41 protein-coding genes (1 of these 41 running past the window's edge) are annotated in these 42,647 nt (G+C 67.2%); 20 read left to right on the forward strand and 21 right to left on the reverse strand.

Annotated features, from left to right (window positions below):
* On the forward strand, positions 1–460 hold the 3' portion of the coding sequence (gene dapB, locus P8X75_01480; protein ID MEJ1993869.1) for a 4-hydroxy-tetrahydrodipicolinate reductase. The gene continues 356 nt to the left of window position 1, outside the view; 460 of the gene's 816 nt are visible here — the last part of the coding sequence; its start codon lies off the left edge, out of view; it ends in the stop codon at positions 458–460.
* An 8-nt stretch (positions 461–468) separates the two neighbouring features.
* Here the strand turns inward: dapB and pdxY are convergent, their stop codons facing one another.
* On the reverse strand, positions 469–1,323 hold the full coding sequence (pdxY, locus tag P8X75_01485) for a pyridoxal kinase PdxY (protein MEJ1993870.1): 855 nt from the start codon (positions 1,321–1,323) through the stop codon (positions 469–471).
* A 141-nt stretch (positions 1,324–1,464) separates the two neighbouring features.
* Here pdxY and P8X75_01490 point away from each other — a divergent pair, with 141 nt between their 5' ends.
* From P8X75_01490 to P8X75_01500, 3 genes are all read left to right on the forward strand, one after another.
* On the forward strand, positions 1,465–2,358 hold the full coding sequence (locus P8X75_01490) for a CoA ester lyase (GenBank protein ID MEJ1993871.1): 894 nt from the start codon (positions 1,465–1,467) through the stop codon (positions 2,356–2,358).
* A 12-nt stretch (positions 2,359–2,370) separates the two neighbouring features.
* On the forward strand, positions 2,371–3,423 hold the full coding sequence (locus tag P8X75_01495) for a MaoC family dehydratase (protein MEJ1993872.1): 1,053 nt from the start codon (positions 2,371–2,373) through the stop codon (positions 3,421–3,423).
* Between the two features lie 943 nt (positions 3,424–4,366).
* Positions 4,367–5,659: an MFS transporter gene (locus P8X75_01500; GenBank protein MEJ1993873.1), complete on the forward strand. Its 1,293-nt coding sequence runs from the start codon at positions 4,367–4,369 to the stop codon at positions 5,657–5,659.
* On the opposite strand, the gene P8X75_01505 is transcribed toward P8X75_01500, so the two are convergent.
* Entirely contained in the window at positions 5,635–5,802 is a 168-nt protein-coding gene (locus P8X75_01505; GenBank protein ID MEJ1993874.1) for a hypothetical protein, read from the reverse strand. The genes P8X75_01500 and P8X75_01505 overlap by 25 nt on opposite strands.
* A gap of 148 nt (positions 5,803–5,950) precedes the next feature.
* Between P8X75_01505 and P8X75_01510 the strand changes: the two genes are divergently transcribed.
* Positions 5,951–6,865 (forward strand): LysR substrate-binding domain-containing protein, encoded by a 915-nt coding sequence (locus P8X75_01510; GenBank protein ID MEJ1993875.1) that lies wholly within the window; start codon positions 5,951–5,953, stop codon positions 6,863–6,865.
* Between the two features lie 12 nt (positions 6,866–6,877).
* On the opposite strand, the gene purH is transcribed toward P8X75_01510, so the two are convergent.
* From purH to P8X75_01540, 6 genes are all read right to left on the reverse strand, one after another.
* Positions 6,878–8,470, reverse strand: a complete 1,593-nt coding sequence (purH, locus tag P8X75_01515) for a bifunctional phosphoribosylaminoimidazolecarboxamide formyltransferase/IMP cyclohydrolase (GenBank protein ID MEJ1993876.1) — start codon at positions 8,468–8,470, stop codon at positions 6,878–6,880.
* An 87-nt stretch (positions 8,471–8,557) separates the two neighbouring features.
* Positions 8,558–9,550, reverse strand: a complete 993-nt coding sequence (locus P8X75_01520; GenBank protein ID MEJ1993877.1) for a glycosyltransferase family 4 protein — start codon at positions 9,548–9,550, stop codon at positions 8,558–8,560.
* Between the two features lie 34 nt (positions 9,551–9,584).
* Positions 9,585–10,553 (reverse strand): glutathione synthase, encoded by a 969-nt coding sequence (gene gshB, locus P8X75_01525; protein ID MEJ1993878.1) that lies wholly within the window; start codon positions 10,551–10,553, stop codon positions 9,585–9,587.
* Positions 10,554–10,640: 87 nt separating this feature from the next.
* Entirely contained in the window at positions 10,641–11,546 is a 906-nt protein-coding gene (locus P8X75_01530) for a transglutaminase-like domain-containing protein (GenBank protein ID MEJ1993879.1), read from the reverse strand.
* 22 nt (positions 11,547–11,568) lie between these two features.
* On the reverse strand, positions 11,569–12,135 hold the full coding sequence (locus tag P8X75_01535; GenBank protein ID MEJ1993880.1) for a BON domain-containing protein: 567 nt from the start codon (positions 12,133–12,135) through the stop codon (positions 11,569–11,571).
* An 87-nt stretch (positions 12,136–12,222) separates the two neighbouring features.
* Complete coding sequence (locus tag P8X75_01540) at positions 12,223–12,645, reverse strand: YraN family protein (protein MEJ1993881.1); 423 nt, start codon at positions 12,643–12,645, stop codon at positions 12,223–12,225.
* Between the two features lie 113 nt (positions 12,646–12,758).
* Here P8X75_01540 and P8X75_01545 point away from each other — a divergent pair, with 113 nt between their 5' ends.
* Positions 12,759–13,997, forward strand: a complete 1,239-nt coding sequence (locus P8X75_01545) for a penicillin-binding protein activator (protein MEJ1993882.1) — start codon at positions 12,759–12,761, stop codon at positions 13,995–13,997.
* On the opposite strand, the gene hemW is transcribed toward P8X75_01545, so the two are convergent.
* From hemW to rph, 3 genes are read right to left on the reverse strand one after another with little or no spacing between them, the layout of a single operon-like run.
* Positions 13,994–15,184 (reverse strand): radical SAM family heme chaperone HemW, encoded by a 1,191-nt coding sequence (hemW, locus tag P8X75_01550; GenBank protein ID MEJ1993883.1) that lies wholly within the window; start codon positions 15,182–15,184, stop codon positions 13,994–13,996. The genes P8X75_01545 and hemW overlap by 4 nt on opposite strands.
* On the reverse strand, positions 15,177–15,779 hold the full coding sequence (gene rdgB, locus P8X75_01555) for an RdgB/HAM1 family non-canonical purine NTP pyrophosphatase (GenBank protein MEJ1993884.1): 603 nt from the start codon (positions 15,777–15,779) through the stop codon (positions 15,177–15,179). The genes hemW and rdgB overlap by 8 nt, the downstream gene beginning before the upstream one ends.
* Positions 15,780–15,798: 19 nt before the next feature.
* Positions 15,799–16,518: a ribonuclease PH gene (gene rph, locus P8X75_01560; protein MEJ1993885.1), complete on the reverse strand. Its 720-nt coding sequence runs from the start codon at positions 16,516–16,518 to the stop codon at positions 15,799–15,801.
* Positions 16,519–16,697: 179 nt separating this feature from the next.
* Between rph and hrcA the strand changes: the two genes are divergently transcribed.
* Positions 16,698–17,774, forward strand: a complete 1,077-nt coding sequence (gene hrcA, locus P8X75_01565; protein MEJ1993886.1) for a heat-inducible transcriptional repressor HrcA — start codon at positions 16,698–16,700, stop codon at positions 17,772–17,774.
* 90 nt (positions 17,775–17,864) lie between these two features.
* Positions 17,865–18,491: a nucleotide exchange factor GrpE gene (gene grpE / locus P8X75_01570; GenBank protein MEJ1993887.1), complete on the forward strand. Its 627-nt coding sequence runs from the start codon at positions 17,865–17,867 to the stop codon at positions 18,489–18,491.
* Positions 18,492–18,500: 9 nt separating this feature from the next.
* On the opposite strand, the gene P8X75_01575 is transcribed toward grpE, so the two are convergent.
* Genes P8X75_01575 through P8X75_01585 form a run of 3 tightly spaced genes read right to left on the reverse strand, consistent with a single transcriptional unit; the run spans position 18,501 to position 22,248 of the window.
* On the reverse strand, positions 18,501–18,998 hold the full coding sequence (locus P8X75_01575; protein ID MEJ1993888.1) for a class I SAM-dependent methyltransferase: 498 nt from the start codon (positions 18,996–18,998) through the stop codon (positions 18,501–18,503).
* Positions 18,999–19,001: 3 nt separating this feature from the next.
* A complete protein-coding gene (locus tag P8X75_01580) occupies positions 19,002–19,472 on the reverse strand; it encodes a cyclic nucleotide-binding domain-containing protein (GenBank protein MEJ1993889.1) in 471 nt (156 codons plus the stop codon).
* 52 nt (positions 19,473–19,524) lie between these two features.
* Entirely contained in the window at positions 19,525–22,248 is a 2,724-nt protein-coding gene (locus P8X75_01585) for an ABC transporter transmembrane domain-containing protein (protein ID MEJ1993890.1), read from the reverse strand.
* 193 nt (positions 22,249–22,441) lie between these two features.
* Here P8X75_01585 and P8X75_01590 point away from each other — a divergent pair, with 193 nt between their 5' ends.
* From P8X75_01590 to P8X75_01640, 11 genes are all read left to right on the forward strand, one after another.
* On the forward strand, positions 22,442–23,665 hold the full coding sequence (locus P8X75_01590; protein ID MEJ1993891.1) for a glycosyltransferase: 1,224 nt from the start codon (positions 22,442–22,444) through the stop codon (positions 23,663–23,665).
* A gap of 76 nt (positions 23,666–23,741) precedes the next feature.
* Positions 23,742–25,007, forward strand: a complete 1,266-nt coding sequence (locus P8X75_01595; GenBank protein MEJ1993892.1) for a glycosyltransferase family 4 protein — start codon at positions 23,742–23,744, stop codon at positions 25,005–25,007.
* Positions 25,007–26,128, forward strand: coding sequence for a glycosyltransferase family 4 protein (locus tag P8X75_01600; GenBank protein MEJ1993893.1), 1,122 nt, complete (start codon positions 25,007–25,009; stop codon positions 26,126–26,128). Before P8X75_01595 ends, P8X75_01600 begins: the two co-directional genes overlap by 1 nt.
* Positions 26,125–26,736 (forward strand): histidine phosphatase family protein, encoded by a 612-nt coding sequence (locus tag P8X75_01605; GenBank protein MEJ1993894.1) that lies wholly within the window; start codon positions 26,125–26,127, stop codon positions 26,734–26,736. The genes P8X75_01600 and P8X75_01605 overlap by 4 nt, the downstream gene beginning before the upstream one ends.
* Positions 26,733–27,899, forward strand: a complete 1,167-nt coding sequence (locus P8X75_01610; GenBank protein MEJ1993895.1) for a glycosyltransferase — start codon at positions 26,733–26,735, stop codon at positions 27,897–27,899. The genes P8X75_01605 and P8X75_01610 overlap by 4 nt, the downstream gene beginning before the upstream one ends.
* Positions 27,896–28,651, forward strand: coding sequence for a polysaccharide deacetylase family protein (locus tag P8X75_01615; GenBank protein MEJ1993896.1), 756 nt, complete (start codon positions 27,896–27,898; stop codon positions 28,649–28,651). Before P8X75_01610 ends, P8X75_01615 begins: the two co-directional genes overlap by 4 nt.
* Before the next feature lie 99 nt (positions 28,652–28,750).
* Positions 28,751–29,200 carry a hypothetical protein gene (locus P8X75_01620; protein ID MEJ1993897.1) on the forward strand — a complete coding sequence of 150 codons (450 nt, stop codon included), beginning with the start codon at positions 28,751–28,753 and terminating at the stop codon, positions 29,198–29,200.
* A 4-nt stretch (positions 29,201–29,204) separates the two neighbouring features.
* Positions 29,205–31,142 (forward strand): ABC transporter ATP-binding protein, encoded by a 1,938-nt coding sequence (locus P8X75_01625; protein ID MEJ1993898.1) that lies wholly within the window; start codon positions 29,205–29,207, stop codon positions 31,140–31,142.
* 3 nt (positions 31,143–31,145) lie between these two features.
* The gene (locus P8X75_01630) at positions 31,146–32,144 is read left to right on the forward strand and encodes an ABC transporter permease (protein MEJ1993899.1); all 999 of its coding nucleotides are present in this window, start codon (positions 31,146–31,148) and stop codon (positions 32,142–32,144) included.
* Entirely contained in the window at positions 32,141–33,286 is a 1,146-nt protein-coding gene (locus tag P8X75_01635; protein MEJ1993900.1) for an ABC transporter permease, read from the forward strand. Before P8X75_01630 ends, P8X75_01635 begins: the two co-directional genes overlap by 4 nt.
* 40 nt (positions 33,287–33,326) lie before the next feature.
* On the forward strand, positions 33,327–35,306 hold the full coding sequence (locus P8X75_01640) for a sulfotransferase (GenBank protein ID MEJ1993901.1): 1,980 nt from the start codon (positions 33,327–33,329) through the stop codon (positions 35,304–35,306).
* Here the strand turns inward: P8X75_01640 and P8X75_01645 are convergent.
* From P8X75_01645 to P8X75_01670, 6 genes are all read right to left on the reverse strand, one after another.
* Positions 35,303–36,676 carry an adenylate/guanylate cyclase domain-containing protein gene (locus tag P8X75_01645; protein ID MEJ1993902.1) on the reverse strand — a complete coding sequence of 458 codons (1,374 nt, stop codon included), beginning with the start codon at positions 36,674–36,676 and terminating at the stop codon, positions 35,303–35,305. The two genes, P8X75_01640 and P8X75_01645, sit on opposite strands and share 4 nt — an antisense overlap.
* A gap of 121 nt (positions 36,677–36,797) precedes the next feature.
* A complete protein-coding gene (locus tag P8X75_01650) occupies positions 36,798–37,658 on the reverse strand; it encodes a class I SAM-dependent methyltransferase (GenBank protein MEJ1993903.1) in 861 nt (286 codons plus the stop codon).
* A complete protein-coding gene (locus P8X75_01655; GenBank protein MEJ1993904.1) occupies positions 37,655–38,485 on the reverse strand; it encodes an MBL fold metallo-hydrolase in 831 nt (276 codons plus the stop codon). Before P8X75_01655 ends, P8X75_01650 begins: the two co-directional genes overlap by 4 nt.
* Positions 38,486–38,531: 46 nt before the next feature.
* Positions 38,532–39,233 (reverse strand): response regulator transcription factor, encoded by a 702-nt coding sequence (locus tag P8X75_01660; GenBank protein ID MEJ1993905.1) that lies wholly within the window; start codon positions 39,231–39,233, stop codon positions 38,532–38,534.
* An 84-nt stretch (positions 39,234–39,317) separates the two neighbouring features.
* Positions 39,318–40,142 (reverse strand): sulfotransferase domain-containing protein, encoded by an 825-nt coding sequence (locus P8X75_01665; GenBank protein ID MEJ1993906.1) that lies wholly within the window; start codon positions 40,140–40,142, stop codon positions 39,318–39,320.
* A gap of 18 nt (positions 40,143–40,160) precedes the next feature.
* On the reverse strand, positions 40,161–41,024 hold the full coding sequence (locus P8X75_01670; protein ID MEJ1993907.1) for an alpha/beta hydrolase: 864 nt from the start codon (positions 41,022–41,024) through the stop codon (positions 40,161–40,163).
* 160 nt (positions 41,025–41,184) lie between these two features.
* On the opposite strand from P8X75_01670, the gene ribA reads away from it, so the two are divergent.
* Entirely contained in the window at positions 41,185–42,300 is a 1,116-nt protein-coding gene (ribA, locus tag P8X75_01675) for a GTP cyclohydrolase II (GenBank protein ID MEJ1993908.1), read from the forward strand.
* Between the two features lie 17 nt (positions 42,301–42,317).
* Here ribA and arsC read toward each other — a convergent pair.
* A partial coding sequence (gene arsC / locus P8X75_01680; protein ID MEJ1993909.1) for an arsenate reductase (glutaredoxin) occupies positions 42,318–42,647 on the reverse strand: 330 nt, incomplete at its 5' end.

Raw genomic sequence — 42,647 nt, forward strand, 5'->3', positions numbered from 1 at the left:
CACCGTGGTGAAGGCCGGCAACATGAGCCTGGGGGTCAATCTGCTGGTGACGCTGGTCGAACAGGTGGCCCGCGCCCTGGACCCGGCCTATGACATCGAAGTCGTGGAGATGCACCACCGCCACAAGGTGGATGCCCCATCCGGCACGGCGCTGATGCTGGGCGAGGCTGCGGCCAAGGGCCGGGGCATTGATCTGGCCGAGAACAGCGAGCGGGGCCGCGACGGCATCACCGGCGCCAGGGAGCCCGGCGCGATCGGCTTCGCTTCGCTGCGCGGCGGCGATGTGATCGGCGAGCACTCGGTGATCTTCGCCGGGCCCGGCGAACGGGTGGAGATCACCCACAAGGCCAGCGACCGCATGCTCTTCGCCAACGGCGCGGTCAAGGCCGCCCTTTGGACCAAGGGCAAGGACCCCGGCCTCTACTCCATGCTGGATGTTCTGGGGCTCGCCCCGCGCTAACCCAGGCGCTAACCCAGGCGTTCAGCCTCGAAGATCTGCGGCGGGTCGACGATGGCGTCCTGACGGGCGACCAGCGGGATCTCCCGGCTGCCCGGCGCGACAGCCGCCAGCAAGGCATGGATCGAAGAGGCGGCGCGCGAGAGCGCCTGTCCCATGTCGTTGCCCTTCAGCAGATGCGCGAGGAAGAGCGCCGCCGTCATGTCGCCGGCGCCGCCAACGGGTGGGTCCAGGGTCAAAAGCGGGGTCCGTACGCGCCAGAAACTGCGCTCGTCCGCGCCCAACATTTCCATTTCGCCCTCCGGCGTGTCCGGCAGGATAACCGAGGTGACCAGCAGCCGCTTGGCTCCGCGCAGCAGAAGACGGTCGGCGGCCTGGAACAGGTCGAGGCGGCGCGCGACCTCCCGCCCGGTCAGGACGCCCAGCTCGAAAAGGTTCGGCGTCACGATATCGGCCAGACCCAGAAGCCGCGCGCGAAAGAAGGCCGGTATCTCCTCGCTGACGTAGAATCCCCTGCCCACATCGCCCATGACCGGATCGCAGAGATAGAGCGCTTCCGGGTTCGCGGCCTTCACCGCGGCAACGGCCTCGGCCACGACCTCGCCCAGGGCGGCCGATCCCAGATAGCCCGAAAGGACGGCGCGGCAGGTCTTGAGCTCGCCCAACTCCTTCAAGCCCGCCAGCACCGCCGTCAGGTTTTCCAGGGGCAGGGGGCCGCCGTGCAAGGCGCCGTGTCCGGTGTGATGCGCCAACTGCACGGTGTTCACCGGCCAGACCTCCAGCCCCAGGCGCTGCAAGGGGAAGACGGCGGCGGCGTTGCCGGCATGGCCATAGGCCACATGGGACTGGATCGAAAGCACGGACATGGGCTTTGCCGGTGGTCTTTCCTGTGAGAAATCGGCGGGCGGCGGGCGCGTGCCAGAGCTTGCCACAGACGCCCGCATCTATATAGTCCGCCGCATATATGCTGCGCCGCAATAAGAAATATCAGGGGAGGCTTAAATAAAGTGAGCTCCTTAGCCGACCACACCGCCCGCCCGCGCCGGAGCGTGCTCTACATGCCCGGCTCCAATCCCCGTGCGCTGGAGAAGGGCCGCACGCTGCCCGCCGACGCCCTGATCCTCGATCTGGAGGACGCGGTCGCCCCGGACGCCAAGGAGGCGGCGCGCGAGAACATCCTCTCCGCCCTGGCCCAAGGCGGCTACGGCAAGCGGGAGATCGTGGTGCGCGTGAACGGGCTGGAGACGCCCTGGGGCGCTGGCGACATCTCGGCCATGGCCAAAAGCGGCGCCGACGCCATCCTGCTGCCGAAGGTCGACGGACCCGGCCAGGTGAAAGATCTGGCGCAGCGCATGGCGGACGCCGGCGCGCCGGACGGCATGACCATCCAGGTCATGGTGGAAACCCCGCTCGGCGTGCTGAACGCAGGCGCGATCGCCGCCGCCTCGCCGCGCCTTTCCTGTCTGGTGCTGGGCACCTCCGACCTGGTCAAGGACCTGCGGGCCGCGCACACGCCCGAGCGTCTACCGGTCCTGACCGCGCTCTCGCTCTCCGTTCTCGCCGCGCGCGCCCATGGCAAGGCCGTGGTCGACGGCGTGCACCTGGACCTTTCGGACGAAGAGGGTTTCGAGGCTGCCTGCCGCCAGGGCCGCGAGCTCGGTTTCGACGGCAAGACCCTGATCCACCCCAAGACCATCGAAGCCGCCAACCGCCTGTTCGCGCCGGACGAGGAAGAGATCGCCTGGTCGCAGAAGATCATCGCCGCCCATGCCGAAGCCTCGGACGCGGGACAGGGCGTCGTCGTGGTGGAGGGCAAGCTGATCGAGAACCTGCATGTCGAGAACGCCCAGAGGCTGATCGCGCTGAAGGCCGCGATCGACGCCCTGGCCGAAGACAACTAAGGGGCCGCCGTCATGAGCAAGAGCAGCCGCGGGCGCTACTTCGAGGACTTCACCATCGGCGAGACCCTGGTGCACGCCACCCCCCGCACGGTGAGCGAGGGCGATCAGGCGCTCTACACCGCCCTCTACGGCGCGCGCTTCGCACCGCAGGCCGCCGACAGCCTGGCCCAGGACATCGGCCTGCCCGCCGCCCCGCTGGACGATCTGCTGGTGTTTCACGTGATCTTCGGCAAATCGGTTCCGGACATCTCCTTGAACGCCGTCGCGAACCTCGGCTACGCGGGCGGACTTTTCCTGCAGCCGGTCTTTCCCGGCGACACGCTTTCCGCCGTGTCCGAGGTGATCGGCATGAAGGAGAACTCGAACGGCAAGACCGGCGTCCTCTATGTCGAGACCGTGGGCCGCAATCAGGTCGGCGAGGTCGTCCTGCGCTTCTTCCGCTGGGTCATGGTGAACAAGCGAGAGGGCGCGGGCGCCCTGGCCGAGCCCAAGGTGCCCGAGTTGCCCAAGGCGGTGACGCCGGACCAGCTGGTGGCGCCCCTGGACCTGGACTTCTCAGGCCTCGACAGCGCGCTCAGCGGCGGCGCCCATTTCTGGGAGGACTACGCGGCGGGCGAGAAGATCGACCACGTGGACGGCATGACCATCGAGGAGGCTGAGCACCAGCTCGCCACGCGGCTTTACCACAACACCGCGCGCGTCCACTTCAACCAGCATGCCGAGGCCGAAGGCCGCTTCGGCAAGCGCATCGTCTATGGCGGGCACATCATCTCCATCGCCCGCGCGCTCTCCTTCAATGGACTGGAGAACGCCTTCTTCCTGGCCGGGATCAACGGCGGGCGCCATACCGCGCCCAGCTTCGCGGGCGACACCATCTACGCCTGGACGGAGGTGCTGGAGACCGCGGAACTGCCGGGACGCGCCGATCTGGGGGCGCTGCGCCTGCGCACGGTCGCGACCAAGAACCGTTCGGCGGCCGACTTCCCGCTGGAGATCGAGGAGGGCAAGCTCGACCCCGCCGTGGTGCTGGACCTGGACTACTGGGCCCTGATGCCGCGCCGCTGACCCGGCATTGAAGCTTCAAAAATCTGGAAGATGGACCCCCTAAACGCGGAAGCGCCGGGCGATGGTTTCCCATCGTCCGGCGCCCGCGGGTACCACTTGCGAGAGCGGTTCCCTCGCTGAGCGCGGAGGGATTCTCGCTGCATCGCGCGCCGTCGATCGGACCTGGCGACCCCGTCAGCGGCTGCGGCGAGCAGGGCGACGATGCTCCGAAAAGCCGTCATCGCATCCCTCACCGGAAGGCTCGGTACCTCCTTGCCCGCGTGATCCCCTTTCCACCAGGGCCCCGCACCACCCCCGTGAAGGGGGGCCGGACCCCGCGACACGGCCCCGGGAAGGGCCGCCTCACCTAGCCGTCCCCGCGAGGGACGACCGGGTTGCCCGTTTAATGACCGCTCCGCGCAGGGGTGGAACGATCCGGGCCGGAAAGGGCCGCTTGGCAAGGCCTCCGCGGCGACCCGGTCTCAAACCCCAACCCTCCGAAGAGGACCGGGCTTCCGCCGGGCGGGCTCGGGTCTCTCCGCCTCCCGAGGGAGACGGGAAGGGTCCCTCGCCCCTTCCGAGGTTCCGAAGGTCCGCCGCCGTACCATGGGCTGGGAAACGTTGCCGCTTCCTGATCAGCTCTGGCCGGGCCGGCAGGTCCTTGTCCCGGAACCCAACGCTTTCGCGTACCCAAAGCCTCGCGCCGATCGGCCCCTGCGCGCAAGCTTCGTTAAGGTTACAAACTGTAAAAAACTGTGCATAAAGCGCGGCTTTCCCCACAGAATCCGCAAGGTTTTTGCACCGGCTTATCCACAGCAACAGGCTAGTTGCTTGAATCTTTGGTCTTTTTTGAAGACCAATCTGGCGAGCGTCCGTTGGGGATTTCTTGAGGGGCGGCAAAAAAGCTGCTAGCCCGAACGCTGGCGGACCGGCGAGCGGCCCCGCGACTCCGAGGAGAGCGCTCTTGACCAGCAGCGACGATCGTCCCCAGGGCCTGAAAGCGCTTGTCTCCTGGTGTCTCTTCGACTGGGCGAACTCCGCCTTTCCCACCATCGTCGTGACCTTCATCACCGCCACCTACGTGACCAAGGTCGTGGCGCCGACGCCCGAGCTGGGCACCGCCGCCTGGGGCAACGCCATGGCGCTGTCCGGCTTGGCGGTGGCGGTTCTGGGCCCCGTGTTCGGCGCCATCGCCGACAACGGCGGGCCGCGCAAGCCCTGGCTCGCGGTCTTGAGCGGGCTCACCATCGTCAGCGGCCTGGCGCTCTGGTACGTGGAGCCGGAGCCTTCCTTCCTGCTGCTGGCGCTGGTGCTGGCCTTCCTGGGCTCGGCCTGCTTCGAGCTGGGGACGGTCTTTTATAACGCCATGCTGCCGGAGGTGGCCGGGCGCCGCATGATCGGCCGCGTGTCCGGTTGGGCCTGGGCGCTGGGCTATGCCGGGGGCCTCGCGGCGCTGGCGCTGGTGCTGGTGGTCTTCGTGCTGCCGGAGACGCCGCCCTTCGGGCTCGACAAGGAGCGCGCCGAGGAGGTGCGGATCGCAGCACCCCTCGTGTCGCTATGGTTCCTGGTCTTCGCGCTGCCGCTTTTCCTCTACGTCCCGGACCGCCCGAGCAGCGGCCTCGGCACGGCCAGCGCCATATCCGGCGGGCTGAAGATGCTCTGGTCCAGCCTGAAACGCCTGCGCCACCGTCCCGTGCTGCTGCGCTTTCTGGCCGCGCGCATGCTCTACACGGACGGCCTGAACACGCTCTTTGCTTTCGGGGGAATTTACGCAGCCGGGACTTTCGGCATGGATTTTCAGGAGATCCTGATCTTCGCGATCATTCTCAACGTGGCCTCCGGCCTCGGCGCGCTCTGCTTTTCCTGGGCGGACGACCGAATCGGCTCCAAGCCCACGATCCTGATCGCGCTGCTAGCCCTGATCGGCCTTGGCCTGCCGATCCTGCTGATCGAATCGAAGCTCTGGTTCTACATCCTGGCGTCGGGGATCGGGCTCTTCATCGGCCCGGCGCAGTCCGCCAGCCGCAGCCTGATGGCCCGTCTCGCGGAGCCGGAGGAGCGCACGGAGATGTTCGGTCTCTACGCACTCTCCGGCAGGGCGACGGCCTTTCTGGGGCCGCTGCTGGTCGGCCAGCTCACGCTTGAGAGCGGCAGCCAGCGGGTCGGCATGGCGACGGTCGTCGTCTTCTTCCTGATCGGCTTCCTGCTGTTGCTGCCGCTAAGACTTCCCGCTCACGCGCAAGGGGCTGCCCGGTAGCCGAGCGGAGCCTTGCGCCGCAGCGAGTGGCGGAACAGCCCGCCGAAGAAAGCGCGCATGGCCTCCGCACGCTCCACACGAGCGCGGTTCAGGGCCTCGCGAACCTCGGATTCCTGCAGGTTCTGATGCATCGCGTTCGACATGATCTTCTCTCCTCTTTCACGTGGGGGCGGCCCGTCCTTCGCGGCGACGCCGCTCTTGTTGGTTAAAGATGATGACTTTCCATTTGAATGATAATAGTCGTTCTAGGAAGATCATTGTTTCCTGATTGGAACAGATAAAGAGTGTCCGATGGATCGTTTCGATCAACTGCGTGTGCTCACCGCCATCGTCGAGGGCGGCTCGCTTTCCGCGGCGGCGCGCAAGCTTGAGATCACGCCCTCGGCGGTCTCCAAGCAGCTTTCGGCGCTGGAGGACCGGCTGGGCGTGCGGCTCTTCAACCGCACCACGCGCAAGCTCAGCCTGACCGATGAGGGCGGCGCCTTTTATGAGCGCGCCCGCGCCATCCTCTCCGACCTGGCCGAGGCGGAGGGGTCGCTCGCCGACCAGACCGGCGTGCCGCGCGGGCGGCTGGTGGTGGACGCCCCCATCGCCTTCGGGCGCTACTGCGTTGGACCGGTGCTGGGGGATTTCCTGCGCGCCTATCCGGAGGTGCATCTGGAACTGCGGCTTTCCGACCGGCTGATCGACCCCATCGAGGAGGGGGTGGACCTCGTGATCCGCATCGGAGAGATGAAGGATTCGGCGCTGATCGGCCGGCGCCTCTCAAAGAACCGGCGGCTGGTGGTGGGCGCGCCCGGCTATCTGGACCGCCGGGGCCGCCCGGAAGTACCTGAAGACCTGAAGGACCACGCCTGCCTCGTACACAGCCTGCGCCGTCCGCGCGGCGAATGGCAGTTCATGGGGGAGGACGGCGGCAGCCAGGGGCTGCCGGTTTCCGGCCCCTTCGAGTCCATGGACATCGAGGTGCTGAGGCTTCAGGCGATAGACGGCATGGGCCTGGCGCAGCTGCCGGTCTGGCTGGTCGCGCGCGACCTGGAGAGCGGCGCGCTGGAGGAGGTGCTGCACGACCACCTGAGCCCCGACAGCGACATCTTCATCCTCTACCCCTCGGCCCGCCACCTCTCGCCCAAGGTGCGCCGCTTCCTCGACTTCCTGGTCGAACGCTTCGGCGGCGACCGCGCCTGGTGGGCCGCGAAGGTCTGACAAGGCGGCGTCCTAGTGCCGGAAGTGGCGCATGCCGGTGAAGACCATGGCGAGGCCGGCCTCGTCGGCGGCGGCGATCACCTCCTCGTCACGCATTGAGCCGCCGGGTTGGATGACGGCGGTTGCCCCCGCCTCGGCGGCGGTCAGTAGGCCGTCTGCGAAGGGGAAGAAGGCATCGGAGGCGACGACGCAGCCGGCCGTGCGCAGATCGCTCTCGCCCGCGGCCTCGCCCGCCTCCTTGGACTTGATGGCGGCAATGCGCGCGGCGTCCACGCGGCTCATCTGTCCCGCGCCGATCCCCACCGTCGCGCCGTCCTTGGCGTAGACGATGGTGTTCGACTTGACGTGCTTGCCGACCCGGAAGGCGAAGAGCAGGTCGGCGAGCTCCGCCTCGCTCGGCGCGCGCTTGGTGACGACCTTCAGGTCCTCCCGCTCGATGCGCCCGGCGTCCCGGCTTTGCAGCAGCAGCCCGCCGGCGATGGACTTGAAGGTCATGCCCGCCTCCGCCGGGTCAGGCAGGGCGTCGGTCACCAGCAGGCGCAGGTTCTTCTTTTCCGCCAGCAGCGCCTCGGCCTCCTTCTCGACGCCCGGCGCGATGATGACCTCCAGGAAGAGCTTGCCGAGTTCCTCAGCCGTGGCGGCGTCCAGGGGCCGGTTCAGCGCCACGATTCCGCCGAAGGCGCTGACCGGGTCGCAGGATAGCGCCTTGCGGTAGGCCGCGACCTGACTGTCACCCAGCGCCACGCCGCAGGGGTTGGCGTGCTTGATGATGGCGACGGCGGGCCCGGCGGTGAACTCGCTGACCAGCTCGAAGGCCGCGTCGGTGTCGTTCAGGTTGTTGTAGGAAAGCTCCTTGCCCTGGAGCTGGCGGGCGCTGGCGACGCCGGGGCGGCGCGGGCGCGCGGCGCTGTCCAGGTAGAGCGCCGCCTCCTGATGCGGGTTCTCGCCATAGCGCAAAACCTGGGCGCGCGCGCCCGCGAAGGTCACGCTTTCGGGGAAGGTCTCGCCTTCCTGCTCGGCCATCCAGGTGGAAATCGCCGAATCATACGCTGCCGTATGGGAATAGGCCTTGCGCGCCAGGCGGCGGCGCAGGGCCAGGGTCGTGCCGCCCTCGGCCAGCTCTGCCAGCAGCGGCGCGTAGTCCGCCGGGTCGGTCACGATGGCGACATCGCCGTGGTTCTTGGCCGCCGCGCGCACCATGGCGGGGCCGCCGATATCGATGTTCTCGATGCAGGCGTCCCAATCGCCGCCGCCCGCGACCGTCTCGCGGAAGGGATAGAGGTTCACCACCACCAGATCGATGGGCGCGATGCCATGCTCCTCCATGGCCTGCCGGTGGCTGGCCAGATCGCGGCGCGCCAGGATGCCGCCGTGGATCGCGGGGTGCAGGGTCTTGACCCGCCCGTCCATGATCTCCGGAAAGCCGGTGTGGGCCGAGACCTCCTTGACCGTCACACCCGCGTCCGAGAGCGCCTTTGCCGAGCCGCCGGTTGACAGTATCTCCACCCCCGCCCGGTCCAGCGCCTTTCCAAGCTCGGCGAGCCCCGACTTGTCGGAGACGGAGATGAGGGCGCGGCGGATCGGGGTACGGCTGCTGTCGGACATGGGGTCTCCGGAATTTCAGGGGCGGGTGGTGCTGGCCATTGACTGGCCTTTTGAATAGAGCCCGGCAAGCCCCCCGGTCAAGCGGTCCTAGGGCTTCGGCCGCGCGAGGTGGGAGAGATAGGCGAGAAAGCCGAGGGTGAGAAGGGCGCAGGCCAGCACCGGCGGCCAATCCCCGAAGCGCAGCGTGGAGAGCGCCAACAGGATCATCGCCAGATTGAAGAGACCGACCCGCGCCGTAACGCCGCCATGCCCGATGCGCGCGGCGGCGCGCTGGTACCAGTGGCTGCGGTGCGCCTGCCAGACCTTTTCGCGACGGGCGAGGCGGCGCAGCAGGGTGAAGGTGGCGTCGGCCCAGTAGTAGGCGGGCAGGATCAGGGCCGCCGCCCAGTAGCCCTGATAGGCCGCCAGGACCAACAGGTAGCCCAGCAGATAGCCGAGCGGCACGCTGCCCGCGTCGCCGAGAAACAGCCGCGCGGGCGCCCAGTTCCAGGGCAGGAAGCCCAGAACGGCGGCGGCCAGCAGCAAGGCATAGCCCTCGCCCAGCGCCAGATCGGCGATCCAAAGGACGGCCAGGCCGAGGGCGATCGAAAGCGCCTCGACCCCCGCGATGCCGTCGATGCCGTCCATGAAGTTGAAGAGATTCACGAACCAGAGCCAGGCGAGCCAGGCGAAGGCGAGGTCCAGGGGCGCGGGCAGCAACCCCTGGGTCACGCTGCCCTGCGGCTCCAGCAGATAGAGACCCAGCGCCACGGCCAGCCCCTGCGCGCCGAGCCTCACGCCCGCAGGCAGGCTCTTCAGGTCGTCGCGCCAGGAGAGGAGGCAGAGCGCCGCGGCGGCGGCCAGCAGCGGCCAGAGCCCAGGTTGTCCCTCCTGCAGCGCCCACCAGGACCAGGCCGCGATGACCAGCGGCATCAAGAAGAGGCCGCCGCCCTTGGGGGTCGGACGGCTGTGGCTGGAACGTTCGTTGGGGTGGTCCAGGATCTGCGCGCGCCGCAGCAGCAGGACCAAGAGGCCGGTGCCCGCCAGGGACAGCAGCGCCACCAGGGCGAGCGGGATCAGGGATGAGAGGGTGAGCGTCACGTGCTTCGCGTCCCGGCTCCGCGCGCCGCCGTCCCTAGGCGCTCTTGCGCGAGGCCAGGCGGCGCTCGATGGCGTCCCAGATCAGACCGGCGAGGTTGGCGCCGTCGAAGCGTTCGATCTCCTGCAACCCGGTCGGGCTGGTGACGTTGATCTCGGTAAGGTAGTCGCCGATCACGTCGATGCCGACGAAGATCAGCCCCTGTTCCCTCAAGACCGGGCCGAGGGCCGCGCAGATCTCCCGCTCCCGCTCGGTCAGGCCGACCTTCTCGGCGCGCCCGCCGACGTGCAGGTTGGCGCGCGATTCCCCCTCGGCCGGGATGCGGTTCAGCGCGCCCGCGGGCTCGCCGTCCACCAGGATGATGCGCTTGTCGCCCTTGCGGATTTCCGGCAGATAGCGCTGCACGATCACCGGCTCGCGGTAGATGCGGGTGAACATCTCCATCAGCGCGTTCAGATTGTCGTCGTTCTCCTTCACATGGAAGATGTCGGAGCCGCCGTTGCCGTAGAGCGGCTTCACGACGATCTCCCGGTGTTCCTTCCGGAACGCCAGGATTTCCGCGCGGTCGGAGGATATCAGCGTCGGCGGCATGAAGCGGGCGAAATGGCTGACGAAGAGCTTCTCCGGCGCGTTGCGGACCGAAACCGGGTCGTTCACCACCAGCGTGTCCGGGTGGATGTGCTCCAGCACATGGGTGGCGGTGATGTAGGACATGTCAAAGGGCGGGTCCTGGCGCATCAGCACCACGTCCAGGCCGCGCAGGTCCCGGTTCTCCGGCTGCCCGAGCGTGAAGTGGTCGCCCTCCTTGCGCCGCACTTCCAGCGGGCGCAGCTGCGCGGAGACCTCGACGCCCGTCTCCGCCGCCTTGAAGGTCAGGTGCTTGGGCAGGTAGTGGTAGAGCTGATGACCGCGCGCCTGCGCTTCGAGCGCCAGCGCAAAGGTGCTGTCGCCCTTGATGTCGATCTTGTCGATGGGGTCCATCTGGATGGCTACCGAAAGGCTCATGGCGGCGCGCTTTCCTCGCTAAGGGTGGCTGTCACTCCCGATCGCCGCACTATAGCCGCCCGCCGTGCCCCCGCAAGGGCAGGGGCGTCAGTTGAGCTTGGAGCGCAGAATGCGCAGAAGCTGGGAGACCTCGTCCGCCTGACGGTCTCCCGGCGCGATCTCCAGGAACTGCTCCAGCGAGAGGATTCCGGCGCGCAGGTTGCCGAGCTCGGCGTGGACCAGGCCCAGCTCGCGCCAGAGGTCGCCTTCGCCCGGCGCCAGCATCAGCATGATCTCCAGGCAGGAGAGCGCCTCCTCGAAGCGTTCGGCCTGGAGCGCGCGCAGCTTGATGTTGTTCTGCAGGCGCAGCAGGACCTTGCGGTTTTCCACCGGCGCGTAGTGGGCCGGGGTCAGCTCCGCATCCAGGCCCGCGACAGCCTTCAGCAGATCGCGCAGCTGGGCGCTTTCCAGCCGCTGCCAGCCGTTGAAGGGATCGATCACGGCGCGGGCCCCGCCAAGGTCGAGCCGCAGCAGGAAATGCCCCGGGAATGCGAGGCCGCAGGCGGCCCAGCCCTGGGCGCGCGCGATCGCCAGGGTCAGGATGCCGAGCGCCACCGGCAGGCCGCGCCGCCGCTCCATCACCGCCATCAGGTTGGCGTTCTGGGGATCGTCGTAATCCTCGTGATCGCCGCGGTAGCCGTGACGCTCGGCGAGCAGCCCGCGCAGGGCCTCTACCCGGCCTTCGAGCGAGCGCTCGGCGTCCAGATCGCGGGCCGAGGCGGCCAGGTTGGCCGAAAGCTCCTCAAGGTGGCGCTCATAGGGCTCCAGCGTGCGGCCCGGCCTGTGCAGGGCGGCCATCAGCAGGGCGCCCTCCGCAAGGTCGATCCCGGCGTCGGGCCCCGCGCCCATGTCCCTGAGGCGCTGCTCCAGCTCCGAACGGGACGGCACCGCCAGCGCGCTGCGCGGCCGCTCGCCCATGCCGGGCCGGCCGCTTTCTCCGCGCTCGCGGGTCATGAAAACCTCAAGTTCTGGAGCCTCAAGCGCTGGGTTCCGGTTGGTTGAGACGCACGTAGGATACCACGCGCTCCACGTAGGCGATGTTGCGGGCATGCTCCACGACCCGGTCGAGCTCAATCGGCGACTGCGCCACGCCCATCAGATAGACCACGCCGTGCACCGTTTCGATCGAGTAGTTGATCGAGGAGACTTCCTTGTCGAACACCAACTTGGCCTTCAGTTCGGTGGATATCCAGGTGTCCAGCGCGAAATCGTCGACGCCGCCGGTTTGTTCTTCGACCCGGACCTCGTTGATGACTTCCTGGACGCCTTCCGGCTGCCAGGCGATACGGATCGCCTCCAGGCGCATTTCCTGCTCCGGCACCACGCCGGAGACCAGCACGCGTCCCTCCTGCACCTGAAGCGTCAGCAGGCGGTACATGCGCTCGCTGTATTGGAGCCAGCCGTCGTTGATCTGGATGCGGATGGCCTGATCGTCGATCGCCTGGCCCAGCCCGCGCTCCTGCGAGGCCATGATGCCCACGCCCGCGCCCGCGCCGATCACCGTGCCCTCGAACGAGCAGGCGCCGAGCGCAAGCATCAGCATAGCGGCTGAGAGGCCCCTCAATTTTTTCGCCGTCATTTCCCCAATCCCCCACCTTTCGGATCAGAGCTTCAGTTTGGTCTCTAAAACCTACATATACCCATGATCGGATTCCCGCCAAGCGTCCTTCACATGCCTGGGAAAGCGCCAGGGCGCGAGCAGGATGGCGTCGAAGCGCTGATCGAGGCGTGCGAGACCCGGATAGTCCTGAAGATACTGGGCGGCGGCCCTGGTGATGCGCTGCTGCTGGCGCGGGCGGATCGCCTCGGCCGCCCGGTCCAGGTCCGCGCGCTGCTTGACCTCCACGAAGACCAGAAGCCGGCCCTTGCGCAACACCAGATCGATCTCGCCCTGGCGGGTCCGGTAGCCGCGCGCCAACAGGCGGTAGCCGCTCAGCCTCAGGTAGAGCCGCGCCAGGGACTCCCCGAAGCGGCCCCGGCGCTCCGCCGCACGGCGTGCGCGGTCCGGTCCTCCCCGGTGCGCCGGATCGCCTGGTGCCTTCCCCTCTGCCATGATCCGTCCCTTTTTCGCCTCTAAGGTCGGTTTACGCTAACCCCTTGGGCCGCTATCGTCGCAACAGAATTTCCTGGGGCTGGAGAGGCAACCGGATGGTGAAGGAGAGCTCGATGGGGTCACCCCGTGTCATGGCGTCGGAACAACCGGTGGGAAACCTCCGGCGTTTGGCTTCGTTCGCGCTGCTTACCGGCCTCGCGCTGGCCCTGGCGGCCTGCGGCACCCCGCAAGGCGGACAGCAGCAAGGACAGCAAAGTCAGCGGGTGGAAGCGCCGCCCGAACCGGAGACCCCAGAAGGTCTGACCGAGGACGGCAAGATCGGCATCGGCTTCCTGGCCCCCCTGACCGGACCGCAGGCGGGCGTGGGCCAAGCGATCCTGCAAGCCGCGCAGATGGCCTTCCTGGACAACGCCGACGAGGGAGCCGCACTGCTGGTCGCCGACAGCGGCGCAAACGCGGCGTCGGCGGCGCGCGCCACGCAAGAGCTTATCGACCAGGGAGCGGCCATCATCATCGGGCCGCTCTTCGCTGACTCCGTGCGGGCCGCAGCCCCGGTCGCGCAGCGCGCGGGCGTTCCGCTTCTGGCTTTCACCAACGACGACAGCGTGGCCCAGCCGGGCGTCTTCGCGCTCGGTCTCTCCCCGGCGGCGCAGGTCGAGCGGGTGGTGGACTACGCCGCGCGCAACGGCCTGCTGCGGTTCGGCGTCTTCGCCCCCGACGACCGCTATGGCCGTCTGGCCGTCGGCGCTCTTCAGCAGGCGGCGGGCAGGCCGCCGCTTCAGGTGACCGAGGTCGCCTACTATTCAGCCGACGCCCAGGAGATCGACGCCCAGGCGCGTGCCTTCTCGCGAGGGGCGGGGTCTTACGACGCCGTCTTGCTGCCCGACGGCGGTCAGCGGCTTTTGGGGGTCGCCCCCTATCTGCCCTACTACGACGTGGCCCAGCCGGAGATCCGCTTCCTCGGCACCCAGCTCTGGGAGAACACGGACATCGCGCGGGAGGAAACGCTGCACGGCGGCTGGTTCGCGGCCCCCGATCCGGAGGCCTGGGCCGGGTTCGCGCGCCGCTACAGCCAGCTTTACGGCGAAGGGCCGCCGCGCGTCGCCTCGCTCGGCTACGACGCCACGGCGATCGCCGCGGTCTTCGCGCGCGGTCAGGTTCAGGGCTTCGACGCGCAGCAGGTCTATGGACGCCAGGCCCTAACCCAGGACGGCGGGTTCTTCGGCATCGACGGCATCTTCCGCCTGCGCGCGGACGGCACGGTGGAACGCGGCCTCGCGGTGCTGGAGCTTCAGCGCGGCGGCCCGGTCGTGATCGAACCGGCCCCGCAGTCCTTCGGAGCCGCCTTCTAGGCCAGGAGCCGCGCCAGGAGCGGGTCGAGACGCTGACGGCCTTCCTTGCTGGCCCGCAAGCCCGAATCGTCGAGGGTCAGGTAGCCCGCGTCGCGGAGCGGCGCCAGACGCCTTTCGTCCAGCAATGCCTCGGGCTCGGCCTCCAGTTCCCGCCGAAAGGCCGCGCGCGTCACGCCTTCGGTGAGGCGCAGGCCCATCATCAGCATCTCTTCCAGCCGCTCGCGCGGGTCCAGTGGCAGCTCCTGCCGCGTGGCATGGCCTTCCCGCTCAACCGCTTGCAGCCAGGCTTCCGGCGCGCGGTGCTGGCGCGTGGCGGTCTTGCGGCCCGCGAGCGTCAAACGTCCATGCGCGCCCGGCCCAACCCCCCCATACTCGCCATCACGCCAGTAGGTGAGGTTGTGGCGGCAGGCGGCCCCCGGCTTGGCGTGGTTGGAAATCTCGTATCCGGCGAGACCCGCGGCCTCCAGGTCCGCCTGGGTCGCCTCGAAGAGCGCCGCCGCCTCCTCATCGCCCGGCACCTCCAGCTCGCCGCGCCGCCAGGCGCCGTGGAAGACCGTGTTCTCCTCGATGGTGAGCTGGTAGAGGGCGATGTGTTCGGGCCCCTCGGCGAGCGCCTTGGCGAGCTCGGCGCGCCAGTCGGAAAGCGCCTGCTCCGGACGGGCGTAGATCAAGTCGAAGGAGAAACGCGGTACGGCGGCGCGCGCGAGGGAGACGGCCTCCAAGGCCTCGGCGGCGGAGTGCTGACGCCCGAGAAAGCGCAAGGCGTCGTCGTCCAGCGCCTGCACGCCGATGGAAAGGCGGTTGACCCCGGCCTCGGCGAAGCCCTGGAAGTTCCCGGCTTCCGAGGAGGTGGGATTGGCTTCCAGCGTGACTTCCAGCCCGGGATCGCAGTCCCAAAGGTCCCGCGCCCGCGCGATCAGCGCCGCCGCCGTCGCCGGTTCCATCAGCGAGGGCGTGCCGCCGCCGAAGAAGATCGAGGTGAGCCGGCGATCCTGACCGGCCGTCAAACGCGCATAATGTTCGAGCTCGCGGAGCAGGGCGGCGCGCCAGCGTGATTGGTCGATGGCCTCGCGCACATGGCTGTTGAAGTCGCAGTAGGGGCACTTGGCCTTGCAGAAGGGCCAGTGGATGTAGAGCCCGAAGCCCGGATCGGCTTCCCGCTCTTCGCGGAGCGGCAGCTCAACCACGGGGAAACAGCGCCTCCACCATCTGCGCGAAGGCGCGGGCGCGGTGGCTCATCCCGTGCTTCTTCTCCGGGTCCATCTCGCCGAAGGTGATGTCCTGGCCCTCCGCCTGGAAGATGGGGTCGTAGCCGAAGCCGCGCTCCCCGCGCGGCGGCCAGACGAGCTGGCCTTCGACCCGCCCCTCGAAAGTCTCGCAATGGCCATCGGGCCAGCAGAGGCAGAGCGCGCAGATGAAGGCCGCGCTGCGGTCCGCGCTGTCGCCCAGTTCGCGCTCGACCCGCTCCATGGCCGCGCGGAAGTCCTTCTCCGGACCGGCCCAGCGCGCGGAATAGATGCCGGGCTCCCCGCCCAGGGCGCTCACGGCCAGCCCGCTGTCGTCGGAAAGGGCCGGCAGGCCCGACCCCAGCGCCGCCGCCTTGGCCTTCAGCTCGGCGTTGGCCGCGAAGGTCTGGCCTGTTTCTTCGGGCTCCGGCAGCCCGAGATCGCCTGCCGACACGACGGAAAGGCCAAAGGGCTCCAGAAGATCGGCGATCTCCCGCAGCTTGCCAGGGTTGTGGCTGGCGATCACCAGGCGCTTTTCAGTCAGCTTTCGCGTCATGGCCGCTCGCCTCAGACCGTCACTCGACGCCCAGCGCTTCCCGCTGGTGGCGGCCCAGTTGGGCCACGCCCTCCTCGGCCAGCGCCAGCATGGCATCGAACTGGCCGCGCTCGAAGGGCGCTTCCTCCGCCGTCGCCTGCAACTCCACCACCCGTCCGCCGACCGTCAGCACGAAGTTCGCGTCGGTCTCGGCGGCGGAATCCTCGTCGTAGTCCAGATCGAGCACCGGCTGGCCCTGATAGATGCCGCAAGAGATCGCCGCCACCTGATCGGTAAACGGCAGCGTCTCGATGGCCTTCATCTCCTGCATCAGCTGAAAGGCCCGGTAGAGTGCCACGTACGCCCCGGTGATGGCGGCCGTACGCGTACCTCCGTCCGCCTGGATCACGTCGCAATCGATGCGGATCTGGCGTTCGCCAAAGCCGGTCAAGTCCACCACCGAACGGAGCGAGCGGCCGATCAGGCGCTGGATTTCCTGGGTTCTCCCCGACTGCTTGCCGCGCGCGGCCTCGCGCCCCGTGCGGGTGTTGGTGGAGCGGGGCAGCATGCCGTACTCGGCGGTGATCCAGCCACGGCCCGAGTTCTTCATCCAGCCGGGCACCGATTCCTCGACCGAGGCGGTGCAGAGGACATGGGTGTGGCCGAACTTCGCGAGGCAGGAGCCCTCGGCGTAGCGGTTGCAGTCCACCTCCAGGGAGATGGGGCGCAGTTCATTGGCGGCGCGGCCCGATGGACGCATGGATCCTCCCGTCTTCAGCAAGGAATTTTCATCGATCTCGTTTGAATGGAGCGCGGACGCTACCCCAAGGCCGCGGCGCGGTAAAGCGCCGGCCGGGAAGCGCCGCCGCGCGATGGCTCATTGACCCTCTACCGGGGGCTCACTAGATTCAGGGTCTTATAGGATACCGCTTGAGGAACATGTCCAAGCTCATCGACGCAGAAGCACTGAAGCTGAAGGGGCTGAACGAGCTCAACGAGCGTTCGCGCGAGATTTTCCGTCATATCGTTGAAGCCTACGTCGAGACCGGCGCGCCCATCGGCTCGCGCACCCTGTCGCGCAAGATGGGCATGGATCTCTCCTCGGCCACCATCCGCAACATCATGGCCGACCTCGAAGAGGCCGGGCTGCTCTATGCGCCCCACACCTCGGCGGGACGCCTGCCGACCGATGCGGGCCTGAACCTCTTCGTCCACGGCCTGCTGGAGCGAGGCAACCTCAGCCGCGAGCAGCAGCGCCAGATCGAAGAGCAGTGCCTCGCCAAGGGCAGAGGCTACTCCGAGGTGCTGGAGGAGGCGGGCTCCATCCTCTCCCAGCTCTCGCACTGCGCCGGGCTGGTGGTCGCGCCCAAGGTCGACGAACCCCTGCGCCATATCGAGTTCGTGGCGCTCGGGCCGGGCCGCGCGCTGGTCGTGATGGTCACCGACTCCGGCAAGGTGGAGAACCGGGTGATCGACGTGCCGGTCGGCCTGCCGCCCTCGTCACTGGTTCAGGCCAGCAACTTCCTGACCGCACGCCTGGTCGGACGTTCGCTGAACGAGGCGCGCAGCCTGATCACAAAGGAACTCTCCGAGAAGAAGGCGCAGCTCGACGGGCTGACCACGCGCCTTGTCGAAAGCGGACTGGCCACCTGGTCGGAAGGCGGCGAGCGCGGCGGCGCGCTGATCGTGCGCGGTCAGGCGCAACTGCTCGAGGACGTGACGGCGCTGGAGGACCTGGAGCGGGTGCGCCAGCTCTTCGCCGCGCTTGAGGCGCGCGAGACCATGCTGCGCCTCTTGAACCTGACCGAGACCGCCGAGGGCGTGCAGATCTTCATCGGCTCCGACAACGAGCTCTTCGGCATGGCCAACTGCTCCATGGTGGTGGCGCCCTACCAGAACAGCCAGCAGCAGATCGTTGGCGCGATCGGCGTGATCGGACCGACCCGCATGGACTACGGCCGGATCATTCCCATGGTCGACTACACCGCCAAGGTGATCGGCCGCTTGGTGGGTTAGAAGCCGATCAGCGGTTGAATTCCGCCCGCCGCCTCCCCATAACTGCCCCGAACCCCGATACCCCAACGCCTTTCGAAGGAAGCGACAATCGTGAGCGAAGAGGCCGACAAGAAAAAGCCGAGCGGGCAGGACACGCCCGAGACGCAAGCGCCCGAGACGGAAGCGCCCGAAACGGAAGTTTCCGAAGAAGAGCCGATGGAAGCTTTGCCTGAGGACGCTGACGCCGAGCAGGAGGCTGACGAGTCCGCCCCCGATCCCATCACCGAGCTGCAACAGCAGGTCGGCGAGTTGAAGGAGGCGCTGCTGCGCGCCATGGCGGAGACGGAGAACACCCGCCGCCGGGCCCAGCGGGAGAAGGAGGAGGCGCTGAAGTTCGCGCCGGGTCCTCTGGCGAAGTCGCTGCTGCCCGTGGCCGACAACCTGCGCCGCGCGCTCGAGTCCGTGCCGGAAGAGGCGCGCAAGGACGGCGCGCTCGCCAACCTCATCTCCGGCATCGAGATGACCGAGAAGGAACTGCAAAGCGCCTTTGCAAAGCACGGCATCGAGCGGATCGAACCGCTGGGCGAGAAGCTCGACCCCAACTGGCACGAAGCCATGTTCGAGGTGCCGGACGCCGACAAGCCCGCCGGGACCGTGGTTCAGGTGGTGGAGGTCGGCTACCGGCTGCAGGACCGTTTGCTGCGCCCCGCGCGGGTCGGCGTCAGCCGAAAGCCCTGACGGGCGCGCCTAGCGGCTCTTGCGCCGCAAGTGATAGCGGTCCGCCTGCACGCCGTCGGGCGGAGGCAGGCTTTCGGCGCCCTGGAAGGACATCTGCTGATCGCTGATCAGAATCCCGCCCGGCATCAGTAGAGCGCCCAGAAATCCCTCTATGGCCCGGGCCAGGCGGGCGTTCGCGGCTTCGTCGCCGGAGCCGATGTCGGCATGGATCAGCGCCACGCGGCCTGAAAAGCGCTCCAGCGCCCTTGGCAGGCAGTCCAGGAAATCGCCCAGAAAAAGGTGCGCTTCGTCCGGCACGCAGTCGGGGTGGGCGCGCACTTCGCGTTCGAACACGAAGATCTCACGGCCGGGCAGCAGCTCTCGAAGGTGGTCGTAGGTGCGGCCGTTGCCGAGCCCGACCTCGAAGACCGGGGCCTCGGCCGGCAGATCCTTCAGGAGGCCGGCGGCGGCATCAAGGCAGGCGCGCTGGGCTTCCAGGCGGCGGATGACGCTGTCCAGGCGGCTCATGGATCAGGAACTGCCCTTCATGCTGTCCAGTTCCTCGCGCAACTTGCGCTGCGCGGCGGTCGACATCTCCAGGCGGTGCGCCAGCACCCGCATGATCTCCAAGGCCATCTCGGGAAACTCCCGCGCCATGCGCAGGAAAAGGTCCTTGGTGAGCTTCAGGGTCACCAGCTTCTCGGCGGCCTCGACGCTGGCCGTGCGGGGCACGTCGCAGAGGATCGCGATCTCGCCGACGATCTCGTTCTTCTTCAGGGTTGCGACCTTGATCTCGTGCCCGTCGGTGCGCACCAGGATGTCCGCCGCGCCCTCCAGGATGATATAGGCTGCGTCCCCTGCGTCCCCCTGCTCGAAGAGCCGCTGGCCGGGCTTGTAGGTCAGACGTTCGCTGGCGAAGGCCATCAGCTTCAGCCGCGCCGGCTCAATATTGGCGAAGAGCGGCACGTGGCGCAGCGCTTCGACTTCTTGATCCAGGCTCATGTCTTCTCTCCCGTAGGTTATTTTGCTTTGTTCTTATCGCCTTTGGTTCCGGTCATCCCGCCGATCCGGAGGAGGCCAGGAGGGCGCTCAGTTCACTGCCCTCCTTTTCGAGTGACTTGACCTCGCCCGATTCCACCAGGCGCCCGTCGCGCAGGACCGCCACCTCGCCGAACAGGGTCGCCAGGTCAGGCCGGTGCAGCGCCCAAAGCACGCCGCGTCCCGCGCGCGCCTCCAGAATCGCCTTGGTCAGACGGTGTTGCGAGGTGCCGTCCAGCGCGGTCATCGCGTTGCTGACGATCAACAGGTCCGGCTCCTTCACCAGGGCGCGGGCCAGCGCCAGTTTCTGCTGCTGGGCGTTGGAGAGGCGCTTTCCGCCAAAACCGATGTCGTACTCCATGCCCATCGCCATGACCTCGTGCCGCAGCCCCCGTTCTTCGAGGATATCCAGGATGATCTTCTGGATTGTCTCGTCGGCCCGGGCCTGGCCGTGGGCCAGCCGCCCGAACAGGATGTTGTCCTGCAGGGTCGCCGCTGCGTTGTAGCTCTCGGGTTCGTAGAAGGCGATGCCGTCGCGCTCGGCCTCCGGCAGCCGCTCGGCGAAGGCCTTGCGCGCCTTGACGATCCGCTCTTCCAGGCTGTCGTCGATCAGGCTCAGGCGGTGGCGCTCCTCGATGTAGTTCAGCGCCAGCTTCATCAGGCGGCGCTCCTCCTCGTCGGAGAGGCCCGCCAGACCGCCCTTCTCGGTCTTGACGACCAGCGTCTTGAACTCCGGCAACTCCTCGGCCTCGATGAAGGAGAACTGCTCGAAGAAGGGATGGCCCGGCGGCAGATCGGCGAAGATCTCCACCATGGTGCGGGCGATCTGCAAACCGATCTTCTCAAGGTCGTCGAGCAGATCCGCTTCTTTCAGGGCCTCCCGCAGCACCGGATGGGCCGGCAGGGCGTCGCCCTTGAAGGCGTCATCCAGCGGCAGGCCGAAAAGCAGGTTCTCGGCCAGGGACGCATTGGCGTTGAACTGCTCCGGGTCGAAGCGGACGACCAGCTCCTCTTCGTCCTCCTCGGCGAGGCGCTTGGTGAAGTCACTGCGCGCTTCCAGCACCTTGGCCGCCAAGCCCGGATAGGTCTCCGGGTCGAAGCGCGCCGCCAATCCGAAGCGGTAGAGATCGTCGTCCATCTCGACCAGACGGCAGGTATCGATCAGCTTCTCACGCAGCTCGTCGAGGTTGGACACTCCGGCGGCGGCATAGTCGATCCAGTCGGCGTCGGTGTCGAAGAAGGGGTTGCCGGCCGAGTGGGCCTCGCGCTCCAGATCGTGCAGACGCTCGCGCTCTTCCGGGTCCAGCTCGCCCCGGTCGTTCGGGGCGTGCTTCAGGCTGTAGACGAGGTTGTCGCCGAGCGAGCCGCCGAAGAGATAGGCGGCGCCGTCCACGAAGGAGAGACGGCGCCCGGTCACGGCCTCTGGCAGGCTGTCGAGATCGTAGCCGCCGATCGAGAGGTTGCCGCTGGTGAGCGGCTCCAGGGCCGCCACCGCGCCCGCGAGAACCTCGCGCCCGCCGCCGGACGGCCCAACCAAGGCCACATGACTGGTCAGGGGTACGCTCCAGGAGACGCTGTCGAGGACCTTGTTCTCGGCGTCATCGACGATGGTGGCGCTGGCAAGCTTGATCTCGCCTTCCAGCTTCGCCAGCGGTTCGGCGTCGACGGCCTGACGCTTGGAGTCCAGCAGAACCGGGGGCGCGAACTGTTCGATCACCTGTTCGTACTTGATCTGCACGTCCTGACGCTGCTGGTCCCAGTCGATCAACTCCTTGATCGGCGAGGGCAGGTCCTTGTAGGCGGCGATCACGGCGACCAGCGCGCCGATATCGAGCTGGCCCTGGATCGCCAGCACACCGCCCACGGAATAGAAGATGAAGGGCGTCAGCTGCGCCAGGAAGTTGTTCAGGAACTTCACGAAGAACTTGCGGCGGAAAATCTCGTAGCGGATGCCGAAGATCTCACCCAGCCGCTTGACCACATCGCCGCGCTCAAGGTTGGAGGTGTCGTGGGCATGGATCTCGACGCCGCCCGCCACCACCTCGCCGATGCGCCCGGCCAGTTGGCGCGCCGTCAACTGGCGGCGGCGGCCAAGGCGCAGGATTGGCGTGCGCAGCTTGGGAATCAGGAAGGCCTGCAGGAGCACGATGGCCAGCGCCACGCTGCCCAGCCAGACCGACTGAACCATGATGAAGACCATGGCGGTCAGCGCCTGCCCGCCGAGGAACACCGGGTTGACGAAAGCCTCGCCGATGAAGCCGCCCAGCGGTTCGACCTCGTCCTTGATCATGGTCGCGGCTTCGGCCTGCTTGACGCGGCGCAGATAGGGCAGCGGGAAGCGCAGCAGCCGGTCGGTGAGCTGGAAGCGCAGACGGCGCAGCATGCGCTCGCCCAGGCGGCCCTTGCGCGTGTTGATCACGAACTTGAAGAGACCGTTGACCACCACGAGGCTCAGAAAGGCGAAGCTCAGCGACAGCAGCGCGCCCTGCTGCTCAAGATCGAAACCCTGGAACAGCGTGATCCCATCGCCGATCGGCAAGGTGATCCCGAAATAACTCTGGGTGGACCCCGGCGAGGTGAAGCCCTGACCCTGAATGCCGTCGTTGACGATCTGCTTGGGCAGGTCCAGCGAGATGTAATAGAAGGGCAGCGAGATCAGCACCATCGCAAGGATGACGATCTGCTCCTTCTTGCTGTTGCGCCAAATGTAGCGGAACAGGCTGGTTTCCAATTGGTCCAAAAGCAGGTCTCCCCCAGGGCGCGCCGCCCGTTGTTCCCAGCCATTCCACTTCAAGAGGGGCAGGCGACGCAACACCTTAGCCCGCCCAGCGACAGAATGATGCAGCGCAATATGCTTTCCCAATCCGCGCGCCTGTGGCATCGTTCTCCGACCAACGCCGGCAAGGGACGAGCGCGAAGGGACTTATCAGCCCATGGCAAAGACCGTCAGCAGGGACCGGCGCGTCCTCATCTACAGTCATGATTCCTTCGGCTTGGGTCACCTGAGGCGCTGCCGCGAGATCGCCCACCATCTGGTGGCCTCCTCGGAATCCCTCTCGGTCCTGATCCTCTCCGGATCGCCGATCATCGGCTCCTTCGATTTCCGCAGCCGCGTCGACTTCATCCGCATCCCGGGCGTCATCAAGCTGCGCAACGGCGAATACACCTCGCTCAACCTGCCGCTGGCGGTCGAGCAGACCATGGCGCTGCGCGCTTCGATCATGGAGCACACCGCGGAGATCTTCGATCCCGACCTCTTTCTGGTGGACAAGGAACCGCTCGGCCTGCGCGGCGAGGTCGAATCGACGCTCCAGATGCTGCGCGCCAAGGGCACGCCCTGCGTTCTCGGCCTGCGCGACGTCATGGACGACCCCGGCCTGCTGGCCGCGGAGTGGGAGCGCAAGCAGGCGGTGCCGGCGCTTGAGAAGTACTACGATCAGATTTGGGTCTACGGCCTGCCGCAGATCTGCAACCCCCTGGAGGGCATCAAGCTATCGCCCTCGGTCCAGCAGCGCATCCGCTACACCGGTTACCTGAAGCGCAGCGTCCCCCAGCAGGTCAGCAAACCCCGGCTGGAGAAGATCGACGAGCCCTACATCCTGGTGACGGTCGGCGGCGGCGGGGACGGCGAGGAGATCATCGACTGGGTGCTGCGGGCCTACGAGAGCGATCCGACCATCCCCTACCCGGCGCTCTTGGTCCTCGGCCCCTTCATGGGCGGCGAACATCAGAACGAGTTCCTGGGCCGCGCGCAGAAACTGGCGAAGGTCGAGGCCATCACCTTCGACGCCCACGTGGAAAGCTTGATGGCGCGCGCCGCGGGCGTGGTCTGCATGGGCGGCTACAACACCTTCTGCGAGGTGCTGTCCTTCGACAAGAAGGCCGTCATCGTGCCGCGCACAGAACCGCGCATGGAGCAGTACATCCGCGCCTCCCGAGCCCAGGACCTGGGGCTGGCGCGCATGCTGAAGAACGAGGGACCGCGCCCCGCCACGGACATGGCGACGGCGATCCGCAACCTGCCGCAACAGCAGCCGCCCTCTCATTCCGTGATCCCCGGCCTTCTCGACGGTGCGGAGAACGTGCAGAAGCTCGCCTCCCAATGGCTCGATTCGGGCCGGGCGCAGTCGCGCGCGCTGTTCCGCCGCCGCGTCTGAACGGACCGCCGGAGCCGGCGCGGGCTTCGCCGCCGCGCTTGACCCCCGCGCCGCCTTGGCCTCTAACCTTCCAGGCATGAACGCGCCCAGAAAAAGCGAGACAGGCAAGGAGCGGGTGGCCGTGGTCCTGAAAGGCTACCCCCGGCTCTCCGAGACCTTCATCGCCCAGGAACTGCTGGCCCTGCAGGAACGCGGGCTGGACTTCCGGATCGTCTCGCTGCGCCGCCCCACCGACAAGGCGACCCACCCCGTCCATGCGGAGATCAGCGCGCCCGTCACCTATCTGCCGGAATACCTTCATGAGGCGCCGGGCCGCGTCTTCAAGGCCTGGCGCAAGGCCCGCCGCCTGCCCGGTTACACCGAGGCGCGGCGCGCCTTCTGGCGCGATTGGCGGCGCGACCCCACGCCCAACCGCGCCCGCCGCTTCGGTCAGGCCTGCGTTCTGGCCGCCGAGTTCGCCGGTCAGTGCGATTTCCTCTATGCGCACTTCCTCCACACCCCCGGTTCCGTCACCCGCTACGCCGCCATGATGCTGGGGCTGCCCTGGGCCTGTTCGGCCCACGCCAAGGACATCTGGACGACGCCCGAATGGGAGAAGCGGGAGAAGCTGGCCGAGCTTTCCTGGCTTACCACCTGCACCGCCGTGGGCGCGGAGCATCTGGCCGCGCTCAGCCCCGATCCGGGCAAGGTGAAGCTCATCTACCACGGCCTCGACCTTGAGCGCTTCCCCAAGCGCCGGAGCGGGGCGAGCGACCGCGACGGCAGCGGCGAGCCGGTCCGGCTGCTGTCCGTCGGCCGTCTGGTCGAGAAGAAGGGCTACGACCTGCTGCTCGACGCGCTCGCCGCGCTGCCGGGCGATATCCACTGGCGCTTCCTGCACATCGGCGGCGGGGAGCAGAAGGACGCCCTCAAGGCGAAAGCCGAAAAGCTCGGCATCGCAGACCGGATCGACTGGCGGGGCGCGCAGCCACAGGAGGCCGTCAAGGCGGCCCTGGACGAGGCCGATGTCTTCGTGCTGCCCAGCCGCATCGCCAAGAGCGGCGACCGCGACGGCCTGCCCAATGTGCTCATGGAGGCGGCCAGTCAGGCCCTGCCCTGCCTCTCCACCTCCATCTCCGCCATCCCGGAGTTGATCGAGGACGAAAAGACCGGGTTGCTGGTGCCGCCGGAGGACGCTGCCGCCTTGGGCGGGGCGCTGGAACGCCTGATCCGCGATCCGGCCCTGCGCCAACGTCTGGGCGAGGCCGGAGAGGCGCGGCTGCGCCGGGACTTCGCCCTGGACTCCAACATCGCCGGGCTCGCGGCGCTCTTCGGGCTTGAGGCGCGCGAGGACGCGGCTTGATGAAAATCGCCTTCTACGCCCCCATGAAACCGCCCGACCATCCGGTCCCCTCCGGCGACCGGCGCATGGCGCGGCTCCTGATGGAGGCCTTGGAGCGCGCCGGTCATGAGCCTCAGTTGGCCTGCCGCTTCGTCAGCCGCGATTCGAGGGGCGACCCGGCACGGCAGAAGCAGCTGATCGAGGAGGGCGCGAAGCTCGCGGACGCGCTTCTGGCGGACTACCGCGCCTTGCCCGAGGACGCGCGACCGAAGGTCTGGTTCACCTATCATCTCTACTACAAGGCCCCCGATCTGATCGGACCCCGGGTGGCCGAAGGATTGGGAATCCCCTATATCGCCGCCGAAGCCTCGCTGGCCGGAAAGCGGGCGGGCGGGCCCTGGGACAGCTATCACCAGGCGCTGCTCCAGGCGCTGAAGGCCGCGCGGGCGCTGGTGACGATCAACCCCGCCGACGCGCCGGCCCTGCCCGGCGGAACAAAGCAGCTGTCCCTGCCGCCCTTCCTGAATGCGACCCACGAAGCGCAGGCGAAAGACCGGGCGCGGGCAGAGGTCGCGGGCTGGACCGCGCTGTCCGCAGATGCCCCTTGGCTGCTCGCGGTCGGCATGTTCCGTGCGGGAGACAAGCTGGAGTCCTACCGATTGCTGGGCGCGGCGCTGGCGTACCTGAAGGACCGCGACTGGCGTCTTCTGGTGGTGGGCGACGGCCCGGCCCGCGCCGAGGTCGAGGCGGCGCTGGCGCCGCTCGGCGAGGGCCGCGTCACCTACCTCGGACAGCTCGATAGCGAGAGGCTGCGGACCTGCTATGCCGCCGCCGACCTTCTGGTCTGGCCGGCCCGGCGGGAGGCCTACGGTATGGCGCTGCTGGAGGCGCAGGCCGAGGGCCTGCCGGTGGTCGCCGGGCGCGAGGGCGGTGTCGGCGCGGTGGTGGCCGATGGCGAAAGCGGCCTTCTGAGCGAGCCCGGCGACGCCGCGGCCTTCGCCCGCGCCCTGGATAGTCTTCTGACGGATCCGGAACGGCGGGCGGCCATGGGCCGCGCGGCGCGAGAGCGCATCCTCCGCGATCATGGCCTCGAGGGCGCCGCCGCGAAGTTGGACGCGCTTCTGCGGGAGGTGACGGCGTGACGCCCTTTGTCCTGATCCGCCACGGCCCGACCCTCTGGAACGAGGAGAAGCGTTTGCAGGGTCACATCGACCAACCGCTGTCGGACGCCGGTCGGGAGGAGGTGCGACGCTGGCGTCTGCCGGCGGACCTGAGGGGCTACCGCTGGCTGGTGAGCCCGCTCGGCAGGGCGGTGGAGACGGCCCGGCTGTTGGGGATCGCCGAGCCTGAGACGGAACCGCGCCTCAAGGAGATGTCCTGGGGAGATTGGGAGGGACAGCGCCTGCCCGATCTGCGGGAGACCCTGGGCGCCGATATGACCGATCTTGAGAACCGGGGTCTCGACCTGCGCCCGCCGGGCGGGGAATCGCCCCGCCTGTTGCAGGAAAGGCTGAAACCGCTGCTGGCGGAGATCGGCCGCGACGGGCGCCCCACGGCGGCCGTTTGCCACCGCGGCGTGATCCGCGCGCTCTTCTCGCTGGCGAGCGGCTGGGACATGCTGGGCAAGCCGCCGGTGAAGGTGAAGAACGCCTGTTGCCACCGTTTCCTGATCGATGCGGAGGGCAGGCCGCAGGTTGAGGCCATGAACCAGCCGCTGAAGCCGCAAGCGCCCGGGGAGGCGAAGGGATGAGCAGGCGCAAGGTCATGATCTACGTCCAGCACCTGCTGGGTATCGGCCACATCCGCCGCGCCTCTGTGATCGCCAAGGCCGTGGCGGCGGCGGGTCACGACTGCGTTTTCGTCTCCGGCGGCCTGCCGCAGCCCGATCTCGACCTGGGCGGCGCGCGCCTGGAGCAGCTGCCGCCCGCCTACTGCCGCGACGAGCGGTTCGAGCTTCTGGACGAGGCGGGCGAGCCCATCGGCGAGGCCTGGAAAGAAGAGCGCCGCGCCCGCCTTCTGGCGCTCTACGAGCACGAGCGGCCCGATGCTCTCCTGATCGAGCAGTTTCCCTTTGGCCGCCGCGCGCTGCGCTTCGAGTTGCTGCCGCTGCTGGACAGGGCCTCGGCGGACAGAGCCTCTGGGAACAGCCCGCGTCCGCGCATCTACGGATCGATCCGAGATGTGCTGGCCCGCCGCTTCGCGCCCGACAAGGAACGCTGGGTGCTGGAGACGATCGAGCGCTACTTCGATGCGATCCTGGTACACGGCGATCCCGCCTTCATCCCCTTTGGGACCAGCTTCCCCGCAGCGGACAGGATCAAGGACCGCCTGCGCTACACCGGATACGTGGTGGCGGGCGAGGGGCCGCCGGAAGGGGTCGAGCCCAGCGGCGAGGTCCTGGTTTCGACCGGCGGCGGCACGGTCGGCGGACCCTTGATGGAGGCCGCCCTGGCCGCGCGAAAACTCTCCCCGCTCGCCGAGGCGCCCTGGCGCATCCTGGCCGGACACGGCTATCCCGAAGAGGATTTCCAGCGACTGCGCGGCAAGGCGGAAGAGGGCGTCATCGTCGAACGGGCGCGACCCGACTTCGACCGGCTTCTGGCGGCTTGCCGCCTTTCCGTCTCCCTGGCCGGCTACAACACCACGTTGGAGGTGCTTCAAACCGGCGTTCCCGCCGTCCTGCTCCCCTACGCGGCGGGAGAGGAGGGCGAACAGCTCTTGCGCGCGCGCCTGCTCGCCGAGCGCGGTCTGGTGACGCTGCTGCCGCCCGATGAACTGAGCCCCGAGCGGCTGGCTTCGGCCATCGGCGAAGCGATGGCGCGGGGCGCCCCGGCGCCGGGCCGCCTCGACTGCAGGGGCGCGGCCACGGCGGCGTCAATCCTCACAGGGGCGATCCTGGCGGGGGCGTCATGAAAGCGCTTCATGCGGAACTGGACGCCTGGGCGGCTACCGGCAGGAAGCCGGTTTTCTGGTGGCGCGACGACGACGCCACCGCGGACCTGGCCAGCCTGCGACGCTTGCTAGACCTGCGCGAGGCCAGCGGACTGCCCTTGGCCTTGGCGGTCATTCCCGCGCTGATCGAGGAAAGCCTGCCGCCGCTTCTGGCCGGACAGGAGGGGCTCTGCCTGCTGCAACATGGCTATGCGCACGAGAACCACGCGCCGCCGGACCGGAAGAAACGCGAGCTCGGAGACGAGCGGCCCCTTGAGGCGGTGCTGGCGGAGTTGAAAGCGGGCAAGGCCCGCGGCGAAGCTTTTTTCGGGGCGGCGTGGCTGCCGATTCTGGTGCCGCCCTGGAACCGCATCGCCCCGGCGGTCGCCGCGGCTCTGCCGGGACTGGGCTTCGCCGGACTTTCGACCCACGGTCGCGCGCCCACGCCGCCGCCCGGACTTCTTCAGGTGAACAGTCATCTGGACATCATGGAATGGAAGCCGCGGACCCGCTTCCGCGGAGAAGGGGCCGTGCTGGCCGACCTTTGTGCAGAGCTGGCCGCCCGCCGGACAGACGAAAGAGGCGCGCCGCACGAACCTCTGGGCCTTCTGACCCACCACCTGGCGCACGACGAAGCGGCATGGAACTTCTTGGAAAAGTTGCTTTCCGATCCGCACGTGAAAGAGATGGTTTCCTGGAAGCCCGCCAGCGGTCTATTCTCTCGCCATGTTTAGGGGGAATGTGAGCCGCTAATGTCCGGGGGAGAGGAGACCTTTCGGTACAAAAGACCAAGCCTGGCGTGGGATTTCTTCCTCGGCGCCGGGGGGCTTTTGGTGTCGGCTTTGGTCATCTACGTAACGGACCGGGCGACCTGGTCGCTGGTGGTTTTCGGCACCCTGGCGGTGCTGTTCTGCTGGTTCCTGTTCCGCACCGGCGAGAAGCTGGTCGGCGAGATCGTCCTGGCCAAGCAGGGGGTGATCCGGCGCGGCGTGGGCGAACAACGCATCGCCTGGTCGGAACTGGTTGAGATGAAGCTGCGCTTCTTCGGATCGCGCCGCGAGGTCCGCAGCCGCCGGGGCGGGGTTCTCCAGTTGAGCTTGAAGGACCACAGGGGCGTCAAGATCACGACCGACTCCGCGCTCAGCGACTTCGACCGTTTCGCCGCCGCCTGCGCGGAGCGGGCCATCGGCACCGGACTGCAACTCGACAGCATCACGCTCAACTGTTTGATGGACCTCGGCATCGACCCCTACCGTGGGGCTCCCGGCGGGGGAACGGCTTAGTGTTATGAACGACATCCGCCGCGAACCCCTGTTGGATATCCAAGACCTTAAGGTCTCCTTCGCGCTGCCCGAAGGCGCGCTGGAGGCGGTGCGCGGCGTCTCTTTCGAGGTGCCGCGAGGCGGGACGGTCGCGCTGGTCGGGGAAAGCGGGTCCGGCAAGTCGGTGGTCAGTCAGGCGATCATGGGCATCCTGCCGAAGATCGCGAAGGTCAGCGGCGGCTCGATCCGCTTTCACGACCCCAAGACGCCCGGGGCCGTCACCGACCTCGCGGCGCTCGATCAGGACAGCAGCGCCTACCGCGCCATCCGCGGCGGGCGCATCTCGATCATCTTTCAGGAGCCCATGACTTCTCTCTCGCCGGTTCACACCATCGGCGATCAGATCGGCGAGGCGGTGCGGCTTCACATGAAGGTCTCCCACGCCGAGGGGCTGGGCCTGGTCCAGGAGATGCTGCGCCTGACCGAATTCCCCGACCCGGAGCGCGCGCTCAAGACCTATCCCTTCGAGCTCTCGGGCGGGCTGCGCCAGCGGGCCATGATCGCCATGGCCCTGGTCTGCCGCCCGGCGTTGCTGATCGCCGACGAGCCGACCACGGCCCTGGACGTGACCATCCAGGCTCAGATCCTGAAGCTGATCCGCGATCTTCAACGCGAGCTGGAGATGGCGGTTCTGATGATCACCCACGATCTGGGCGTCGTCGCCAACGTGGCCGAGGACGTGGTGGTGATGTACCACGGCAAGATCATGGAAAGCGGTCCGCTGGAGGAGATCTTCACCAACCCCCAGCACCCCTATCTCCATGCGCTGCTGAAGGCCGTGCCGCGCTTCGAGATGGAGCCCGGCGAGCGGCTGGTGCCGCTGCGCGAGATCGGCGCCAAGGAGAAGGCGCAGAAGCTGGCGAGCCGCATGGGTCACAAGGGCGAGGCGGCGGCGGGCAAGAACCTGCTGGAGGTGGAGAAGGTCAGCAAGGCCTTCAGCATCCGCAAATCGGGCTGGGTCACCCAGGAAAGCGCCAAGATCCTGGCTCTGCGCGAGGTTTCGCTCAACGTGCGCCACGGCGAATGCCTGGGCCTGGTGGGCGAGAGCGGCTGCGGAAAATCGACCCTCTCCAAGGTCATCATGCGGGCCGTCACGCCCGACAGCGGGAGCATCACCTACAAGGCGCGCGACGGCGACATCGATATCCTGAAGCTTTCCGGCTCGGCGCTGGAGGACTTCCGCACCCGCATCCAGTACGTCTTCCAGGACCCCTTCTCCTCGCTCAACCCGCGCCTGCGGGTCGGCGACATCATCTGCGAGCCGCTCGACATCCACGGCATCGGCACGCCCGACGAGCGCTGGCGGCGGGTCGAGGAACTGCTGGAGCTGGTCGGCTTGGACCGGCGGCACCTCAACCGCTATCCGCACAGCTTTTCGGGCGGGCAGCGCCAACGCCTCGGCATCGCCCGGGCGCTGGCGCTGGATCCGGAGCTGCTGATCCTGGACGAGCCGGTCTCCGCGCTGGACGTCTCGATCCAGGCGCAGGTTCTGAACCTGCTCCAGGACCTGAAGGAAACGCTGGGGCTCACATACCTCTTCATCAGCCACAACCTGGCCGTGGTGGACTACATCGCCGACCGCATCGCCGTGATGTACGGCGGACGGCTGGTCGAACTCGCGCCCAATAAGGAGCTTCTGGCCCGGCCGGTCCACCCCTATACCCAGGCCCTGTTGTCCGCAGTGCCGGAGCCGAGCCTGGAGCACCGCCTGGACTTCGATCACCTGAGCGCCCTGCGCCAGACCGGGCCGGAAAGCTGGGCGCCCGAGTTCCGCGCGTCCGAGGGCGGCCGCCCGACCATGATCGACCTGGGCGGGGGCCATCTGGTGCGCGCCAATCCCGAACGGACCGACGCCCAGCGCCTGCTGGCCGGCGTCGCGGCCGAAGCCGGCGTGGAGGCTTAGGAGATGCTGAGCTATCTCGTGCGCCGCATCATGATCATGATCCCCACGCTGCTGGCGATCTCCTTCATCATCTTCGTGATCATCCAGCTGCCGCCGGGCGACTATCTGGAGACCTACGTCGCCGAGTTGCAGGCCCAGGGCGAAGCGGTCGACCCGCAGAAGATCGAGTACCTGCGCCAGCAGTACGGCCTGGATAAGCCCTTCATCGAGCAGTACGCGCTTTGGGTCTTCGGCATGCTCCAGGGCGACTACGGCTATTCCTTCGAGTATCAGCTGCCGGTCTCGGAAGTGGTGGGGGACCGGGTCTACCTTTCGATGCTGGTCTCCTTCGCGACCATCATCTTCACCTGGGTCGTGGCCTTTCCCATCGGCGTCTATTCGGCCGTGCGCCAGTACAGCGTGGGGGACTACATCGCCAGCTTCATCGGGTTTTTGGGGCTGGCGACGCCCAACTTCCTGCTGGCGCTGATTCTGCTCTATCTCGCCAACACCTATTTCGGCACGCAGATCGGCGGCCTGATGGATGACGAGTACATCGGCGCGCCCTGGAGCTTCGGCAAGCTGATCTCGGTGCTGGAGCACCTCTGGGTCCCGGTGATCGTGATCGGCACCTCCGGCACGGCGGGCATGATCCGGCGCCTGCGCGCCAACCTGCTGGACGAACTGCAAAAGCAGTACGTCACCACCGCGCGCGCCAAGGGCCTTTCCTCGGGCCGGGCGCTCTTCAAGTATCCGCTGCGGATCGCGCTCAATCCCTTCATCGCGGACATCGGCAACATCCTGCCGCAGATCGTCTCCGGTGCGGCCATCGTCTCCATCGTCTTGGGCCTGCCGACCACCGGTCCCATGCTGATCCGCGCCTTGCAGGCGCAGGACATGTACCTGGCGGGCTCCTTCCTGATGTTCCTGTCGCTGCTGACCGTGATCGGGATGTTCCTCTCCGACCTGGCGCTGGCGGCGCTCGACCCGCGCATCCGGCTTGAGGGAGGGGCGACCAAATGAGCCGGCATTACGTCAACCAGGAACCCTTCGATCCCTATTCCGTCACCAAGCTGACGCCCGAGCAGGAGGCCTACTACTCGGCCCCGCAGTGGAAGCTGATCTGGTGGAAGTTCACGCGCCACAAGGTGGCGGTGGTCTCGCTGCTGTTCCTCAGCCTGCTCTACAGCTCGATCCTGATCAGCGAGTTCCTGGCGCCCTACGACCTGCACAGCCGTCACACCGATCACATCTACGCGCCGCCGCAGACCATCAAGCTGTTCCACGAGGGCAGCTTCGTCGGACCCTTCACCTACGGGCTCGACTATCATCTCAACATGACGACCCTGAAGCGGGAGTACACGCCCAACCTCGACCGGGTGGAGCGCATACGCTTCTTCTGCAGCGGCGATCCCTACGAGTTCTGGGGCGTGGTCAAGGCCGACCTGCATCTCATCTGCCCGGCCGAGGGCGGGACGCTCTTCCTGCTCGGCACCGACCGGCTGGGCCGCGACATCTTGAGCCGCATCATCTATGGGGCGCGCATCTCGCTCACCATCGGCCTCATCGGCATCGCCATTTCCTTCATGCTGGGCATCACCATCGGCGGTCTGGCGGGCTACTACGGCGGCTGGGTCGATGCGGGCGTGCAGCGCCTGATCGAGATCTTCCGCTCCTTCCCGGAGCTGCCGCTCTGGATGGCGCTGGCGGCGATCCTGCCGGTGACCTGGAGCCCGCTCTGGGTCTATTTCGGCATCACCATCATCCTGGGGCTGCTCGACTGGCCCGGCTTGGCCCGCGCGGTCCGCTCCAAGCTTCTGAGCCTGCGCGAGGAGGACTTCACCGTCGCCGCGCAGCTCATGGGCGCCAAGCCCAAGCGCATCATCTTCCGCCACCTTCTGCCCTCCTTCGCCAGCCACCTGATCGCCTCGGTGACGCTGGCGGTGCCGACCATGATCCTGGGCGAGACGGCGCTCTCGTTCCTGGGCCTAGGCCTGCGTCCGCCGATCACCTCCTGGGGCGTGTTGCTGTCGGAAGCGCAGAACATCAACGCGGTTGAGCTTTATCCCTGGCTGATGCTACCGGTAGTCCCGGTTATTCTCGTGGTCCTGGCCTTCAACTTCCTGGGCGACGGCCTGCGCGACGCGGCCGATCCCTACAAGTAGGTCCAAGGGCCACCAAGAGCGAGGCGCTGGAAGGTCTCTTTTGCGCGAAATCCTGTTGAAAGCGGTCGGGCTGCACCAACGCGGTCAGGTCGCGCAAGCCGAACAGCTCTACCGTCAGGTGCTGGCCGCCGCGCCGCGCCAGCCCGACGCCTTGCGTCTTTGCGGGATCGCTTGCAGCCAGCAGGGCAAGAATGAGGAAGCCTTGAAGCTGCTGGAGAAGGCGGCGGCGCTTCAACCGCTCTCAGCAGAGGTCAACAATGCGCTTGGCAAGGTGCTGAACGACCTGCGCCGGCACGAGGAGGCCGTCGCGAAACTCAAGCTCGCGATCAAGACCAACCCGAAAATGGCTGAGGCGCACAGCAATCTCGGCAACGCTCTCTTCGCCAGCGGCGATACGAACGAAGCGCTTACCTGTTACCGTAAGGCCGTTGAGCTCAACCCAAAGAACGTCGAGTTCTTGAACAACCTGGGCGGTGCTTTGGCCCATTCGGGAGAGCACCGGGAAGCCCTGGAGGCCCTTGGGAAGGCCCTGAAGGTCAATCCGGGTCACGCCCGCGCACTGCGCAATCTCGCGAATAGCTGCCGCTATCTTCAGCGGAACGATGAGTTGAAACGGGCCTACGATAAAGCGTTGACGGCCAGCAAGTGGGCGCCGGAGATTCTCCTCGACTACGCGACCGCGCTGATCAATGCGACCCTCATGGAAGATGCGCTGGAGCTTCTCGAAGAAGCGCTGAAGCGCAAGCCGGACTGGCCGGCGGCCCAGCTCCTGTTCAGCGAAGCCCTTTTGGAGACGAACCGTCCTGCGGAGGCCGAAGCCTTGCTCGAAAAGGCCGCTGATGGATTGGCGGACGACCGCAAGACCCTCTCACGGGTCGGGCGGCTGTTCCAGCGGCTGGGGCGCTTCGACGATGCGGAAGCTTGGCTCCTCCGGGCTCTGGAGCGGGATCCCGACGACATGAGGGCGCTGGATAACCTGGCCATTATCGGCAAGGTGGAAGAAGGCTCCGTTCTATTTCAAAAAGCGCTCGCCCGCGCAGCCGAGGAGTCGCGCCGGCCCTTAGAGCGCTCGCACGCAGCCTTCGCCGCCGCCATGACGCTCGACAGGGTGGGAAAGCACGCTGAAGCCTTCGACTACTTTACCTTGGGGTGCGATCTGACAGAGGTGCCAGAGATCGATTGGGAGAGGCGTCTTTCCCAAGTGACCCGCTGCGAAGAGGTTTTCAGGCCCGCGCTCTTCGAGCGCCTCCAAGAAGGCCGGTCCGACGACCCGACACCGATCTTCGTGGTCGGCATGCCGCGTTCCGGCACCACCTTGACTGAGCAGCTCCTAAGCCGCCATCCGCAGGTATCGGGGGCCGGCGAGCTGACGGCTGTTCCAGCCAGTCTGAGGGAGCTCGGCATGAACGAAGATGGCTCCAACTTTCCGGATTTCATCGAGGGCTTGTCGCCTGATGACGTCTCAAGAGCCGCCGAAGCCTATCTTGGACGGGCGAGGAAGGCGGGGGGTGAGGATGCCCGGCACATCGTGGACAAGCTTCCCTTCAACGCCTTTTTCGTTGGCTGGATTCACCTACTCTTTCCAAAGGCGCGGATCATTCATTGCGTACGCGACCCGCTGGACGTCGGAGTTTCCTGCTTCAAGGCCAACTTCTCGAGCATCACCTGGTCTTTCCGCTTGGAGGACATCGCCGAGCAGTACCGCTGCCACGAGGCCGCCATGGCGGTTTGGCGGCGGCTTTTCCCCGGCCTGGTGTTCGACCTTCGCTACGAAGACCTGGTCACCGATCCTGACCGCGTGGTGCCCTCGCTGGTCGAGGCGACCGGGCTGCCGTGGGACGACGCCTGTCTCGATGAAAAGCAGCGCGCGACGGCCCAGGTCAAGACCGCGAGCCTCTGGCAGGTGCGTCAGCCGATCAGCGCCAAGTCGGTCGGAAGCTGGCGGCGCTACGAGCAGGGGCTCGAGCCTCTGCGCCGCCGCCTGAGCGATTTTGGCCTCCTCCGAGAAGAGGAGAGCTAAGCCGCGCCGGTCGCAAGGAGCGTCAGGTCCAAGGGCTCCGCCACGCCTGCGACCCGCCGTGCCGCTCTCTGCTCGGGCGGGTTCTTCGGCTCATAGCCCTGGGCGAGCGCCAGCTCGAAGGTGGCGCGCGGACAGAGCGCCAGCGCCGCTTCCTCCTTATTGTGCTTTTCCAGCTTGGCGGAAAGGTTCACCGCATCGCCGATCACCGTGATCTCAAGACGGCTGTCGTCCCCGACCGCGCCGAAGAGGATCCTTCCATGAGCGGCCGCGGCGTTGACCCGTGGGGCGGGCGCACCCGCATCGGTCATCTCCTCATGCCAGCGTTCGGCCTCCTCTATGCAGTCGTCCATGGCGCGCAGGGCGTCCGCTGCATAGGTTTCGGAGGGCGCCGCCGCGCCGAAGGTCGCCATGATTCCATCACCCATGAACTTATCGATGGAACCGCCGTGGCGCTGGAGGATCGGGACCATGCGCTGCTGATACTCGGCGAGAACCGCCATCACCTTGTCGGGCGCGCTTTGCTCTGCCAGCCGCGTGAAGCCGCGCATGTCGAGATTGACGATGGCGGCCTCGCGGGTCTGACCTTGCCCGGCTTCCAACTGCTCGTCACCGCCCGCGATCTGCTGCGCCACGCCCTGATCGAAGAAGCGCGAGAGTCGCTGCGCGGCCTGTTGCTCGACAACCGAGCGCACCAAGAGCGCCTGCCCGCGCCGCAGGGCCAGGGCCAGGATGCCGGTCACCATCAGGATCGAGATGATCTTGTCGAACTCCGCGCCCAGAAGAATAGCGTTGGAGGTGATGTAGGTGACGTAGTCGCGGGTGATCATGGTGTCTTCGGGGTTCGACAGGATCACGTAGGTGATCATGGCCCCCCAGCCCAAAGCGGCGATCACGCCGCTGACCAGAACCATCTTCGGGTCCATGCGCAGGGCCCGCATGGCGATGAAGATGAATACATAGAGGAGCGTCGGCGCCTTCAAGTAAAAGGAGGCGGGCTGGTCGTACTGCAGATGGAAGGACCAGATCAGCACCATCAAAAGCCCGATGTCGAAGAAGATCGAAGCGATCAGCGACCATTGGGGCAGACGGCTCAGCGATCCCCAGATCAGCCGGATCACGGTCAAGCCGAGATAGATGCCAAGCGCCCAGGGCACCGGCGCGAACTGCGCATCCTCGGTGAAGGTCTTCGGCGACAGCAGGTAGAGGACGCCCATGATCGAGACGACGGTGAACTGAATCCAGCCGATCATCATCTCGCTCTGATCCTGGTTCTCGCGGATCGACTGGCGGACCCGCTGCGGCAGGTCGGCTTCCGGCGGCGGCGACTCGAACCACTTCTTCAGATCCGGCAGGAAACGTTGGGCGGACATGGCGGCACCTCAAAAAAGGCAGCAGGGCTGGCCCCTGCCAGCCGGAACGCTGAGAACTGAACTTAGGGCTCGGTTTCCCAACGCCCCCGTCAAGACTTCTCATATTCGCGTGAACGGCGCGTCATGACGAAACGCAGCGCCGCAACCAGAGGCCGCTTTCCAAAGCCTCTTCAGGCCGTGGCAGGTCCGCACAGGCGCTTGAGCGAAGACTTTCGGAAAGGCGGCTGCGGGCGTAGTGGCTGGAGAACAGGAGGTCGTAGCCGCCTTGCAGGAGGCCCATGACCCCCTGCTGCTCGTTGTAGCCCCGCCAGGCCCAGGCGGCGGGGTAGTCATCGGGCAGGAAAATGTCGTGAAAGGCCAGGAACAGGCCCGGCGGCAAACTTGGCAGAATGCGCCCCAGGAGGAAGTCCACGTCGCTCCCCGGCATCAGTATGTGACTGGAATCGATCAGCAGAAAATCGCCCGCCTCCAGCGCGGCAAAGGGCGTTTCGCCAACTTCCTGAAGCGTCCGGCGCTGCAAGGAGATATTCAGGCGGGCGATGTCCGCGCGCGGCGCCGGATCGATGGCGGTGATCTCCGTGGCGAGGCCGCCGTCGCGCCGGGCTCTCGCCAGAAAGCGGGTGGAATGGCCCGAGCCCACCTCGATTACGCGCGCGGGCTTTTCCTCGCGCAGCATGACGTAGGCCATGGCGGCGTCGAGGCCCGGGAACCAGGACTGGCCCCAGCGCGGCTCGGGCGGTGCGGCGTTCTCGCCGATCGCGGAGAGGTCGTCCTTGTAGCGCTCCAGCGAGGAGAGGCGCGCCGCCATCTCCGGCTCCGCTTCGGCAAAGCGCCGCTCCAGCGCGCCATAGGCCGGCAGGCTGCCGGCTTCGGGGAGGCCGTCGGCATAGCGGTAGGGGATGAAGAAGCCGCGGCGTTTCAGTCCCAGGAGTGTTTGCAGGCCGAACAGCAGCCGTCGTCGCGCCGCCCGCCGCCTGCTCACGGTTGCAGCACCATGCCTTCCCGCGCGATCAGCGTACCGGGCCGCATGGCCTCGGCCTCCGCGGCGACGCGGTCCATGAAGTCATCCTCGTGGGCGGGATCGTGATGGAAGACCACGACCTGACCGACCCCGGCGGCCTCTCCGAGGCGCACGCCCTCCTGCCAGGTGGAATGACCCCAGCCGACGAAGTTCCCGAACTCCTCGTCGGTGAAGCTGGAGTCATAGATCATCATGTCGGCGCCCTTGACCAGTTCCAGGATGTTCCGGTCGGGATTGCCCGGCTCGTGCTCGGTGTCGGTGATGTAGCAGATCGACTTGCCGCCATACTCCATCCGGTAGCCGGTCGCGCCGTTTGGATGGTTGAGGGGCGCCGTCCTCAGCGTCAGGCCGCCCTCGACCTCCAGGCTCTCGCCCGCCTTGAAGTTCAGGTAGTCGATTTCAGCGGCGAAGATGTCCGGCGGGACGGGGAACAGCGGGGCCTTCATGAAGGCGCAGACCACATCGTGCAGCCCGTGCTCGCCCGACAGGTGCCCGGCATGCACCCTGAAGCGGTTGCCCTTCTGGAAGAAAGGCGCGAAGAACGGTATCCCGGCGATGTGATCCATGTGGGTGTGGGTCAGGAAGATGTGGCTGTCCAGCGGGGCCTCGGCTTTCAGCTTCTGCCCAAGACCGCGCAGACCGGACCCGGCGTCGAAGATCGCCAGGCGCCCGCCGTAACGCAGCTCCAGGCAGGAGGTATTCCCGCCGTAGCGTGCATACTCAGGGCCGGGGCAGGCTATCGAGCCGCGAACGCCCCAGAAACGCAGTGTCAGGTCGCCGTCACTCAAGGCGCCCTCCTCTCTTTCCGCTTCACTGCTATGTGGGGCCTCCGGCTCATGGAACCAAACGGTAGCCGCCCGGCTCGGTGACAAGGATCTGCGCGTTCGCCGGATCCGGTTCGATCTTCTGGCGCAGACGGTAGACGTGGGTTTCCAGCGTGTGGGTCGTGACGCCGGCATTGTAGCCCCAGACCTCGCCGAGAAGCGTGTCGCGCCCGATGACCTTTCCGCCCGCCCTGTAGAGATACTTCAAGATCGCGGTCTCCTTCTCGGTCAGGCGCACCTTCGCCTGACTTTCCGCGTGCACCAGAAGCTTCGCTGCGGGACGGAAGGAATAGGGGCCGATGGTGAAGACGGCGTCTTCGCTCTGTTCGTGCTGGCGCAGCTGCGCGCGCAAGCGCGCCAGCAGCACGCCCAGCTTGAAGGGCTTGGTCACGTAGTCATTGGCGCCGGCATCCAGACCCAGAATCTGATCCGCATCGGATTCCTGCGCCGTCAGCATGATGATTGGCGCCTTGACGCCGTTGCGGCGCATGACCCGACACAAGTCGCGCCCGTCGCCGTCGGGCAAACCCACATCCAGCAGGATGGCGTCGAAATACTCGCCCTTGGCGCGTTCGAGCCCTTCCTTTGCCGTGCCCGCCTCGACGGTGGCGAACTCCTCGTGCAGCTGAAGTTGCTCGCTCAAGGATTGACGCAAGTCCTCGTCGTCGTCGACCAGAAGAACCTTCTTTCCTGTCGCAGGCGTGTTCATCATGGTGATCTCGAAAGTCTCCCTTCGCTTTCGTCAAGGCACAGTCTGCCCGCTTCCCTGTGCCGGGGAAAGCCCTTAAGGACGGCACTATGGGCCATACTTGAACCGCTTCATCAGGTCTTCATCCAAGGCGGCGAGGCGCGCGGCCTGATCGTCGCTCAAGACCTCGCGCCAGCGGCCGGCCTTTCCCGCTCTGAAGAAGCGCTCGGACTTGCCGGAAGCCTCCAGAAAACCGTCCCTGTCTTCGGCGGCCTGAAGGTTCTTGAAACTCGCTGCCTCGATTGCCCGCTCGACGGTCGAGGCCTTGCCGTCCATGCCCAGCAGCTTTGCGATCCTCCGAAAGGAGTCGCCGGGCCGGGCCAGAAGGTCCTCGTAGCGGAAGACCGGCACATCGGCTTGCGTCCAGGAGCGCACATGGTCCGGCCAGGACCCCAGATGCTCAAAGATCGACCGCTTGTCCTTGCCGCCGCCCGTGTAGGCCTTCGGCGCGGCCATGAACTCGATCGCCTCATCCAGGGTGATGCCGAAGTGCTTCGAGACCGAGATCGCCACATCGCGCGGGTCGCGGACGATGTAGAGCGCGCCGACCGTGAGATCGTCGCGGATCAGCGGCACGCCGTCGAAGGCCCCCAGCATGTTGTGGGTCTTCATCAAAAGGTGCCGCCCACCCGTCATGGCTTGCAGCTTCTCCTGGATCTGCCCTCTGATCCTGGCGCCCTCGATCGAGGGTTTGAACAAGGTCTCCAGATCGCAGCCCGCCTTCTGATACCAGCTAATCGCCGATTCAGAGGGCACGTAGTTGGGTATCTCGTTGAGCGGCACGGGTTGTTCCGGCGCCATCAGGTTCGCGATGAAAGCGCGCACCCAGGTGTTGCCGGATTTGGGGTAGGACGCGATCCAGTAGATGCCCATGGTCTCCAGACGTCTCCCTCAGCGCGCGATCATGGAGAGGGTGGCCAAAAGCAGCGGGTGGTCTTCTTCGACCAGGGCGTCGACCGCCGAGAAGTGGTCGCGGCCGGGCAGCGCGACCTCCTCAACCGAAAGCCCGGCCGCCCGCCAGTCGGCGATGAACTCCGCCTGCTGATCCAGGAACTCCTCGCTCTCGGTTGCTCCGACCGCGCAGATCAGAGGCGGGGCTTCCTTGGGCGGCTGGAAGCGCGGACTGCAGGCGGCGACCGCCTCCGGCGTCACTCTCAGGACCGGCTGCTGATAGGAAAGCGGAATCGGCGTCAGGTCGTAAATGCCCGAGATCGAGAGGCAGCCCTTCACCGGCGTCTGCTCGAACCCGTAGGCGGGCCAGTGCGCCGTCAGGCAGCAGACCGCCAGATGCCCGCCCGCCGAGTGGCCGGTGAGAAAGATCCGGTCGGGGTCGATGCCATGGTCCGGCGCATTGCGGCTGAGCCAGGCCACCGCCCGGCGCACCTGTTCGACGATCTCCGGGATATCGGCCTTGGGCGCGAGGTCGTAGTTGACCGAGGCGTAGGCGATGCCGCGCTTGAGGAACGCAGGGGCAGGAAAGAGGAAGTCTGCCTTGTCGAGGGTCTGCCACCAGCCGCCGTGCACGAAGATCAGCAAGGGGCTGGGCCCGGGCCCTTCAGCAGGCAGCAGGTCGATGCGCTCGCCGGGGGACGGGCCGTAGGCGAGGTCGCCGCGCAGCTCATGGGCTCCGGCGACCTTGTCGCTTTCGGCGCGCCAGCGCTGGAAGTACTCCTCGAACTGCGGCACGCGCTCACGGTTGTTCAGCTGGGCGTCCAGGGCATCCCGGTCGTAGCTGCGGTAGATGATCTCGTTCATGGCCTCTCCTGACGCGGCGGAGGGCAAGACTAGCCGTGGAAAAGGCCGCTGGAAAGCCGCCAGCGAGCATGCTTTATTGCCGCGCCCCGGCGCTCGCGGCCCACAGCTTGAGCCTCGGGAGGTGCAAAGCGGGCGCCAAGGACCTAGATTAGGGAACGTGATGGCCAACACCCTCGCCCATAGCCTGCCGGATTCGGACCCTGCGCTCCGGCACGTGGACCGCGCCCTCGGCGAACTGCGCCGCGGCGCGCCGGTCGTCCTGCGCGAGAACGGGAGCAGCCTTCTGGTCTTGAGCGCGGAGACGGTGAGCGACGGCGCGCTCGAGCTGCTCCGCCGCCAGGGCGGCGGAGAGCCGCTCTTGATCATTACGGCGCGCCGCGCCGAGGCGCTCGGCCTGTCGCCCCGCGACTCGCAGCCGCTGGCCCTGAAGCTCCTGGACCGTTCGGCCGAACGGGTGCTGGAGCTGACCGATCCCAGCCAGCCCCGCGCCCGCGCGCTGGAACGCCCGGAGGTGGCGCAAGCGCCCGAAGGCCCGTCCGGCGTCGCCATCGACCTCATGAAACTGGCCAGGCTGCTGCCCGCCGCCCTGCTGGTCAGTCTGCCCGACGCCGGAGAGACGCTGGCGGCGGAGGAGGACCTGATCCTCTTGAGTGCCGGGGAAGTCTCCGCCTACCGCCATTCCGCCTCGCGCCTGCTGGGCCGCGTGGCCGAGGCCCGCGTGCCGCTTGAAGGCGCGGAGGACGCCAAGGTCATCGCCTTTCGCCCGCCCGACGGCGGCGTCGAGCATCTGGCCATCGTGATCGGGGAACCGGACGCCAGCGGTCCGGTCCTGGTGCGCCTGCACTCCGAATGCTTCACCGGCGACCTGCTCGGCTCTCTGCGCTGCGACTGCGGCGATCAGCTGCGCGGCGCGATCCAGGCGATCGGCGCGGTCGGCTCGGGAATCCTGCTTTACCTGGCCCAGGAGGGGCGCGGCATCGGCCTAGTGAACAAGCTGCGCGCCTACAGCCTCCAGGACCGCGGCGCGGACACCCTGGAGGCGAACGAACAGCTCGGCTTCGACGCCGACGAGCGGGTCTATCTGCCCGCCGCCGCCATGCTGCGCGCCTTGGGTTTGGAGCAGGTCAATCTCTTGACCAACAACCCGGACAAGGTGGCGGCGCTGGAGCGCTGCGGCATCAAGGTCGCCTCACGCGTGCCCCACGCCTTCCCCTCGAACCGCCACAACGAGGCCTATCTCGACACCAAGGTCCGCAAGTTCGGGCACCTCTACTAAGTTCAGGTCAACCGGGTTCAGGCGATCTCCAGAACCTGTTCGGGCGGGCGGCCCAGCCGCGTCTTGCCGTCCTTCCTGTAGATCGGGCGTTCGATCAGGATGGGGTTCTCCACCATCGCGGCGATGAGCGCGCGGCGGCTGAGGTCGGGGTCGTCCAGCCCCAACTCCTTGAAGGGCGCTTCCTTGCGGCGCATCAGCGCGCGGGGCTCCATATCCAACTGGGTCAGGATTTCGTCTAGCGTGTCCGCGTCGGGCGGCGTCTTGAGGTACTCCACGATCTGGGGCTCCACGCCGTTCTCCTGGAGCAGCTTCAAGGCCTCTCTCGATTTGCTGCAACGCGGGTTGTG

The sequence above is a fragment of the Limibacillus sp. genome (assembly GCA_037379885.1).
GTDB lineage: Bacteria > Pseudomonadota > Alphaproteobacteria > Kiloniellales > CECT-8803 > JARRJC01.

Excerpts from the sequence above, each read along its gene's own strand:
- pdxY (MEJ1993870.1), bottom strand. The coding sequence starts at position 1,323 with ATGTCCGTGCTTTCGATCCAGTCCCATGTGGCCTATGGCCATGCCGGC.
- P8X75_01495 (MEJ1993872.1), top strand. The coding sequence starts at position 2,371 with ATGAGCAAGAGCAGCCGCGGGCGCTACTTCGAGGACTTCACCATCGGC.
- P8X75_01505 (MEJ1993874.1), bottom strand. The coding sequence starts at position 5,802 with ATGTCGAACGCGATGCATCAGAACCTGCAGGAATCCGAGGTTCGCGAG.
- P8X75_01510 (MEJ1993875.1), top strand. The coding sequence starts at position 5,951 with ATGGATCGTTTCGATCAACTGCGTGTGCTCACCGCCATCGTCGAGGGC.
- purH (MEJ1993876.1), bottom strand. The coding sequence starts at position 8,470 with ATGTCCGACAGCAGCCGTACCCCGATCCGCCGCGCCCTCATCTCCGTC.
- gshB (MEJ1993878.1), bottom strand. The coding sequence starts at position 10,553 with ATGAGCCTTTCGGTAGCCATCCAGATGGACCCCATCGACAAGATCGAC.
- P8X75_01530 (MEJ1993879.1), bottom strand. The coding sequence starts at position 11,546 with ATGACCCGCGAGCGCGGAGAAAGCGGCCGGCCCGGCATGGGCGAGCGG.
- P8X75_01535 (MEJ1993880.1), bottom strand. The coding sequence starts at position 12,135 with ATGCTGATGCTTGCGCTCGGCGCCTGCTCGTTCGAGGGCACGGTGATC.
- P8X75_01540 (MEJ1993881.1), bottom strand. The coding sequence starts at position 12,645 with ATGGCAGAGGGGAAGGCACCAGGCGATCCGGCGCACCGGGGAGGACCG.
- P8X75_01545 (MEJ1993882.1), top strand. The coding sequence starts at position 12,759 with ATGGGGTCACCCCGTGTCATGGCGTCGGAACAACCGGTGGGAAACCTC.
- rdgB (MEJ1993884.1), bottom strand. The coding sequence starts at position 15,779 with ATGACGCGAAAGCTGACTGAAAAGCGCCTGGTGATCGCCAGCCACAAC.
- rph (MEJ1993885.1), bottom strand. The coding sequence starts at position 16,518 with ATGCGTCCATCGGGCCGCGCCGCCAATGAACTGCGCCCCATCTCCCTG.
- hrcA (MEJ1993886.1), top strand. The coding sequence starts at position 16,698 with ATGTCCAAGCTCATCGACGCAGAAGCACTGAAGCTGAAGGGGCTGAAC.
- P8X75_01575 (MEJ1993888.1), bottom strand. The coding sequence starts at position 18,998 with ATGAGCCGCCTGGACAGCGTCATCCGCCGCCTGGAAGCCCAGCGCGCC.
- P8X75_01580 (MEJ1993889.1), bottom strand. The coding sequence starts at position 19,472 with ATGAGCCTGGATCAAGAAGTCGAAGCGCTGCGCCACGTGCCGCTCTTC.
- P8X75_01590 (MEJ1993891.1), top strand. The coding sequence starts at position 22,442 with ATGGCAAAGACCGTCAGCAGGGACCGGCGCGTCCTCATCTACAGTCAT.
- P8X75_01595 (MEJ1993892.1), top strand. The coding sequence starts at position 23,742 with ATGAACGCGCCCAGAAAAAGCGAGACAGGCAAGGAGCGGGTGGCCGTG.
- P8X75_01600 (MEJ1993893.1), top strand. The coding sequence starts at position 25,007 with ATGAAAATCGCCTTCTACGCCCCCATGAAACCGCCCGACCATCCGGTC.
- P8X75_01610 (MEJ1993895.1), top strand. The coding sequence starts at position 26,733 with ATGAGCAGGCGCAAGGTCATGATCTACGTCCAGCACCTGCTGGGTATC.
- P8X75_01615 (MEJ1993896.1), top strand. The coding sequence starts at position 27,896 with ATGAAAGCGCTTCATGCGGAACTGGACGCCTGGGCGGCTACCGGCAGG.
- P8X75_01625 (MEJ1993898.1), top strand. The coding sequence starts at position 29,205 with ATGAACGACATCCGCCGCGAACCCCTGTTGGATATCCAAGACCTTAAG.
- P8X75_01630 (MEJ1993899.1), top strand. The coding sequence starts at position 31,146 with ATGCTGAGCTATCTCGTGCGCCGCATCATGATCATGATCCCCACGCTG.
- P8X75_01635 (MEJ1993900.1), top strand. The coding sequence starts at position 32,141 with ATGAGCCGGCATTACGTCAACCAGGAACCCTTCGATCCCTATTCCGTC.
- P8X75_01645 (MEJ1993902.1), bottom strand. The coding sequence starts at position 36,676 with ATGTCCGCCCAACGTTTCCTGCCGGATCTGAAGAAGTGGTTCGAGTCG.
- P8X75_01660 (MEJ1993905.1), bottom strand. The coding sequence starts at position 39,233 with ATGATGAACACGCCTGCGACAGGAAAGAAGGTTCTTCTGGTCGACGAC.
- P8X75_01665 (MEJ1993906.1), bottom strand. The coding sequence starts at position 40,142 with ATGGGCATCTACTGGATCGCGTCCTACCCCAAATCCGGCAACACCTGG.
- P8X75_01670 (MEJ1993907.1), bottom strand. The coding sequence starts at position 41,024 with ATGAACGAGATCATCTACCGCAGCTACGACCGGGATGCCCTGGACGCC.
- ribA (MEJ1993908.1), top strand. The coding sequence starts at position 41,185 with ATGGCCAACACCCTCGCCCATAGCCTGCCGGATTCGGACCCTGCGCTC.